The 57,671-nt window shown below is 49.2% G+C and carries 48 protein-coding genes and 6 pseudogenes (1 of these 54 running past the window's edge); 29 read left to right on the top strand and 25 right to left on the bottom strand.

Annotated features, from left to right (window positions below; all coding sequences use genetic code 11):
* The 5 genes from SPG90_RS21875 to SPG90_RS21855 form a co-directional block, all read left to right on the top strand.
* A protein-coding gene (locus tag SPG90_RS21875; protein WP_322408392.1) for a DUF1120 domain-containing protein crosses the window boundary here: on the top strand, positions 1-409 show its 3' portion. Its footprint begins 290 nt before the window's first position; the window shows 409 of its 699 coding nt (coding positions 291-699); its start codon lies off the left edge, out of view; it ends in the stop codon at positions 407-409.
* Positions 410-515: 106 nt separating this feature from the next.
* Positions 516-1,214 (top strand): fimbria/pilus chaperone family protein, encoded by a 699-nt coding sequence (locus SPG90_RS21870; protein ID WP_322408391.1) that lies wholly within the window; start codon positions 516-518, stop codon positions 1,212-1,214.
* A gap of 17 nt (positions 1,215-1,231) precedes the next feature.
* Positions 1,232-3,643 (top strand): fimbrial biogenesis usher protein, encoded by a 2,412-nt coding sequence (locus SPG90_RS21865; protein ID WP_322408390.1) that lies wholly within the window; start codon positions 1,232-1,234, stop codon positions 3,641-3,643.
* Entirely contained in the window at positions 3,640-4,224 is a 585-nt protein-coding gene (locus SPG90_RS21860) for a hypothetical protein (protein WP_322408389.1), read from the top strand. The genes SPG90_RS21865 and SPG90_RS21860 overlap by 4 nt, the downstream gene beginning before the upstream one ends.
* A 785-nt stretch (positions 4,225-5,009) precedes the next feature.
* Positions 5,010-5,999 (top strand): tyrosine-type recombinase/integrase, encoded by a 990-nt coding sequence (locus SPG90_RS21855; RefSeq protein ID WP_322408388.1) that lies wholly within the window; start codon positions 5,010-5,012, stop codon positions 5,997-5,999.
* A 684-nt stretch (positions 6,000-6,683) separates the two neighbouring features.
* Here SPG90_RS21855 and SPG90_RS21850 read toward each other — a convergent pair.
* Positions 6,684-6,953, bottom strand: a complete 270-nt coding sequence (locus tag SPG90_RS21850; RefSeq protein WP_322408387.1) for a hypothetical protein — start codon at positions 6,951-6,953, stop codon at positions 6,684-6,686.
* A gap of 263 nt (positions 6,954-7,216) precedes the next feature.
* Between SPG90_RS21850 and SPG90_RS21845 the strand changes: the two genes are divergently transcribed.
* Positions 7,217-7,420, top strand: a complete 204-nt coding sequence (locus SPG90_RS21845; RefSeq protein ID WP_322408386.1) for a DUF6500 family protein — start codon at positions 7,217-7,219, stop codon at positions 7,418-7,420.
* Between the two features lie 32 nt (positions 7,421-7,452).
* Here the strand turns inward: SPG90_RS21845 and SPG90_RS21840 are convergent.
* From SPG90_RS21840 to SPG90_RS21825, 4 genes and pseudogenes are all read right to left on the bottom strand, one after another.
* Positions 7,453-7,710: pseudogene (locus tag SPG90_RS21840) on the bottom strand (resolvase); the annotation flags it as partial.
* A 100-nt stretch (positions 7,711-7,810) separates the two neighbouring features.
* Complete coding sequence (locus SPG90_RS21835) at positions 7,811-8,611, bottom strand: hypothetical protein (protein ID WP_322408385.1); 801 nt, start codon at positions 8,609-8,611, stop codon at positions 7,811-7,813.
* A gap of 44 nt (positions 8,612-8,655) precedes the next feature.
* Positions 8,656-9,000, bottom strand: a complete 345-nt coding sequence (locus tag SPG90_RS21830) for a hypothetical protein (protein ID WP_322408384.1) — start codon at positions 8,998-9,000, stop codon at positions 8,656-8,658.
* A gap of 145 nt (positions 9,001-9,145) precedes the next feature.
* Positions 9,146-9,844 carry a hypothetical protein gene (locus tag SPG90_RS21825; protein ID WP_322408383.1) on the bottom strand — a complete coding sequence of 233 codons (699 nt, stop codon included), beginning with the start codon at positions 9,842-9,844 and terminating at the stop codon, positions 9,146-9,148.
* A 391-nt stretch (positions 9,845-10,235) separates the two neighbouring features.
* Here SPG90_RS21825 and SPG90_RS22405 point away from each other — a divergent pair.
* From SPG90_RS22405 to SPG90_RS21790, 7 genes and pseudogenes are all read left to right on the top strand, one after another.
* Positions 10,236-10,295: pseudogene (locus SPG90_RS22405) on the top strand (hypothetical protein); the annotation flags it as partial.
* 996 nt (positions 10,296-11,291) lie between these two features.
* On the top strand, positions 11,292-11,594 hold the full coding sequence (locus SPG90_RS21815; RefSeq protein ID WP_029403837.1) for a type II toxin-antitoxin system HigB family toxin: 303 nt from the start codon (positions 11,292-11,294) through the stop codon (positions 11,592-11,594).
* Between the two features lie 5 nt (positions 11,595-11,599).
* On the top strand, positions 11,600-11,959 hold the full coding sequence (locus SPG90_RS21810) for a transcriptional regulator (protein ID WP_322408382.1): 360 nt from the start codon (positions 11,600-11,602) through the stop codon (positions 11,957-11,959).
* Positions 11,960-12,018: 59 nt separating this feature from the next.
* Entirely contained in the window at positions 12,019-12,513 is a 495-nt protein-coding gene (locus SPG90_RS21805; protein WP_322408381.1) for a thermonuclease family protein, read from the top strand.
* A gap of 12 nt (positions 12,514-12,525) precedes the next feature.
* A complete protein-coding gene (locus tag SPG90_RS21800) occupies positions 12,526-13,023 on the top strand; it encodes a hypothetical protein (protein WP_322408380.1) in 498 nt (165 codons plus the stop codon).
* Positions 13,024-13,372: 349 nt separating this feature from the next.
* Positions 13,373-14,143 carry a TraX family protein gene (locus SPG90_RS21795; protein WP_322408379.1) on the top strand — a complete coding sequence of 257 codons (771 nt, stop codon included), beginning with the start codon at positions 13,373-13,375 and terminating at the stop codon, positions 14,141-14,143.
* Between the two features lie 14 nt (positions 14,144-14,157).
* Positions 14,158-14,481, top strand: coding sequence for a hypothetical protein (locus SPG90_RS21790; protein WP_032656054.1), 324 nt, complete (start codon positions 14,158-14,160; stop codon positions 14,479-14,481).
* Here SPG90_RS21790 and SPG90_RS21785 read toward each other — a convergent pair.
* The 10 genes and pseudogenes from SPG90_RS21785 to parM all read right to left on the bottom strand — a co-directional run bounded on the left by SPG90_RS21785 (position 14,459) and on the right by parM (position 23,638).
* A complete protein-coding gene (locus tag SPG90_RS21785) occupies positions 14,459-15,262 on the bottom strand; it encodes a DUF4225 domain-containing protein (protein WP_322408378.1) in 804 nt (267 codons plus the stop codon). The two genes, SPG90_RS21790 and SPG90_RS21785, sit on opposite strands and share 23 nt — an antisense overlap.
* Positions 15,263-16,151: 889 nt before the next feature.
* Entirely contained in the window at positions 16,152-17,165 is a 1,014-nt protein-coding gene (gene repA / locus SPG90_RS21780) for a plasmid replication initiator RepA (protein WP_149289508.1), read from the bottom strand.
* Positions 17,166-17,745: 580 nt separating this feature from the next.
* A complete protein-coding gene (locus SPG90_RS21775; RefSeq protein ID WP_322408377.1) occupies positions 17,746-18,534 on the bottom strand; it encodes a DsbA family protein in 789 nt (262 codons plus the stop codon).
* Between the two features lie 28 nt (positions 18,535-18,562).
* Positions 18,563-20,107: pseudogene (locus SPG90_RS21770) on the bottom strand (conjugative transfer relaxase/helicase TraI domain-containing protein); the annotation flags it as partial.
* 103 nt (positions 20,108-20,210) lie between these two features.
* Positions 20,211-20,441 (bottom strand): annotated as a pseudogene (locus SPG90_RS21765) (DNA methylase); the annotation flags it as partial.
* A 229-nt stretch (positions 20,442-20,670) separates the two neighbouring features.
* Positions 20,671-21,138, bottom strand: coding sequence for a hypothetical protein (locus SPG90_RS21760; protein ID WP_023327694.1), 468 nt, complete (start codon positions 21,136-21,138; stop codon positions 20,671-20,673).
* Between the two features lie 364 nt (positions 21,139-21,502).
* The gene (locus SPG90_RS21755; RefSeq protein ID WP_322408375.1) at positions 21,503-21,706 is read right to left on the bottom strand and encodes a hypothetical protein; all 204 of its coding nucleotides are present in this window, start codon (positions 21,704-21,706) and stop codon (positions 21,503-21,505) included.
* A 28-nt stretch (positions 21,707-21,734) separates the two neighbouring features.
* Positions 21,735-21,998, bottom strand: a complete 264-nt coding sequence (locus SPG90_RS21750; protein WP_013087139.1) for a hypothetical protein — start codon at positions 21,996-21,998, stop codon at positions 21,735-21,737.
* Between the two features lie 3 nt (positions 21,999-22,001).
* Positions 22,002-22,664 (bottom strand): plasmid partitioning/stability family protein, encoded by a 663-nt coding sequence (locus tag SPG90_RS21745; protein WP_322408374.1) that lies wholly within the window; start codon positions 22,662-22,664, stop codon positions 22,002-22,004.
* A 2-nt stretch (positions 22,665-22,666) separates the two neighbouring features.
* A complete protein-coding gene (parM, locus tag SPG90_RS21740; protein WP_322408398.1) occupies positions 22,667-23,638 on the bottom strand; it encodes a plasmid segregation protein ParM domain-containing protein in 972 nt (323 codons plus the stop codon).
* 230 nt (positions 23,639-23,868) lie between these two features.
* Here parM and umuD point away from each other — a divergent pair, with 230 nt between their 5' ends.
* A complete protein-coding gene (gene umuD, locus SPG90_RS21735; RefSeq protein ID WP_322408373.1) occupies positions 23,869-24,300 on the top strand; it encodes a translesion error-prone DNA polymerase V autoproteolytic subunit in 432 nt (143 codons plus the stop codon).
* Positions 24,300-25,571, top strand: coding sequence for a Y-family DNA polymerase (locus tag SPG90_RS21730; protein ID WP_322408372.1), 1,272 nt, complete (start codon positions 24,300-24,302; stop codon positions 25,569-25,571). Before umuD ends, SPG90_RS21730 begins: the two co-directional genes overlap by 1 nt.
* Before the next feature lie 645 nt (positions 25,572-26,216).
* Here the strand turns inward: SPG90_RS21730 and SPG90_RS21725 are convergent.
* Positions 26,217-27,182 carry a ParB/RepB/Spo0J family plasmid partition protein gene (locus SPG90_RS21725; RefSeq protein WP_322408371.1) on the bottom strand — a complete coding sequence of 322 codons (966 nt, stop codon included), beginning with the start codon at positions 27,180-27,182 and terminating at the stop codon, positions 26,217-26,219.
* A complete protein-coding gene (gene sopA / locus SPG90_RS21720; protein WP_045325857.1) occupies positions 27,182-28,348 on the bottom strand; it encodes a plasmid-partitioning protein SopA in 1,167 nt (388 codons plus the stop codon). The genes SPG90_RS21725 and sopA overlap by 1 nt, the downstream gene beginning before the upstream one ends.
* Positions 28,349-29,087: 739 nt before the next feature.
* Here sopA and SPG90_RS21715 point away from each other — a divergent pair.
* Complete coding sequence (locus tag SPG90_RS21715) at positions 29,088-30,098, top strand: RepB family plasmid replication initiator protein (RefSeq protein WP_045325859.1); 1,011 nt, start codon at positions 29,088-29,090, stop codon at positions 30,096-30,098.
* Between the two features lie 243 nt (positions 30,099-30,341).
* Here the strand turns inward: SPG90_RS21715 and SPG90_RS21710 are convergent.
* Positions 30,342-30,547 (bottom strand): annotated as a pseudogene (locus SPG90_RS21710) (site-specific integrase); the annotation flags it as partial.
* A gap of 965 nt (positions 30,548-31,512) precedes the next feature.
* Here SPG90_RS21710 and SPG90_RS21705 point away from each other — a divergent pair.
* The 5 genes and pseudogenes from SPG90_RS21705 to SPG90_RS21685 form a co-directional block, all read left to right on the top strand.
* Positions 31,513-32,376, top strand: a pseudogene (locus tag SPG90_RS21705) (RepB family plasmid replication initiator protein); the annotation flags it as partial.
* Positions 32,377-32,657: 281 nt separating this feature from the next.
* Entirely contained in the window at positions 32,658-33,440 is a 783-nt protein-coding gene (locus SPG90_RS21700; RefSeq protein ID WP_322408370.1) for a winged helix-turn-helix domain-containing protein, read from the top strand.
* Positions 33,407-33,904: a hypothetical protein gene (locus tag SPG90_RS21695; RefSeq protein WP_322408369.1), complete on the top strand. Its 498-nt coding sequence runs from the start codon at positions 33,407-33,409 to the stop codon at positions 33,902-33,904. The genes SPG90_RS21700 and SPG90_RS21695 overlap by 34 nt, the downstream gene beginning before the upstream one ends.
* A 292-nt stretch (positions 33,905-34,196) precedes the next feature.
* Positions 34,197-34,619, top strand: coding sequence for a membrane-associated Zn-dependent protease 1 (locus tag SPG90_RS21690; protein WP_322408368.1), 423 nt, complete (start codon positions 34,197-34,199; stop codon positions 34,617-34,619).
* Between the two features lie 245 nt (positions 34,620-34,864).
* Positions 34,865-35,041 (top strand): hypothetical protein, encoded by a 177-nt coding sequence (locus tag SPG90_RS21685; protein ID WP_322408367.1) that lies wholly within the window; start codon positions 34,865-34,867, stop codon positions 35,039-35,041.
* Positions 35,042-35,599: 558 nt separating this feature from the next.
* On the opposite strand, the gene SPG90_RS21680 is transcribed toward SPG90_RS21685, so the two are convergent.
* On the bottom strand, positions 35,600-37,114 hold the full coding sequence (locus tag SPG90_RS21680; RefSeq protein WP_322408366.1) for an MFS transporter: 1,515 nt from the start codon (positions 37,112-37,114) through the stop codon (positions 35,600-35,602).
* Between the two features lie 284 nt (positions 37,115-37,398).
* Between SPG90_RS21680 and SPG90_RS21675 the strand changes: the two genes are divergently transcribed.
* The 3 genes from SPG90_RS21675 to SPG90_RS21665 all read left to right on the top strand — a co-directional run bounded on the left by SPG90_RS21675 (position 37,399) and on the right by SPG90_RS21665 (position 43,291).
* Entirely contained in the window at positions 37,399-37,641 is a 243-nt protein-coding gene (locus tag SPG90_RS21675) for a hypothetical protein (RefSeq protein ID WP_322408365.1), read from the top strand.
* The gene (locus SPG90_RS21670) at positions 37,638-38,135 is read left to right on the top strand and encodes a hypothetical protein (protein ID WP_322408364.1); all 498 of its coding nucleotides are present in this window, start codon (positions 37,638-37,640) and stop codon (positions 38,133-38,135) included. Before SPG90_RS21675 ends, SPG90_RS21670 begins: the two co-directional genes overlap by 4 nt.
* A 410-nt stretch (positions 38,136-38,545) precedes the next feature.
* On the top strand, positions 38,546-43,291 hold the full coding sequence (locus SPG90_RS21665) for an inverse autotransporter beta domain-containing protein (protein ID WP_322408363.1): 4,746 nt from the start codon (positions 38,546-38,548) through the stop codon (positions 43,289-43,291).
* A gap of 660 nt (positions 43,292-43,951) precedes the next feature.
* On the opposite strand, the gene SPG90_RS21660 is transcribed toward SPG90_RS21665, so the two are convergent.
* The 6 genes from SPG90_RS21660 to SPG90_RS21635 all read right to left on the bottom strand — a co-directional run bounded on the left by SPG90_RS21660 (position 43,952) and on the right by SPG90_RS21635 (position 50,604).
* Complete coding sequence (locus SPG90_RS21660; RefSeq protein WP_322408362.1) at positions 43,952-44,269, bottom strand: hypothetical protein; 318 nt, start codon at positions 44,267-44,269, stop codon at positions 43,952-43,954.
* A 6-nt stretch (positions 44,270-44,275) separates the two neighbouring features.
* Positions 44,276-45,958, bottom strand: coding sequence for a phospholipid carrier-dependent glycosyltransferase (locus SPG90_RS21655; protein ID WP_322408361.1), 1,683 nt, complete (start codon positions 45,956-45,958; stop codon positions 44,276-44,278).
* A gap of 36 nt (positions 45,959-45,994) precedes the next feature.
* On the bottom strand, positions 45,995-48,481 hold the full coding sequence (locus SPG90_RS21650) for a fimbria/pilus outer membrane usher protein (RefSeq protein ID WP_322408360.1): 2,487 nt from the start codon (positions 48,479-48,481) through the stop codon (positions 45,995-45,997).
* A gap of 1 nt (position 48,482) precedes the next feature.
* Positions 48,483-49,205 (bottom strand): fimbria/pilus periplasmic chaperone, encoded by a 723-nt coding sequence (locus SPG90_RS21645; RefSeq protein ID WP_322408359.1) that lies wholly within the window; start codon positions 49,203-49,205, stop codon positions 48,483-48,485.
* A 58-nt stretch (positions 49,206-49,263) separates the two neighbouring features.
* A complete protein-coding gene (locus tag SPG90_RS21640; RefSeq protein ID WP_322408358.1) occupies positions 49,264-49,773 on the bottom strand; it encodes a hypothetical protein in 510 nt (169 codons plus the stop codon).
* 324 nt (positions 49,774-50,097) lie between these two features.
* A complete protein-coding gene (locus tag SPG90_RS21635; RefSeq protein WP_322408357.1) occupies positions 50,098-50,604 on the bottom strand; it encodes a hypothetical protein in 507 nt (168 codons plus the stop codon).
* A 1,417-nt stretch (positions 50,605-52,021) separates the two neighbouring features.
* On the opposite strand from SPG90_RS21635, the gene fimA reads away from it, so the two are divergent.
* From fimA to SPG90_RS21610, 5 genes are all read left to right on the top strand, one after another.
* Positions 52,022-52,549 carry a type 1 fimbrial major subunit FimA gene (gene fimA, locus SPG90_RS21630; RefSeq protein ID WP_322408356.1) on the top strand — a complete coding sequence of 176 codons (528 nt, stop codon included), beginning with the start codon at positions 52,022-52,024 and terminating at the stop codon, positions 52,547-52,549.
* A 9-nt stretch (positions 52,550-52,558) separates the two neighbouring features.
* Complete coding sequence (locus SPG90_RS21625) at positions 52,559-53,101, top strand: fimbrial protein (protein WP_322408355.1); 543 nt, start codon at positions 52,559-52,561, stop codon at positions 53,099-53,101.
* Between the two features lie 79 nt (positions 53,102-53,180).
* A complete protein-coding gene (locus tag SPG90_RS21620; RefSeq protein ID WP_322408354.1) occupies positions 53,181-53,864 on the top strand; it encodes a fimbria/pilus periplasmic chaperone in 684 nt (227 codons plus the stop codon).
* Positions 53,865-53,925: 61 nt separating this feature from the next.
* Positions 53,926-56,409 carry a fimbria/pilus outer membrane usher protein gene (locus SPG90_RS21615; protein WP_322408353.1) on the top strand — a complete coding sequence of 828 codons (2,484 nt, stop codon included), beginning with the start codon at positions 53,926-53,928 and terminating at the stop codon, positions 56,407-56,409.
* A 680-nt stretch (positions 56,410-57,089) separates the two neighbouring features.
* On the top strand, positions 57,090-57,572 hold the full coding sequence (locus SPG90_RS21610; RefSeq protein ID WP_322408352.1) for a fimbrial protein: 483 nt from the start codon (positions 57,090-57,092) through the stop codon (positions 57,570-57,572).
* The last annotated feature ends 99 nt before the right edge of the window (positions 57,573-57,671 follow it).

Raw genomic sequence — 57,671 nt, 5'->3', positions numbered from 1 at the left:
AAATGATAGCGTCATCCTTTTGACTCCTGTTTCAGGTGCCGATTCAGTCAATGATGAGTTTACTCGTTTTGGTCTTGGTAAAACTCAAGGAGGCGTGAATATTGGTGCCTGGGCACCATTTGTTAATAAGGCTACAGTTTTAGCTGATGGCGCTTCTGCGAATCTTATTTATGATGAGGCATCAACAGGAAGCACTTGGGCACCGCTAGAGTTAGAACTTAATGACTACCAAGTTTTACCGACTAACGCTATGGTGACATTAGGTGACAGTAATAACATCCCGAAAGCATTCACATCTGCTACTTTCCCGATGAAAACAAGTGCGGTTATTGATGACACCACCACCCTTGCTCTTACGGATGACACAAATCTTGACGGACAGGCAACTATCAGTCTGGTTTATCTCTAATCAGTAAACATTTGGCTCAGCAGCTAAATGCGTCGGCCTGTATATTGTGCTACAGGCCGTTGTTTATTTTAACATTATATTATGCAATATTATGGTCCGTATTTATATGCCGCGCATTATTATATATCTGCAGTTATTTATTACTTCGATATTACTTTCCTTCAATCTGAACCTTCATGCAGCCGGTATGGTGCCCGAAACCAGCCTATTGGTTATCGACGAGGCAACGCGCAGTGGCACTATTAATGTAAAAAACACCGATCCTTATCCCTATCTTCTATATACAAATGTAGTCGATTTACCTGATGATGAAGGCCCGAAGGTGATTGTCACACAGCCTGTCGTTCGTGTCGAACCCGGACAAACACAACAATTACGTTTTATCATGCAGGCCAGTACACCTCTGAAAAATGAGCATTTAAAACGTGTGACATTTGAAGGAATTCCGCCTCAAAATACAGATTATAAAAATAAAATAGGAATGAATATTCGCCAAGATATTCCAATGCTTATTCGTCCAGAAACATTGCCTGTTGTTACCGATGCATGGAAAACCCTTTCATGGTCAAAAAAAGGCCATTCATATATGGTTACCAATCCTGGTAAATATGTTGTTAGGTTGTCAAGTGGGGTCGTTTTTCTGCCTTCAAAAACCTTGGGGGAAATTAAAAAAACATACATTCTTCCGGGGGAAACTCTGGACATCGTCGTCAAGGGGGATGTTACAGGCGACAGTAAAATTGAGTTTTTTCCGGCCAGCAGATACGGTGTGGCAGTGCCTAGTTTTACTGCTGTCCTGAATTAATGAAAAAGGAGTGGGTCGTGATAAATAAATATTATAAACACTCTTGTTTTCATGTGTGTTCTTTTCTGTTGTTGCCTTTCAATTATATTTTCGCGAATGTCAGCCAGGCTCAGGAGATTAAATTTGATTCAGAAATTATTCAAACACGAGGACTAAGCCCAACGCTCAATGATTACTTTTCTAAGACCCCTCGTTTTCTGCCCGGGACACACTCTGTACAGGTACAGATCAATGGTCGTGACTTGGGGGAGGCTGCTGTACGTTTTGGCGAAGAGGGAGAGTTATGCTTGGATAATGATTTTATTGAGTTTGCAAGCATGTTTCCTCTAAGTATCAATACCGAAGACACCTGCAATAGCATTCAAAATTATTATCCAAAGTCAACCGTAAGGCTATTACCAAATCAAAACACAGTTGAACTGTTCCTTCCCGAAGAGGCGGTCAGTACAGAAAATAACCTTAAAAAATTCAGTTACGGAGGAACAGCAGGACTCCTGAACTATTCGCTTTTTTCAAGCAATACCCGTAATAGTGGAAGCGGCGGCCTTCATTACAGTCAGGCAAGTCTGGAAGGTGGGCTAAACGTGGTTGACTGGTCTTTACGAAGCCGTTATATACTTACTGACAACAGCGGCAAAATAAATTCTGAAAGCCTTTACACATACGCAGAACATGTTTTTGTTAAAGAACGGAAAACTCTTCAGGTTGGCCAGATCAACAGTGGGTCAGTTCTTTTTCGTGGTGCCCCCATTATGGGAGTGGGCATCACCACGACATCAGCTTTAGTAAGTAACGGTTCCGGTGTGCAAGTATCTGGTATTGCCCGAACTGATCAGTCGCGAGTAGAAATTCGTCAAACAGGACAACTGATATACAGTATCCTGGTTCCTGCAGGTCCCTTTACCCTCAATGATATCCCGGTGTTACGTACTAATACAGACCTGGACGTTACCGTGGTTGAAATTGATGGTTCAACTAATCATTTTATCGTTCCGGCTTCTGCTGTTAATCGCCGTGGAGGGGCCCCTGACCGTGGACTGATGATGTCTGCCGGACAATTACGAAATACTCGCAGTGACCACGGAGATCCCCTTGTCTTTAACGTCTCTGATGGTTGGAGTTTATCACCTGGATTTAATCTATTTGCCTCTGGCATCCTGTCAGGAAAATATCAGGCTACAGGTATAATGTCAGAGTACATACTGAACCAAGACTGGCGATTGTATGCAAGTCTTGCCGGCAGTAGATCTGATTTTGATGAACGTATCTGGGGTACAAAGGAAGGAATTCAAACCAGTATATCTCTGGCCGATAATATTGGCTTATCTTTCAGTACAAGCCGTTTCGATGGTGAATTCCGGGAACTGACAGATGCGCTTAATATTAAGTACCGAGGATATAATAATGTATATAATACAACGTTAAACTGGTCCTCATCGTTGGTAGGGAGTTTATCCGTGGGATATGGATATAATCAGGGGAGCGGTGATAGTGGAAATTCTCGGAATATGCTTATTTCATGGGGAAGGCCATTTGGTCAGACTTCTATTTCCGCTAATTGGCAACGGACTATAAGTGATAACAAAAATTATCGTAACGATGACCTCCTATACGTCAATATGAATATTCCACTGGGTAGAACGCAAAATATAGGAACGTATATGCGAAATCAGGGACCTCACACCAGTTATGGCGTACAAAATTTCGGCTCATTGTCTCAGGATCTGAATTACATCCTCAACGCTGATCACGATAAAGGAAGTCGCACTGACAGTATTAATGGCGGTCTGAACGCCAACCTTCATTATGCACATCTAAGTATAGGTGCTGGGAGTAACAGTAACGGAATGAGTAACTATAACGGTGCGCTTTCTGGCGGCATCGCAATGCACAGCGGTGGGATCACATTATCACCTTATGCTATCAGAAATGCTTTTGGTATTGTACGTTTAAGCGAACCCAAAAGTGGAGTTGAAATCAGTACACCACAAGGTAGCGTGTGGACGGATTTTCGCGGCCAGGCCGTTATCCCTGCGATGAATGAATGGCGCAACTCAAGAATTCAAGTTGATGCAAATAAGTTGCCACAAAACATGACGCTTGCAAACGGGATCAAAAATATGGCTGTCGCTCATGCTTCGGTGAGCGAAGTTAACTTTAAAGTACTCAAAAACAGACGCGTCATGCTGAATGTCAAACGCAGTGATGGTTCTTTGCTGCAGAAAGGTCTCGCTGTGGTAGATACCCAGGGTAACTACATATCCACAAGTGTTGATGGCGGAAATGTTTTTCTAACTAATGCAGATCACAAGCCATTGCTGTACATCATTGATGAAAATGGTCAGCGCTTGTGTCAAATCAATTATTCGTTGAATGATAATATAGATGAAAACGCATTTTACGAAGAAGCAGAAGGACTATGCAAGTGAACAAAAAACACCTCAGTCGATTATGGATCACCGGTGTTACGACTCTTTTTATTTTGGCATTCAGTGTATCTACTGCGATGGCAGAAGAGAACAATTGCCAACTTACACTCTCACAATCTACTATTGATTATGGTGTCTTCGGGCAGGAGGATGTGGTCGAAACAAAAAATAATATGAATGTGATGTCGGAAAAGGAATTTATGGTAAATGTTTATTGCCCTAAGAAACAGAAAATGGCGGTGTTTGTACGGGGAAATACAGACGCAACAGGGGCATTTTTGTTTGGTAATTTAGGTCTCATTTATCTGAAAGTTGGCAACATAATTGTTGATGGCCAGCCTTATCAAACAGGTAAGACAGATGACAGCATGGGATTCTTTCCACTAAAAGAGAAAGACAACTCTGTTGAACTTTATAATAATGAAGGTGTTATAGCTGTGGAAAATAATATCGTTCCTCAGGGGCAACAGATGAGTTTCGTGGTAACGTTGTCTCCGTTTCTTTATAAGGATGCGTGGCGTCGTAATTCAGACCAGTCTTCGCTAATATCAAGTATCGAATGGCAGATACTTGACTTATAATAGTTAGGGTGTTTCCCCCTCCTGTCTCAGGGGGAAAGTTTGGACATCAAAATATAAGGACATTCCTTTTTTGCAAAAATTATTTTCGACGAATGTCATTCGCTTGCTTAAATTTATTCGGCATAAAAATCGCGACACGATCATTTCCGCAACTGATGTTCCTAATAAAATTATACGGCTTAAGATGAGTCATTCAGGCATACAGGTTCTTCAACAGCACTTTTTGCCGTTTTTATACTCAATGATCAGTATTCAAAAAACCAGATAAGCCATTATTTTAAAATTTATTTTTATAGAAACTTACGATGCAAACTTCCTTTATCGCATCGTAAGAAACTAAACTAGTCTGACCATTTTGTTTGGCAGTGCGCAACCAACAATAAAGTTGTTTTATCGCTCAGTAATACCCTGACCCTTTCCGCTAGTTTGCCGTTCTGGCTTTCAAATTCATGCATGAATATTCCAGCGTACTGAACAAGCAAGATATTGAGTTTGGATGTTTAAAATCCTTTATGTTAATACGCCACTCTGCCCTGATCATTTCTTCCATTTAAGCTTTTTAAAAAATAAATTTTTCTCATTTAGCATGATAAGAATTCCAACTCCATTCTAAAAGAAATTCATTATTGTAAATTTTAAGTCTTTGAAAGATTTTACTAGATCTTTTAACTTATTAAAATGTATCTTTGAAAAAGTAGACTCTCTGCGGTACGCTTTGACAATACCATTTACCCCGATTTTTCACGCAGCGCGCCGGTCGCTTTCCGGCCCGGACGGAGCCCGACATGGTCCTGATGCCCGACGATGAACCGGAGCTGAGTCTGCCCGCAGTGGTCATTCCACCCGGTGATGAATGGCTGCCGGCGCTGTCCGGTGAGAACGCTCCGGTCAGTCCCGCCCGGGCCTATCTGCTTTCCCTCAACTCCCCCCGCAGCCGGCAGACCATGGCCTCGTTCCTGGACATCGTCGCCGGCATGCTCGGCGCCGCGTCCCTGGAGTCCTGCTGCTGGGGCAGCCTGCGGCGCCATCACGTGATGGCCGTGACCGAACTGCTGCGCGACACCGGCCGGGCCACGGCCACGGTCAACACCTACCTTTCGGCGCTGAAGGGTGTGGCGAAGGAAGCCTGGATGCTGAAGCTCATGGATGTCGAGAGTTTTCAGCACATCCGGGCGGTGCGTAACCTGCGCGGCAGCCGTCTCCCGCGCGGCAGGGCCCTGCCACAGAGGGAGATCCGCGCGCTGTTCGGTGCCTGTGAGGCCGATGATTCCAGTATCGGCATCCGCGATGCGGCGATGCTGGCCGTCATTCTCGGCTGCGGCCTGAGACGGTCGGAGGCCGTGGGGCTGGATTTACGTGACGTTGTCACAGATGAGCGGGCACTCCGGGTGCTGGGCAAGGGCAACAAGGAGCGGCTGGCCTATATGCCGGCCGGCACCTGGCAGCGGCTGCAGAAGTGGGTTGATGAAGTTCGGGGAGAAAAAGACGGGCCGCTGTTCACCCGCATCCGCCGCTTTGACACCCTGACCAACGCCCGTCTCACCGATCAGGCGGTGTACCATGTCCTGCAGGTCCGCCAGCGCCAGGCCGGGATAGCGAAATGCGCGCCGCACGACCTGCGTCGAACCTTTGCCACCGCCATGCTGGATAACGGCGAGGATCTCATCACGGTGAAGGATGCAATGGGTCACGCCAGCGTCACCACCACCCAGCAGTACGACCGCCGGGGTGAAAACCGTCTTAAATCCGCCCGTGACAGGCTGATGCTGCCGTGAAAACTGGCTGATGAGTATATGATGATTAATATCTTAATATGATGTTAAGATTTTAATTATCAGGTTGTTGCTCATGGCAAGACCTGTTACTGCTGATGGCCTGCCGCAGACTTAATGCCTGAAACGGATTGCGGATCGTGATAGCAGTCAGCAGATGCCCGCTGGATGCCAGCATGTTTTCCTCTCAGGCAGGTTCACTGACTGAATGACACTGCAGGAGACAGTAAGAGTCCGAAATACCGGCCTGACCGTCTTGGGGCTGAGCCGCTATCACCTGTGCACTGGGATATAAGAGCCATTTACGCCCGCAAGGGATTCTGGATGCGAGGCTATTTAAATACAGACCACAGACGTTAATCCTGCTCACTTATTGTCTGCAGCCAGATCTTAAATAAACCAAAGCCTTACATAAAGGCCACGGTCATATCATAAGAATTTTACAAACTTTAAAGTTCAGAACCATGTTTTGGAAAGTCATAACTGCTACTCGAATCGCTTATAAATTAGCTTTAAATACACACTCTCCACATCGGCAGAAACCGGATATAGCAAAAAACAAAAAAAACAGTTATTGTTATAATCAACCGGCTGCTTCCCTTCTTAACCGGGGTGGTTTGGAGCCGCGTCGCGGCCGGTTACACTGCTTCATAATGACGGACTTAGCATTTTTCCTGGATCGCTACGTTACTGTACTTCACTTAAGTATATTTTGTTGTTGATTTTATTGTGAAGACAAAGAAGTCTGATGTTATTTTTGCTCTCCTTAGCCTCACCTTCGAGCAGTAAACCGGTCACGCCAGCCTCATCAGGAAAAAGTATGGGTTCGGAGATATGCTCTTTTTTTATTTCTGAAGAAGACAGACACCGCTGTTCCACCTCATCGAAATAATCTTTCCAGCTTTGATCTGATGAAGAGATAGCGCTGTATGAACATAAACAGGTAACGAGTAACACTACAACTTTTCTTTTGAACATAACATATCACTCTGATATTAGATTGTAAAATAACCGGGAAGTAAGTCTTCCCTCCTCACCGTAATTCTGACATGAATAAAATGTTATAAATGTATCTCAGGAAAATAGATTAATACGGCCATCAAAGCATACTGTGCACTGAGGATTACGATACTGCCAAGACTATATCATCAGGGATTTCTCTCCTGCTCGCTTGCCTGTGTGTGATAGCGTGAGCCCTCAGCAACCATCAGGGAAAGATAATGAGAGCCTGTAGTCGAGCGAAGATTAAGGTATGTGAAGCCAGTATTGCGTCTGAAGGGGATGATGTTGGTGTGTCATTTTATGCTTTTTTTGCCAACAAGAATGATGCACCGGAATGCCCCATGAAAATATCCCTTTGGTGGATTATGGAAATGAAACTGGACCACTTTGAGAAAGCCAGAAAAATCATATCTCTCGTATAGACCTGGCACATTGCTTCTGCTTGACTCGCCAGGTGCAGAGCCTGAAATCTGCATATCTGTGAGGGGCTATAGCCATTGGCATCCACTGTTTCCGGGATACCCGGCTTTTTTATCTGCAGGTAGTTCAGATCTTTATTATGTCTCCCCTGGCCGGCCTGTTTACCACGTGCGTATGCGCACTTTTCAATTCCTTGTTTTTGCCGCTGACGGCGGCTAAGCCACTCCTTCTGTAACACTGAGGCCATCAGCTCGATCGGCATGTTATTGATGGCGGTTATCACTGCGTGGGTACCGGAGACATTCGCAACTTTATGAAAGTGCAAAGGGGATATGGCCACAGCGGCCATATCGGCTGTACGGCAGGGTGTTACGTCAGTGGAACTGATATAATCACAAATCGTACGGGACATAATTTGTTCTTGCGCTCTGGCTCATCAGCACTTCAGTGTCTTTATATTCTATCATCTCGGAATCACCGCATATTGCCTGATTATCCGAACGACCTTTTGGTGAACTCTGCCCCATACACCATGATGCCGCCAAAAAGAGTGCCGTGTTTGCAGCGCCGATAACATAGTGGAGCGATCTTGAAAAACTGTATAAGCCAGAATTCATGGTTGTATTACGATAGAGGTTTTCGTTATAGTCTGGATTATTACGCCATTCACCAGTCAGCTGACCTCTCCCGCTGACGGGATCCCATACAAACTGCCGGGCCCTGACAATCTGATTTGAAAGAACAGAGCGTAGTGCGCCGATTTCACGCTGCGGACCATAGACTAAACGCAGGGCATTCAAATGGTCTCTTGCTGCAGTCCCCATAAACCAGCGAGAACTTTCATTCTCAATGATACGGTTAAAGTCATACATATTATTGGTTTGTGCGATTTCATAAACCCAGGATGTCCTGACCCGTAATGAGGGATTAAGATTGAATCGCGCAGTGCCGATACGGGCCGCCGTGTCTATATTATCCGTTGTTGCTATCCATGCAGAGGTTCTGTCCCTGACCGACGCGCCGGAAACATGTTCATCAACGCTGTCATTGGTCCCGTAAGACTGAAAACCATTTGCAAAAATATCTGACGGGTCCCTGTCATCAACCCGGTATACGACATGTTCAGGTAAGTTGACGGCAGTCACTGAACCGCAAAAAAACAGTGAAGTAATAAGAAGTAAAAATCTGCCCACGCAGTATCTCCCGATTGAAGATAAAAATCCCTGATTGTATAAGGTTACTCATTAGTGCGCACGACTGAAAAACTCACGATGCTCCCATTTCTATCGCAATCCATCGTGTATACCTTCTGATGCAGGTTCATGGCATTCTGAGCCATGCTGTAAAGGAATTTCATGTTCCAGAAATAATCCTTTTCAACAAAAGGGACGGGTTCAGCAGGGTTAGGTTTTCCGTTCATACTGTCTGAAAGATAGAGTGCAGTAACCCCCTGGCCTTTGTAGTTACCGGATATCCCAATAATGAATTTGTTCGCATGGCATGGTTCCGTAATGTATTCTGCAGATAAGGCCGGTGCTGAGACAGCAGATAATAAAATCAGTGCGGGGATATTTACTTTCATTTTTTAACCTTTGCTAACTCTATGATTTTAATAATTGAATGTTTTTTTCCTACCTGTCTGGTAGAAACGGCATATGAAAAACAAACAGTGTAGTAATAATTTCATGTCATGCATAAAAATATCGTATTTATGATTTCCAGGTAACTCAATCAGATTTTTTTTCCAAAAGATACCGAATGAGGTTAACATAGTCCAGATCATTGCCTTCACTAATTCTTTTTCGAGTACTCATCACGCTGTCATTGATCAGATACTCCCCCTTTATATATACAGACGGAACGCTTGTAACATTAAATTTCTGGATCATTTCTTTTCTTTTTGAATTATACCATATAATATTACCCTCAAATCTAAATGGGTTTTTAGAGATGAGTTCGTCAAGACGCTTCGCAAAACCTGAAATATTTACAATCATACTCATTTCAGCATCAGCATTTATATCACGCCCTGAATATTTAAGCCCCCTCATATTATGAAAAACATTATAAAAAAAACCTTCACTTGACACTTCATAATTTTTAATCAAAAAACCATTTGAACTTTCAAGATGCCATCTCTCCGCAAGATAATTATCATAAGGACTGAAAAAATCTACGGGGATTAACTCAACATCATATCCACGAACATTTAAATACCTAAGCAACCCATTTTTATAAATTAATTCATAACTTTCCCTGGAAGCAAATGAAAAGAAAACAACAATCTTACTGGCACTCTCCACTTTTTTAGCTAAAGGAAAATACTCTCTGTAAGCCTGATATTCTTCATTCTGCACGGAGTGTGCACTTAATGAAAAAAGAGACATGAATAGCGAACAACATACAACAGACAAGGCTTTTTTCAATCTGAAAATCCTTTATGTCAGTAAGTTTTTAACAAAATATCTCAAAAAACACTAACCATACAATGCATTTACAGAAAATTACACCGGTAAGTTTCCCTTACAGTATTACTTATGATGGTGGTGACTTAGAAACTAAAATTGTGACCCGTGGCATTTTATTATTATTTCAGGAATGATAAAACAAAGGAATAAATATGAAAATAATTATTATCCTGGACCAGTGATTTAAGCTGTTTGTTCATTCATATCTGCACACACATCCTTATCTCCATCATATAATGTCCCGGGTTAAGAAATATGTTTAAAATCCGAAAGGGAAAATTATCGATCACCGTGGCGCTGATGTTTATCGTTACGGTCAAAAGCAGCACTTCAGGGCGTTGAAGACCAGTATAATATGTCGATGGAAACCGGGCCCATGTCCCTGTTCATCATTCAGGGATATGGTTAGCTATATATAGCCTGATGTTCACCATTGTGGGATCGCTGCCCTTTTTTTTACTTTCCAGGCCCGAGAGATGACAGAGAATAACTGATCGCACCTTTGTTGTACGTCAACCTTACCTTATGCGCACGCAGCAACAGTCTACGTGCCTGTGTTATCAGCACTGGCACGGTTCTGTTTAACCGGTATAGCTGCGTAAGCGAAAAATTCAGAGTTTCATTAAGCCTCCAGGAGCAGCCAGCTTTCAGTATGCTGCTGAAAACATATTCGCCTGATTAGTTTTTTCCGCGGAGCCGCTCCGGGAAAATGTGCACTGTCGTGTGTTCTGCCGCCTCATTCCGGTTAACGGATACCCGTTTTTCTTAAACTACGCCATTTTTTTAGCCGAATCAGTGCCTCATCAAGCACATCCGCGGGCTGAACCAGAGCAATTCTTACCATGCTCACTCCTCCGGGGCCGAAACCGCTGCCGGGGGTAACCAGAACGCCGGTTTCATCAAGCAACTGCTTAGTATTGGTTATGTCCAGCAACTCATTGGCTAAGTAGAACGGCGCACAAGGAAAGCAAACCGCTTTCGCTGCTATGCCCGCAACTGAACAGTTCTACGGAGCGTTAATTGCCAGACGGTACATTTCTTCTAGAGCAAGCAAACATCTGAGCGTCAGCTTCTGTTCCCTGCTACACATAACAGGATTCATAGAGCATTCTTGATATCAACGTACCGCGCCGGCGGGAGTTCTCTCTAACCTGTTCTGTGGCGGTAACGAGTTCGTTCAGCGTCATCTGATAATTCATCATAGATATCTCCAGTGGACCAGGAGCATCCTGAGTTTTGTGTACCCGATGCTTGTGTCACGACGCCAGGCAGGCAACAAAAAATATGAATTTTCTCAGTACAATTATACGCCGGCCCTGAAACTCTGGTGTGTCTCTTCAGATAAAAAGTCCCATTGCGGGACAACAGACTTGTGATAGTCCTAAAATGGGACTATCATCATGACATGAAGATAATCGCTATCAAGACACTGAGGGATTTCTGGACGGCGAATCCCGATGCAGAGCAGCCGCTAAAAGCCTGGGTAGACGAAGCCAGTAAAGCTGAATGGAAAACTCCGGCAGAAATCAAAGAACAATACCGCAGTGCCAGTATTCTTAAAAACAGGCGAGTGGTTTTTAATATTAAGGGAAATGACTATCGGTTAATTGTTGCGATTGCATACCAGCGAGGATGGATGTTTATCAAATTCATTGGTACGCATAAAGAATATGACAAAATAGATGCTGAAACTGTCAGCCTGGAGTAAATCCTATGCAGATTAAACCAATTAAAAATGAACAGGACTATGAAGCCGCGTTACGCGCTGTGGAGCCTATGTTTGATAACGAACCTCCTGCCGATACCCCGGAGGGAGACTTTTTTGAAATTATGTGTGTGTTGATTAATGAATACGAAAACAAACACTTTCCTGTCGAAGCCCCAGACCCGATTGAAGCTATTAAGTTCAGGATGGAACAGCAGGGGCTGACGGTAAAAGATCTTGAGCCGGCAATTGGAAAATCTAACCGGGTCTATGAAGTGCTTAACCGCAAACGTAATCTGACGCTGCCCATGATCAGGAAATTACATACAATGTTTGGCATTCCTTTAAAAAGCCTCGTTGGAGGATAAGCCGAGTTGAAATTTACGTGATCAATAACCGCAGTGTATGCAACCTGGGATAACGAATAATGAAACGGAAGTTTTTCTCGCTGATCCTGTTCGTTGTGGCGTTTTCGGCCAGTGCAGATTTCAGCGGCCGGATTGTGCGCGTGCTGGACGGGGATACCGTTGAGATGCTTGAGCCAGGAAACCAACTGACGCGCATTCGTCTGGCCGGCATCGATGCGCCGGAAAAGAGTCAGCCCTTAGGCCAGCGTTCCCGTCAGGAACTCTCATCGATGGTGGCTCAGCGGCATGTAATCGTCACCGGAAGTGATAAGGATCGCTATGGACGTCTGCTCGGTACCTTGTGGCTTGGCGTGACGGATGTGAATGCCGAACAAATACGCAAAGGCCTGGCCTGGGCATACCGGTACCACGGAAAACCCGCCCGGCCAGACTACGCTGTTCTGGAGGCCGAAGCCCGCCGTCAGTCAGTCGGACTCTGGTCAGAACCGGGTCAGACAGAGCCCTGGCGCTGGCGTAGTCTGCATCAGGATGAGCTAAAAAAGAATAATGATTAAGGAGATTTCTGAATGACGTTAAAATTAACCGAAAGCAAGCTGGAAAACCTTGTTGATACTTTAAATGCCATCATATGCGGTGAGTTAAATATTACACGTGAGCAGCGTGAAAATATGGTCAGGACGGTTGCAATTCTGGGAGGGTTGACGGAACGGCAGCGCCTCATCACTGCGGAAAAAGAAGCTAAGAAGCAGGTAAAAGAAGAAAAGGAAAAACAACCACGCCTTCCGGATGAAGTGTTTCCGCGTTCCGGAAAACCGTGGGTACAGGAGGACCTGGACCTTATTCATTCGATTATTGCTGATATTCCGGATGACAGAATCGACGATCATATACTCTGGCTGTCGAAGAAACTGCAGCGTACTCCTTATGCCATCACCATGAAAATTGTCAGTGAAGGCCGTATGAACGAGGAATGGTCTAAAGGCTGGAAGCCAGCCGCAAAATCTATTCGTGCGGATTTTGCTCTGGTCAGGGCAAAGACTTCATCAAACAATACAGATAATTAATGAACGTTCGTCACTCATATGAAATGAGTTGATAAAGTAACTAAAATTTATAACGTTAATATGAAAATTTTATCAGGAATTTTCCTGCTCAACTAAATATAATATTCATGCAGCCGATAATAAGAGTGTAAGAAAGGGGGCGGTGTGAACGATTTTCATATTTTAAGTATTTGTATTCAGAATAAGGATGTGGCAGGCGCAATGCGCGTGCTGCGTGATAAATCAGAATTTGCGGTGCGCAAGATTCTGGAGAAACTAAAGGCCAGGGTCACAACGCAAACCGGCAGGGCATTCTGGCATTATGTTCAGGGCTGGCTGTTAACCGCGTGTCGCCAGGGGAATCTACAGCATGAATCGTTCAGTACCCGACGTTCTACCCACTATCCGGAACGCCAGCCAGCTCAGTCCCGCTGCTCTCGATATGGTCAAGCTTCTAGCACTTCTGGCCATGATTATCGACCACACCAATACGGTGTTTCTGTCGCCAGCCTGGCCGGTGATGTATGCGCTTGGCCGGATGGCCTTCCCCCTGTTCACGCTTATATGGGCGATGAACGTACAGCGCACCCCGGAACGACTGCAGAAGAGAGCCAGTCGCCTGTGGATCTGGGCTGTCATCACGCAGCCGGTGTTCAGCCTGGCCTTCTGGCATCACCAGCCCTGGTGGGTCCTGAACATTCTGTTCGTGTTTGCCGGCGTCACGCAGCTGATTGCCCTGCAGTACCAGCACGGCCTGAAAGGAATGTTTGCGGGATATCTGCTCCTGGCCCTCATGATTTGGCCCCTGCAGCCGGCAAGCTACGGGCTGGCAGGAATAACGCTGGCCATCAGTATGGCAACGGTTTCTGGCAGCGATACACCCGGAGTGCAGCGGCTGGCAGCCATCACTGCCGTGCTGTCACTGATTTGTTTAAACGGGTTATCGCATCTCCTGGATATGCCCGCAGAAACATTATTACTGGCCACGCTGCCTACTCTGGCATTCCCCCTGGCAGTGGTTTCATTCTGCAGGCAAATCTGTCCGGAGGGCCGCAGGCGTTTCATGCCGCGTAATTTCTTTTATTATGCTTACGCCGGTCACCTGGGGATTATTGGTCTGGTACAGTATACTTTCGCCTGATTAGGGAGGACGTGATGGCTATCAGTGAGAAAGAGCTGCTTGAGGCAGGTTTCAGCAAGAACGAAGTGGACAATTTACAGGGCCGGCTTGCAGCAGGCGGAGGCACCATGCAGCATCTCATCGATGCGCTCTCACGGCGCTTCCGGGTGTCGGTATGGATCACTGTCGCGCTGGTTCTGGTTATGCTGGTCACCCTCATTGCCGGCAGCCGGACACACATTCTTTCCGGGGGCATGAGTTCCCTTGTAGTCCTGATCATTGCCTGGGTGACCTTCCCTCCTGTACTGGGCTGGAAAGCATTCCGCCTGCAGAAGACTATTTCCCGGAAGGCTCAATAGTCAGTAAATCAAGCGCCACTTTGGCTTTAACCCCCCATCCCGCAATTTTAAGCGCCATTGCGGGACGGGGGGTGCCGGATACTTTCCTGAAGAAATCGGGCCGGGTCCAGTACCACAGCCGTTGTGCTTCGGGTTTCAGCCTCAGGCCATACGCGCCGTAGACTTCGCTGAAGAGTGTGACAGCCTTATACGTCCCCAGCCCCTGCTGCCGGCTGAAGCCCAGAAATTCAGCGATCTCCATCGAGCCGTCAGCGAATATTCCCTCCGTCTGCTTATCACCGAGGAGGTTGTGCGCGGCTTCCCGTGAAATCGTGTTAAAGCCATTTACGACAATCACCGCGCCGGCCACCACGCCCACCGGCGTCATTGAGGACATCATGACGATCCCACCAAAGATGGCCGCACCGGCCACCACGACGTCGACCGCTGAAATGATGTAACCCACAATTTTATTCTCATCCCGGACAACCTTCACCTCGGCATAGAGTTTTGCATAGCCGGTTCTGAGCGATCGGGACTGCTCCAGCAGGCTGGTATTTTCAGCCCGTAAGGCCCGCAGACAGGCCATACAGTCATCATCCGTTTTCGCCCGGCGTGCGGCCTCAAACTGGGCCATGATGAATGCCCTGATCTCATCCACAAACTGAATCCGGATGAAACCATCCTGGAGATGCATAGCCGCCACCGTGTTGGCCGTATTCACCAGTTTCCGGGCCTCCAGGTTGATCATGGTTTCGGCCCAGGCATGGGGATTCTGGCCGGGTAAAAGCAACGTGTCCATTTTATCGCCTCGCTTATCTGTTTCTGAAAGCATATTCCCGAAACGAGTTTTGACAACAAAAAATGGGCACACTGTCCTGCAGAACTCACTGATGCCGCATCGCGGCATGGAGGCGCCAGCTGAGGCCAGACAGGGAGAGAATGCCGACGGGCGCCGTGACCGGCGTAAGCCGCTGCGGTTTGAAAGGTTCTGCCTGTCCCATCCCTTACCCTGCAAAGCCATATCCGGTAACCGCCACGCCTGATGGTGACGTGCGCGGTCGGAGTGAGCCCGTCGAGGCCAGAGGCCGCTGACGGGCTGTATCTCCGCGTTAGCGCCGTGAGGCGCTTACGAGCGTGTACAGCGGGCTTGCCGCAACGCTAACTGCAGCTTCTTTGATTTCTAGTTACAACATCCCTCTTAAAGCGAGGGTGTTCCGGCCCTTCGGGCCGGGGCGGCGTCTGTTTAGCAGGGGTCAGGTATGTATGCTGTGCCGGGTTCTGGCGAGAACGGGGCCCGGCGCTTGCGACGGGAGGTACTTTTGATTTCCTACTGAGCGCGCGGCCGTGAGGCCGCTGCATGCGAAGGCATTTTACGTTATCCACAGAGTGGCCGAAGACAAAGATCTACTCTGGAATGTAATGAACAGAGAGATAAAAAAGGTGAAGTAAGACTGTTTTGCGGAATGTCTTTTATTCATTTCCGGGTTACTTCACTTATTCGTTTGCGGATTTCTGTGTAAAAAAAAGAGACTGTGGCCATTGCGGGCCATAACGACCGGCAGAGCGTCATGGTGACCGGAAGAAGAAAGGAGTGAAGGATGAAAAATGAGCAGAATGGCCGAAAAAAACAAGCACGAAAAGCCCCGGTGAGGGGCCTGTAAACAAGAAGACTGTTGTGTCGTCTGTGACTAGTCCGGTGGAGAAAGCGCCAGATCCAGCTGGTAAAGATGCTGGATGGCCAGCGCCTTCAGGCGCTCAGATGTGCACCAGTACGCTTCATCAGGCGGCATGGTGCGATAAATCCATTCAGACATTGCATGGAGTCGTTCATCTGCCGGCAGCTTAATCAGATTGTTGGCACGTTTACGCTCCGCGCCTTTTTTGCGGCGGTAAACGAGTGCCTCCTGACGCTTACGGCCAGACCAGCATTTCCGCGCAGAGTGGGCCTGAACATCATCATGTTCGCTCATCACCCCTTCCCGGATCAGCTGCTCACGCTCGGCGCTCTGACGGAGCTTCTTCTCCTGTTCTTTAAACAGCTTGTCCATATCGACGCCCAGCATCTGGAATCCCACAGGGGTGATATAGACATACGTTGGCAGCCAGGTGCGGGATTCACGATCCCAGGCGCGTTCTTCTGCGAGGCCCAGAACGCCAAACCGTACCTGTTCCTCAATAAGCCGTGAAAGGCGTGACACCGTCACCTCCGTTTCAGGAATGACATTGCCTTTTGCGTCCTTTGCACTGAGTTCTTTTGCAAGACGGGAGATACACATGCCGACGGTATGCTTGCCGGCATCACAGAAGCTGATGAGCACTGGCCAGAGCGCATCGAGCAGGCGCTGACGTTCGGGACGGAAGCCATATTTACGTCCCGCCTTACGGCGGCCGGCGACATAGAGAGGGTGACGAGAAACATGCATGCGCAGGCTGACCTGCCCGGTTTCTTTATCTTTTTTCACCAGGCGATTGTAGGCATGACCGAGCTGTCCGGAGAGCTTTTTATAATGCTCCGGGCGATACCAGGCCGGGTTCTCACATTTGGCTTTTGTGGAATGCTCACCGCGTTTGCGGCGGGTGAGTTTTTTGACTGGTGCAATGAGGAAATTACCCTGAGTGCCGGCATCGACATCCTGCCAGAAACGGGTTAACTCATCTTTCGGTAGATCTGACCAGTGAACAGAAATCTGATTGTCATTCACGGCGGCCTGTTCTTATGGCGGCCGGGTGTTGTTTTCTATGGTGCATGCGTTATAATCCTTCACAGGCAACGCGCCTGCTTTTGGACCCCCTGATATCTGACTCTTCCGCCAAGTTGATGACAGATTTCGGGGGGTTTGTGCATTCAGGCTCCGGGAAATCCCGTCACCTGCTCCTGAACGTTTTACTGGACACGTCCTGTCCCTGTTTGTTTCCGGAAGTCCGCATTTCTTCCGTAAAACCATCTTCTGCCACCCGTCAGCCTCACCACAAAGCTGTCAAACCGTCAGTTTGAGTTAGGTCACAAAAGTAATCTGAATCAACAATCTGTCCCACCACAAGACGATCGCTGACGATCCGAATACTACCTTCTCGTCAGTAATTTTTCCAGATGTTAGACCAGATAACCGTCCATAGTTTGCATGCTAATTGTCCTTAAGGGACTATAACCGGCAGCGCTCGCCGCAGTATCAGGCCGGCAGGCCTGATCGAGGAAGCGCAGGAGAACGGAACGGGAAGATGGCATTTACGCGCGGAACATGAAAAACAGTCTCTGGCGGGAGACGTTCTTCGGACTGAGGATCATTTCACTTTGGTGGCTTTCCGGATTGCTGCCTGAAGTCTTTCAGCGGTTACGGCTTCCGGGAACACCGTGATGGTGTCGGGAGTCGCCCCGCTAACGGGCATGACGATGATCCCCGGCGTTCCGGTGAGTCCCAGTTCCTCTGCCAGGTTACTGTTTTTCTCAAGGGACGCGGTATGGTCGCCCGGCACAGAGGCGGCCAGCCCTGCCTTTGACGCTGCCGCGAGTATATCCTCCGCCGTCAGCTTGCCTTCATTATGGCCGGTGGCGTAGATGGCATTGTGATAGGTGACATAGGCCTGCGGCCCTTTCTTTTGCCAGACCGTCAGCCCCTGCTGCGCAGCCTGAAGTGAAGCTTCCCAGCGTCCACCAAATATTGGCCACTCCTTAAAGAGGTAGCGGACGTCCGGCTGCGCTTTCATGACCTTCTCTAGCTCCGGCGCGAAGCGGCTGCAGAACACGCACTGGTAATCAAAGAATTCAATCACCGCGACCTTTGCATTATCAGGCCCGTAAGCCGGGGTGTCCGGATCATGCAGAAGGTTCGCCTGATTCTCCATCACGCTGAGTGCAAACATCTTCTGCTTACGTGTCTCCTGCTGTTCCTGCAGCTTACGACTGACCGTCACCAGTATCTCCGGGTGCGAGACCAGGTAGTCAGCAGCGATTTCGCCGATACGTGCCTCCTGCTCCGGGCTGAATAAGGGCTGAGGGGCCGAAGCGTGTGCCATTGAAATAAAGCCAATGTATGTTGTAACTATTAATACTGCTAATTTTTTTGCTTTCATAGCCTGATTCTCATGATTAAAAGGGGGATTAACGTTCTTTCTGAATGGTCCGGGTGAGGGTCTGTTCTTCACGCTCCGGCATGCAGCCGCGTTCAGTATTTTCTGCCGCCCTGAGCATGTCTCGTTCAGCGTTTGCCAGATCTGCAATCACACGCGATGCCCGCGACTGTTCACCAGCGGTCTTGTCAGCACCTTCCAGCTCGCTTCTGACGCCTGCAGCGGCTTTTATTTCCTGTCCATCGGTGTTTTCCTCACCTCTGACCCTGGCGATCACATCCGCATCCGGGTTGAGTGGTTCCGGTTTACGCGGGTTAATGTCTTCCGGTTTCAGTCTGATCACCTCTTCCTGTGGAACTTCCGCCAGCAACGACTCCGGCTGCCTGCTCCGTCCGGCTTCTTCATTGCGAACCTGGTCTGCCAGCATTTGCTCGCGCAGCTGCTGTACGTTCTGTTCGTCCGTCAGCGTGGAGACAATACCCGGCGACACATCCTGTTTTGTCCCACCGCTTACCTTAAGCAGCCATGCTGAAGGCGGTTCATCACCGGTCTGCCAGACCACGCCGTCCTTTGGATGATTTCGTACTGTATCGAGTGCAGCCGTCAGGTCGCTGGCCACAATCGTGTTTCCGGACTGACTCCGCTGCAGCACGGCGCCACGGGCACGCTCTGTCATGACCATTCGTGTCTCCCCCTGAGTCATCCGTCCTTCCGGGCTGGAAACCAGGGAAACCAGGGCCAGGCCCGCACTCCTGCCATTGTTGTCATACACCGGCAGCGCCAGCGCCGGTTCAGGAAAGCGCCGGGTGGCCGGGATGATTTTTGCCGTCAGTGACGCATCCTGCATGCCCTGATGGCGCACCCAGGCGCGACCGATGGCCGTTTTATTCACCGGCTGCCCCATTGCCCAGATGGCTTTCGCCTGTTTGCGCTGCGTTTCCGGTGCCAGCGCATCGTGCGCAGTTTTGATATCACGCTCCGGTGTTTTTACCGCCTTAACCCAGTCCGCTTTCCCGTCGGTGTATATCTGGACGTGCTCTTTCACGCGTGAGGCTGAAATGTAGAAGGCACGACGGGAAGCCAGTGCCTTACGTCCGTCTTTCGTGCCCTCAAGCGCAATGACATAATCACTGCTGGCCCCCTGTGCGCCGTAGCCGGTGACGGCCCAGCCGTAGTCGATATGCTGCTGCGCCCGGACCTTCTCCGGATTGATGGTGACGCGACCGTTCTCCCCTTTCAGACGGATATTCCCCTCCTCGCTGACCGACTCCACCGTATAGCGCTGGTTGGCCATCTGCCCCTGTTCGCGATCGGTCGCCGTGAACTTAAGCAGATCGCCGGAACGGACTTCCATCTCGCTGCGGCGAAACAGCTGCACGTCACCGGTGATCAGCTCCTTCGGTGAAATCAGAGCAATCTTCCCTTCCTCATCACGTACCGTCACCGTTCTGCCGTTACGGTCAACAGCCACCACATCCTGGTAGCGGTCACCGCGTTTAACCACCATCCCTGCTTCCCAGGCCTCTGTTTTGTTGAACTCATGGCGCGTATGGGTGATTTTATCGAGCACAGGCACAGCCGGCTGATGAAAGTTGTCGTCCGTGTCCACCCAGGGTGCAATCCACAGGCGCTGCGTGGCGTCAGGAATACGCTGAACCGGAACGCGGCCTGCAGTGTTAGGCGCTCTCATGGGTGTAACCCACGAACGTCGATTTTGAGGCGTAGCTCTTGGCAAAGACGATATGACCAACCACCCGGAAACCGGCCGTTTTCCACGCATTCAGAAACAGATCCGCGCGGTTCCAGGCATAGAAACTCACCATCAGGCTGTCATTTTTCAGCACGCGGTACATTTCATGACAGGCGGGCTGGAGCCATTCTGCTGAGTTGTCCCCGGCCAGGGTGCGGCCGGTATGGCAGAATGCACACTGATAATGGATTCGCGCCGTTATCTTACATGTGTGCCTTTGATTTCAGGACGTCCCCGACCGGAGACGTCTTTTTTTTGAGTCGGATATATGGCAGGTGAAAGTGTGAAGTGATTATGTGATTATCAGCGCCGAAAACATCTTAAGGGTTTTCACCTGTAACGAATTGCATGGCTTCAGGACACCCCCTCCCCGGATGGTGTCCTTTTTTTCAGCGCCCCTTCACGTGGTCGATAGCGAACTGCAGCGTGTCCCAGTTAAAACCGATGCCTGCATCGTGGCTGTGGTCGCAGATACGCATGGCTTCTGCAATTTCCTCCTCCGACAGACTGCCATCAAGCGACAGAAAATCATCTTCCAGCCAGAACGTCCCCATACACAGTGCATCCGGTGGGTACTGCTTCAGCCTGGCGATGAGCCCTGCCACCGTCACATCATCACGACATGCAGGCCGCGACGGCAGGACGCGATCGGCGATGTCGTTCCAGCACCAGTCATCGCACTCCGGTACAGGTTCCAGCAGGGTCTGTAATTCCACGCCCGGCAGCAGTGAGAGCTGCTCCAGAACCTCCCCCAGAGAAAGTCGCTCTCCGCTGGCATCTTCACTCCCCAGGTAATGGTGATTGATATAGACGGCAAACTCGCCGTTATCGAGTTCAATACAGGTCAGTCTGAACATGGTTGTGTCCTCAGCATCCGGCACCCTCTTGCGCCGTGCCGCCACAAAAACACGGCGTAAAGCGGAGGACGCCAGGGCGACGCCGAAGCCGCAGCGCAAGCCCTTCACGGGCTGAATGCACCGTGCAGGGTGAGGACGGAGACAACGTGAACCCTTGCGACCGCAGCGGCCGGGTTAGCGTGAAGGCACGGCGGGTAATTTTTTACGGGAGATATAAAACGGAGGGAAAATTTCACATTAAATTAAAATGTGATTTACATCACAAAACAATACATTATAATCGCCGAAAAATTAAGCGTTTAGTTTTGACGGCAGGGATGAGATGTCACCCTGCCGTTTTTTTCTGAAGTGTACGGGGCCGGATTTAACGCGCAGGAGCTGCACCAATACGTCTCAGCGCATCCTCTACTTCACGCAGCCCAAAAATATCTTCCGACGACTGCTCTTTTCCGGACAGGCTACATACCGTAAAGACGGCATTTGATGCGGATAATCTCTCGCGGAACAACGCCTGCAGTGCCACAACGACCAGCGTACGTTCGTCTCCTGTCAGCTCTTCAAGCTGCATACTGTTTCCTTCAGGTTAATGTTCATATTCATCCCCGCCCCTCTGGTTTTTTCTCGTCAAACGCCAGGAGAACCCCGAGGCCGATCAGTGAGGCATAGCAGACCTGCATCGCGATTGTGACCGGCAGGGAGATGTTATCAACCAGAACGCCGGGAACCACGACGGCCACGCCTGCCAGTATCATTCCCCTGCCGGTCTTTTTGACCCGTTCCGGCCACTGAGATTCAGGCACGTTCCGGGCGCGCAGAAAGTTATGAATGCACTGCACTGCTTTTTGTTTAATCACTGACATGCTCTAGTCTCCGAATGCCCGGCGCATATTTTTCTTTATGTTGGTCGCTTCTGCGGATACCGGTGCGGCAGGCTCCGCTGGTTTCTCCGGCACTGCAGCCATACTCACGTCAGCCGTACCAGCCATCTGCTGAACCAGAACCTGCAGCTCGCTGACCGTGCCGGGCGGTACCGGCATACTGGCCAGCAGCCGCGGCAGCTCCGGTGCGGTCGTATGCAGGGCCAGACCGGTGATAATCAGGTTTCTCAGCAGCTCTCCGCGCAGGCGGGATGACACGCCCGTCAGCACACGCTCAACCCTTTCACTGCTCCGGTCATCCTGAAGCGTCAGGGTGTAACGCCGGCGCTGGTATTCCGTCTCAGGTGACATGGCCAGAGCCGCCACGCCACCATCAGGCTCATCAGGAAGTCCTGAGAGTGAAGACCAGGTGCCGGATACCAGCGCCATCACGGCACAAAGCTGGATGGCGCTCAGATGCCCGTCAAAGAACACCGGGATCAGCGCCGGTAAACGGGCATCCGTCTGGTACATCACCGCCCCGGCGGTGGCGGCGGTCCGGATGAAGTCACCGCGCAGGGGCTGTGAGATGGTGCTGATGGTCGCCATCGCCGCGATGTCGGTGCGATCGTCGCTGTGCAGATAGAAAGAATACTGGCCGTCCGGCACGTTTAGTCCTCTTTATTGTAAAGGGCAATCTCTCTGGCCAGCGCCAGCTGCGGATCGCCGATAACCTCGATACGGTCAGGAGCCAGAGGCCAGGCCTGACGGATAGCCTCTTCAATGAGGGATGCCCCTCCCCCGACCAGGAATACCCGGTTAACGTTCCTGAAGGCCGTCAGCTCACTGGTGACACGCGCCCCCAGGGAAGTTATTGCCTCTGTAATTTTGTTCAGAACATCATCAATTTTTCCGGCATCGTTGATCACTCGCTGCAGATACTGACGATCATTGCGGTTGCGGATGACCGTGTCAGCAATAAGCGCGCTGGTTTCGCTGTCTGCAGCCCGCAGTGCGCCTGCAGCTGCGCGGGTGACCTGTGACACGCCGACAGACGGATTGCCGTGTACCGCACTGATATCATCAAACTGTCCGACAATCACGCCGGCATCCAGCGTGGTTCCGCCGAGATCGATAATCAGGGTGGTCTCAGCGGGTCCGGGCTTCAGTTCCGCGAGACGGGAGAACGCCGCCGGCAGTGATTCCGGCATCACCTTCACGTCCGTTACGGTAAATGCCCTGCCCTTATTCAGAACCAGCTCACGCATCAGGTTTTCCCGTTTGCGTCGGATGTTCTCCTCGTTCCGCTGGCAGTCCCCGTCATAATACTCACTCAGGGGCAGCGTCACGGTCAGGCTCACCGGCTGCGGCTCAAGTCCGCTGTTCAGCAGGGCATGATGCACGGCCAGCAGGTTGAGATCACCATACTGGTATTCCACGTTTGTTGTCGGGATGGCATCCCGGCTGACGCTGTCCCAGGTGTATTTCAGCGTGCCCACCTGATAGTTGAACGTTGCGGCACTGAATTCCGCCACTTTCCAGCCATGCCGGAAGGAATTAGCCGAAACCCGGGTCTGCAGCTCCTTTCCTTCAAACCATGCCAGCTTAACATTAGTTGAACCATCATCGCAGTAAATATTCATCATTATGCTCCGTTAATTAAACTCAATTTGATACATATTATAAGAGCAAAATGGCAAAAAAAAGCCTTATTTCTCATTGTGAGTAATATAAATATCTCATAATGGGATTGAATAGCATTTTGAGTAACTTGGATTACTCATCCTGTTCATGAAGCAGGTGATCTGGATTATCCTCACTCTGTTAAATATACTGTATTTATAACCAGTATATTTAGACGTCAGGAGGAAAGATGAAACTGCAGCTTTTCAGCACCGGGAAAGCACTACCGGCACAGGCCCATCCGTTGTTTGCAGACCTGGCCAGCTGCGGTTTTCCCAGCCCTGCCGCTGACTATGTCGAGTCCGACCTGGATCTCCATGATTACTGCATACGGCACTCGAGCGCGACTTACTATCTCCGTGCCAGCGGTGACAGCATGTCCGACGGCAGCCTTTACAATGGCGATCTGCTGGTTGTGGACAGTGCAGAGAAGCCCCGGCACGGCGATATTGTTGTGGCCAGTGTGCAGGGGGAGTTTACGGTTAAACGGCTTCTGCTGACGCCACGACTGACGCTGCAGCCAATGAACGCCGCCTGGTCGTCGATTTATCCCGACCCGGATGATCTGGATATCTTTGGCGTCGTCACGCACATCATCCACCGCCCGAGGGAGATGTTCTGATGTTTGCCCTGGCCGATGTGAACAGCTTTTATGCCAGCTGCGAACGTGTTTTCCGCCCGGATTTGAAAGGAAAGCCGGTTGTGGTGCTCAGTAATAACGATGGCTGCGTCATCGCAAGAAGTGTCGAGGCAAAGCCCTGGATCAAAATGGGCACGCCGTGGTTTCAGATGAAAAACGAAAGGTACCCGGAAAAAATATACGCGTTCTCAAGTAACTATGAACTTTATGCCTCGATGTCAGCGCGCGTTATGAACTGCCTGGAGGAGCTGGCCCCCAGGGTGGAACAGTATTCGATTGACGAGATGTTCCTCGACCTGACCGGTGTTGAGCACTGCATGGACCTGGAGGACTTCGGCCGGCAGCGGCGTCAGCACGTGTATGACTGTACCCGTCTGACCATCGGCGTGGGTGCCGGGCCGACGAAAACCCTGGCAAAATCAGCCCAGTGGGCCTCAAAGGAGTGGAAACAATTTCGTGGCGTGCTCACCCTGACCCGGGGGAATCCTCAGCGAACGCGGAAACTGCTTTCACTGCAGCCGGTCGAAGAGATCTGGGGCGTGGGAAACCGTACTGCACGCAAGCTCAATGTTCTTGGCATCAGGACCGCGCTAGATCTGGCCCTGACGAACCCGGCCTTCATCCGGAAAAATTTCTCCGTCGTTCTCGAGCGAACTATGCGCGAACTGAACGGGGAAAGCTGCATGTCGCTTGAGGAAGCCCCGCCTGCGAAACAACAGATTGTCTGCAGCCGCAGTTTTGGCGAGAAGGTCACTGAATACGATTCGCTGCGCCAGGCTGTCTGTCAGTACGCAGAGCGGGCCTCTGAAAAGCTGCGGAAAGAGCACCAGTACTGCCGGCATATTTCAGTATTCATCAAAACGTCTCCGTTCGCCGTTAAAGAGCCTTACTACGGAAACGTGGCCACGGAGAAACTGCTTACCCCCACTCAGGACACCCGGGACATCATTGCGGCCGCCACAACGGCTCTGGAGCGTATCTGGAAGGATGGGCACCGGTATGCCAAAGCCGGTGTGATGCTGAATGACTTCACCGGCTCCGGCGTTTCGCAGCTGCAGCTGTTCGACGAACGTCCTCCACGTCCTCACAGCGCTGAGCTGATGAAGGTTCTCGATGGCATTAATCATTCCGGTCTGGGACAGGTCTGGTTTGCCAGACGAGGGATTGCGCCTGCATGGCAAATGAAACGCAATATGCTCTCCCCTGCGTACACCACCCGCTGGAAAGATATTCCCGTTGCGAGGATCAGATAAATTCTGCTTTTCAGAGAGAGCCAGTAGTGCTCGCCGCAGCCGAACGACAGGGCGAAGCCCGCGAGTGAGCGAGGAAGCACCAGGGAACAAAACGAACATAATCTTCTTACGCACCTAATGCAGGAATCACTGTAACGTCTCAAAATCGGTATTGTGATAGAAACAACTGAACAGAGTGGGACCGTGGTTCCAGTTAAATCCGGTGTGTGGCATCGACATTCTGGGCGGGGTTGTCGGTGAGTTCTGACAAGCAAGTAAGAGGTGGGACCATGGTCCCAGTTAAGTCCGATGTGTGGCATCGACATTCTGGGCGGGGTTGACGCTGGGTTCTGACACGCAAGTAAGAGGTGGGACCGTGGTCCCAGTTAATCTTGTGTGTGGAATCAGTATTCCGGGATGGGTTACCGTCTGAGTTATGATATGCAGGTTGAGGGGTGAACCATGGAACTAGTTAAGAAAAAGTAGCAGAAACTAGATCTTAGATTGTGGTAACAATCAGGTTGAGAGAAGAAAACAGACATTTTTGACAACACTGGGCTAGAGTGCAGAGAATAGCTGCTCCGGATGTATATATTCCGAAGCAGCATGTAACGCATTAAGGATATTGGAAATTAATGATAACGCTAGCTTGTATCATTAAACAGGCTAAACTTTTTGTAAGTCGCGAAGTATGCTTTCTATCTTCTCGATACACTCGGCAGGCAAGCGTGATTTGTCGAGATTAAAAATGACCCTATCGCCTTTGTAAAGAACTGTAGCTCCAGGTACAAACTGATGACGGGTACTGAGATTAACTTTTTTACGGGATGGCTCTTTAAGTACATCTGTTAGTAAACCGATAACTTCCTCGGGTTCAAATATAACCCCCGCTGTCTTTTGCTCATGAAGCTGCTGTGTCTGTTGCAATAGTAAAGCTTCTTTTCCTGAGAATGCCTTGTACAGCGCCTCACCAGAGCGGGCAGAAAGTTCACCGGGATGAGTAAAGAGGGCAACCACGGATTTTGGTAACAGGGCCGTGTTTATGCAACGCGTGATAATTTTACGAGAAATATTCTCGGCTTCTGCCAGGGCGGAGACATTGCCGTTAAATTCATTTTCCAGCCGTAGTGCATAGCGCTTACCCCGTTCATAAGCACTGACTGGGCGGTAATCATTACCCAACCTAGATAACGACATCATCTGATCGTCATCGAGATCGCCCACGAGAACGCGATAATCCGATGATGTCATTATGGCGGCTTTACGGCGACGACTGCCATCTGCAATCTCAATTACACCTTCTACCCGTCGTCCGAACGCAGGCGTCTGCTGACCACTCAGGAGAAAAGAGGGGATCAAATCATCAAGCGCGTCTTCGGTCAGTAGTTCCTGGTCACGTTCATTACCTGACCAGATTCTTGATGCCGTTTCAACACTATCGCCCGGGATGGCTTCAAGAACAAATTTCACTTCCCGGCCACAAACCGGAAGCAGAATGGTATTCCCGCGGGCCATAGCTCCCACCCGTGCAATTAATGAATCAACCATCGGTGCAGCGGGTGCCGCTGACGGTTCAGTTTCGGGGCGGATATCTTTTACGGTATGTTTTGGAATGACTGGTGCACGTTTCATTATCTGATCTCCCAGCGAGGTTTAATCAGACGATCAAAAATTTCATTACAGACAGGCTCCCAGATAGACAGCGCATTTCGCCAAGCTCCTGTAGATGAGCGCTGATCGATAGCTTGCTCAAACACCGTTCTCATACGGATCTGACCTTTACCGACTTCGTCGGTCTCGCGAACAACGTTTTTCAGTACCATGCTTCCCCAGGCATCGCGGATCTGTTCTTCCATCCAAGGTGACTGTGAGCCATTGTTATTGCTGTACTTGGTCAGAAGAATTCTGACGTCAGGTTCAAAACCCTGCAGGTCCACGTTTTTTAACAGATCGCGCAGCATGTCAAAAAACTGAAGGGCAGAGGTGTAATCAAATAACTCTGCTGGCGTTGGCACGATGAGTACATCAGCAGCACAAACGACATTGATGGTACCAATACCGAGATTCGGAGCACTGTCTATAACAATGACATCATAATCATGAGCCACCGTTTCGATGGCCAGACGAAGCATCATATGAGGTTCTGTCGGCAGTTTCCCGTTGTCAAACCTTCCCATGAGCTCTGTCTCAATGCGATGCAGGGCCAGGCATGACGGAATGATGTCGAGACCCGGCCAGCAGGTGGGTTTGACGGCATAGGCTGCATCATCGCGCTCACCAAGATAAAATGGTAGCAGTGTGTCTTCGGCATGGATATGCAAATCAGGGACCCAACCGTGGTACATGGAAGCTGTGCCCTGTGGATCGTTCCCTTCGACAAGCAGTACCCGCAGCCCTTTCAGCGCCAGATCCTGTGCCAGGTGGACAGAAACCGATGTCTTATAGACACCCCCTTTATGTGCTGCCACTGCAATGACGGGCGGAACGCTGTCATCAGGACGGCGCAGACGGGTGCCAAATACATCTCGCATATGGTTAATTTGTTCAATGGTGTAGCCCACCCGCTGCTCCACACGTCCACGCATTTCCATATCAGGATGGGGAAGGCGTCCTGCTTTTTCTGCATCACGGATTGCCTGAGAAGAAACGCCAATCAGATCGGCGGCCTCACCCACACGCCAGCGACGGGTAATTTTCCTGGCTTCCGGACTATCATCGTTAAACTGTGCAATCGCGATAGCTTTCGTCATTTCATGACCGGCCGTAATGCACTGGTCAAGCGTTTCCATCAGTCCCATTTTCTGTTCCTTGTTATCAACTTTGCATTAATCTATTAAATCTTGGAAAAGGGCACAAAGCAACATTAAAATTGCAAACCATCTTAAAAATTGCAAAGCTGATCAAAATGTAGCCGCATTCAGTTTAGCATCCGCCTGAAGGTTGCCGCATGCTTCAGTCAATATCATCCGCTCGCCGCAAAAAGCGTGCGCACGCATGCGCATGCGTCGAGAAAGCAGAATTACTGCGTACTAACAGGGTGTGGCTGACGCTCTGAAGCTAACGAAGATCCACCGGATGGATCTGAATGGTGAGGCATTGACTACAGTATGCAGATTATTGACTGCGGTATGAAGCAGAACAGGAATAGAGAAGGATAATGAAATGTATTTTTCTGCATATCACAGTCAAGATTATTGACTTTCAGGGTGTTGTATTATCGGGTTGTTGTACCAGGATTCATATTGTGTCATGTCAGTTGTCCATATGTACGGGATGCTGACAGTTATTCCATATTTCGATCCAGTAATTGATCCTTAAGGAGATCATAGTGAGATCAAAAAGAGATCCCCGGATCGTGCAGCGCCCCGCTATGCCTGAGCCCGGAGACTGTCTTCATTAACTGTGGTGTGTGGTATGTTGACTGTTGTGTGCAGGTTCACCTATTGCGGTATGCAATTGTATTAACTGGGGTATGTATTTCCGTTGACTGTGATATGCGTATATACTTTCCTTTGTGGATAACCGCAGGTTAATAAAATGGCTATGGAAAATAATGAGTTACCCCTGAATCTTCAGGAGGTCAACAAGACAACGGGCGAAGTTGTTAAGTTGGATGTCAACAGCGCCAGTACTGTTCAGCCTGTTGCACTCATGAGGCTTGGTCTGTTCGTTCCTACACTGAAATCGACCTCCAGGAGTAAGACGAACCGCAAAAACGTCACGGATGCGACTGAGGAGCTCGTACAGCTGTCTATTGCCCGGAGTGAAGGGTATACCGATGTCAGGATCACCGGATCGCGCCTCGATATGGATACGGACTTCAAAGTCTGGCTTGGGATCATCCGTTCAATGTATGATTTTGGTGTCAAGGATGACACGCTCAAGCTGTCTTTTGTTGAGTTCGTTAAAATGTGTGGCTTTGACTCCCGGCGCTCTAACAAGAAAATGCGCGACAGGATCAGCAACTCCCTGTTCAAGCTGGCATCCGTAACCCTCAAGTTTCAGAGTGAAACGAAAGGGTGGACTACGCACCTAGTTCAGTCTGCCTATTACGACATCACTGCTGATGTCGTGGAGATCAGGGCAGAGCCCAAGCTATTCGAGCTTTATCAGATGGATAGACGGGTCCTGTTGCGTCTGAAGGCCATCGATGCCCTGCAGCGTAAGGAGTCCGCACAGGCACTCTATACCTACATCGAAAGCCTGCCGCAGAATCCGGCCCCAATCTCCATGAAGCGTATGCGAGATAGACTCAACCTGACGTCTAACATCTACACGCAGAACCACACGGTGCGCAAAGCTATGGTGCAGTTGAAGGATATCGGCTATCTGGATTACACCGAATTCAAACGCGGCCGGGCCACCTACTTCAGCGTGCATTACCGTAATCCGAAACTCATCAGTAGCAAAGTCGTTGTTCCCCGTGAGCCAGAAGAGGAAGTACCTGAGCAGAACTATGACGAAGTGATTAAAGCCCTGAAGGCTGCAGGTATTGATCCTCAGAAACTGGCAAAAGCGCTCGGCAGCGTGAAACCGGAAAATGACTGAGGTATGCCGTTTTAGGGTTTGTTGACTGTGGTATGCGTTCTGCATACCACAGTCAATTTATACTGATTCATCATCCCATTTAGGTTTTGCCTGCCTTGACTGCGATATGCGGATACGCCTACCGGGGTATTGATATTGACTGCGGTGTGTGGAAGAGCGGGCAGTCTGCTGAACATCTTCACTGCGATATGTGTCCCTTCATCACTCAGTCAATATTGTGCGTCAGGCCGGATGCCCTGAGCCCAGTACTTTCACAAAGGGTCTTAACCCGTCGAGATCAAAGGATTCCGGGGTCAGCGTCTGGGATTCACCGATCCGCACACCAGTGTTCCAGAAAGTGGAGAACAGCATGTAATGGCGTAGATCCGGCATATAGAAGAGCAGGGCTTTCACTTCGGAGGAGAGGAGGTACGCCGGGTGTCGCCGGTAAAGGTGGCTATCCTTCTGAGTTCCATAAAATCTTCGTATAATTCTGCCAGCGTAAAACTGAAATTCTTCATCCAGCTGACAGCCGCACACCGATGTAAATCTGTACTCCTTTAACGCATTTAATGCCTCTTAATTCAACATTCTGTATTCAGCCTGTGTTGATATTTATACATACCAGAAGTTGGTTTTCCCCGAATGAGCTTGTTTACCATGTCTAAAGGCTAACATTATTAAAAACAGCCTGTCGCTTTAAAGAACCTTACGATGACATAAATCTGTATTTAATCATGGAGTGGATCTTAGTCAAAAATAATCATTTATATACTGTATTAATGTAATAATTCATTTCAGAATTTATCCTGCTACTTTCTTTCAAATGGTGTATTTACTGTCTGAATTTAAGAATAATTTTTTTAGACACCATATTCCTAGTTGATGTGGCTCACTGAATAACAGCGTACTCAGTGCTCAGACCCTTGTCAGAATTTTTCCATTTGGATGAACAGCACCAGAGATTAAGAATTATATTTTAACTTTTATTAATCTTTAGCCTGCGATTAATCTTCGCCTGTTTTCAGAAGTTATCAACACTGTAGATCCAGTAGTTAGATCAAATAAAGATCCAATAAAGATCCTAAAAGATCCCATGTGCTAATTTCTCATTTAAAATCATTATATTGCGAGACTTTTTAACCACTGTAGTGAGCAGATCATCCACTGTAGTCAGTAAAACATCCACTGTAGTGAGTGAAATATCCACTGTAGTCAGCACTTAATATCCACTGTAGTGAGCAGGCAGAGGCTAAATATCCACACCGAGTAAAACTTTAATACACTGAAAAAATTGTATTTTTGAAAATTCGCGATAAAGTTATTCACAGCATCAACCAGCAGGAAAAATTCATTTTCACCCCTGATATCCGTTGCCAGATAATAAGAATTTATTGCTAGTGTTTATTTTTCTCATTGCAAGGAGGCTGATGTTATGGAAAATAATATTAATATGGTCAGGGAATCGTTTACAGAGCATCACAAAGACCATGGGGGAGTCGTGAGTCTGTCTCCGGATTCTGATAACACCGTTCAGCCTGTCGCTCTTATGCGTCTTGGAGTCTTTGTGCCTACGCTGAAATCAACGGGCCGCGGGAGAACGATGTCAATGGTTACCAACGATGTTACCGATGAGCTCCGTCAGCTCAGCCTTGTTCGTTCTGAGGGATATGAAAACATCAGGATCACCGGTGCCAGGCTGGATATGGACAATGATTTCAAGGTATGGGTCGGGATCATCCATGCATTTTCACGGCTTAACTCGCTTGGTGAGCTACTGACGCTGCCTTTCGTGGAGTTTGTCAAACTTTGTGGGATCAGTACCTCACGTTCTTCTGCACGGCTGAGAAAGCGAATCGAAGCTTCTCTGGGGCGTATTGCCACGAACACGATTTCGTTTACAAGCAGCAGCGGAGGGTACTACGTTACACATCTGGTTCAGTCAGCCAAATACAATCCCCGTCTTGACGTGATTACTCTTCAGGCAGATCCCTGCATTTTTGAGCTTTACCGCTTTGATCACAAAGTGTTATTGCAGCTGAAAGCCATCAATGCCCTGTCACGTAAAGAATCGGCACAGGCGCTGTATACCTTCATTGAAAGTCTTCCTCCCGATCCTGCCCCGGTTTCCATCGGGCGTCTTCGTATGAGGCTTAATCTCACTTCCCGGACGATTACGCAGAATGCTACTGTCAGAAAGGCCATGGAGCAGCTCAGGGAGATCGGTTATCTCGGGTACACCGAGCTGCGCCGGGGAAAGACAGTGTATTTTCATATTCACTTCCGGCGCCCAAAGCTGTGCAGGGACGCGCTGCATATGGAAAGACATGCGGAATGATGAACGATGGCCTCTGCTGATATCCACTGTAGTGAGCAAATGTTTCTGAAGAGGACGGCTGTCTGCAGATAATGCGGACACTATGGTTAAAAAGCAGTGTACGGGTTTATACTGATTATTGCGTATATCATTCTGATAATGCGGGAGAAGAGCTGAAAATGCTTCAGTGGTTCTGATAACGGTATCGCAGTTCTGGTTTGAGCTTCCATCAACACGTTTTTTCACTGCGTCTGGTACCAAAAATGAAATATATCATTGAAAATGCAATATTATTTGACAGTGACAGGAAACAAATATCTTCTGCTTCCAGTCCGGATGTTATCGTTCCCCTGACAACAACGGCATCGCGGTTGCTGGAAGAAATCATAAAGCATCCTAACAGGGTTCTTCCACGAGCCTTATTGTTAAAAAAAGTCTGGGAGGATAACGGTTACGCTCCTTCTGATGCCAGTCTGAATAACAATATCAGTGTGCTCAGAAAATACTTTACCAGCCTCAGTGATACTGAGATAGACCTTCGCACTGTACCTAAAATTGGTTTTCAGCTGAATGGTTCTGTCGTGCTGTGTGAAGAACAGACTGACATAGCCGGTAATAATGAGGTTCACGAGACCGAAAGAAAGGATGTTATTCAGCCCGCTTCAGGGCGCTTTTCGTCGCATACGCGTTTTGGTTTGTATATTGCCTCTGCGGGGATGACTGTGGTGACGCTGCTGGTCGCCCTGGTGTTTCTGAGCTTTCAGGACAGGGGGATCAGTACCCAGAAAAAAAAGATCCAGCATATGGTCAGATTTGAAAAATGTGATGCCTTTAATCTTTCGTCTGACGGTATACCTTTTGAGAAGGTGCTCAGCCAGTTTCCGTCAGTCCGGTCAAGCTGTACGAGTAAACCTGCAAATGTTTATTACGATTTTTCATCACTGAATAAAGATCGCGCCAGGCATTTGTTTGTCTCCGTATGCTTTAAAAATGATAAGTCAGGTTATCTGAAATGCGAAAATATAAAATCTTACTCTCTGGAATGATATCTCTTGCCGTCATACTGGCTGCAGCCGTTGGATTCATGCTTTATAAAAACCCTCGTCAGGATGTTTTGATCCAGAAATGCGAAGCTGACGTCCGGTATGATGTTTTCGAAGAGGGTGAGCAGCATACGCTCGATGCGCTCTACGTCCTTGCACTGGGCGCCAGAAACCAGGGGTTTTTGCACATCACGGGGGTGCTGAACAGCAAAGGAAAAAAAGAGGATATCGACAGAACCTACAGTTTTACATTCAAGAAAAATGGCAAGGTTGGATTGTACGGCATACAGATTTTCAAGGAAAAAGTGAGTTCCTATGATGGCGTCGACAGCAATTTTTTTCATACTTACTTCCTGCCGGACAAGCCGGGCGAGGAGCTTTATATAAAAGCCAGTTCTCCGGACGGTGGCCTGTATTTGTTTGAAGGTTTTTCCTATCCTTTTTTCATGTGTAACGCAGGTGCCTGATCAACAATTCATTTGGATACTTCACCTCTGCGTAAATTATTATAATTTACATTAAATTAACTGTTAAATTACCGTGAGAGCTGGTTAGTATGGATGTGTTGAAATAGTCTGAACTGAAGATAGTCTGTTATTCATTTTTATGCATTCAAATGTGCACTTTCCTGTTGTGCACGACAGTTACCCCCACGTATGCGGAGAGAGCGTTTGTGGGGGGATTTTTTCAGTTGCAGCAACCTGTGTTTCATTATGAAATGCGGGTGTCTTTCCGTATGCAAAAAGGTGTGTGCGATAGATGAATATCATTCGTTATATAGTTATTGCCTTCTCGTTGTCCGCTGCGGGAGCGATGGCTAAGGCCGATGTACGCCTGCTTTTCCACATGGGGGCGGGTGCTGAAAACGAGTTCTTTGTTGGCGGAACGGTAGAAAACAAAGGTGACACCCCCGCTGCAGGCGGTGTCGTTGTGATTGTTCCCGTAGATGAACTGTGTAAAACCGGCGAACCACGTACGGCTTCTTTCGGCCAGATACTACCCGGAGAAAAAAAGGAATTTCGTCTGCCTTTTGTTAACACAAAACTTCATGGTTATCGTCTTATCAGCTTCGGCGCGTATGATGACATGGGTTTTCCTGTCACAGCTAAGGATGAGACCCGGGATATTATTATGAAAAGGGAAGATGACTCGCGTAAAAGCTGCGTTGAGAAACGGGGCTGAATTTTCAGACACACAGAGAATACCATAGTCAGGTATAACTGTTAAAACAATAATAATACATTCTCCTTTGCCGCTTTTCCTTTGACGGGAACGACGACAAAGAACCTTAGGCGGCCTTCCATTCAGGGAGGTTTTTTTTTGACATTTATTTACGCGTTCATTGTATTACCTCAGAAAGCCTGAAATAAAACTAAACGTCATATGATAGTTTCATAAGCGGAAATTGATAAAATGGAGAAGTGTTCATGAAGAAGTATGCCCTTATTTTTTCCGTTATGTCCGTTTTAGCAGTAAGCCCGGCGATCGCCAAGAAGCCGGGATCGGGCTCCTGGCAAAGCGGAGAGACTGGTCATCAACTCGGCTGCCTCATAATCAGTCTGCTCGGTATGCAGGGCTGTGAAAAGCCCAAGTCCGCAGAATAAGCCATGACGCCCTGATGAAGGGCGTTTTCATTTCTCAGTGTAATGTCTCTGCAGCGTTTAATTATTCCTTAATAGCCTGTATAGAATCCGTAACCTGCGCCTGCTCAGTCAATGATATGCACCGGTTCCGGTAGCTTTCTGACCACACGCCCTGATCCTGTCCATATAACCACGCTGCCCTGACTCAATGTTTTTCGGGCTTCACGGCAAACATTACCGGTGGTGAAGTGCGAGCATGTGATGAAGTATCAGAGCTGACCGCTGGCTGATGATGTGTTGCTGCGAATGTAATATGTGAACGCGAAAGAGCATATATCTGCAGGAATAAGAAAAAACGCTAAATATAAAATATTCTTTTTTTTGTGCATTTTTTGCTCGAGTAGTGAAATCTACGCCGAAATAAACGGTTATAATAATTATCCACAAAAAACGCGGTTTTTTTCCCGTGAAAGTGTGCATAACTTCCGTCGATGAAGCGGTGTGATTGAAGGTATACCGATTTCTGCTGCGATAAACCTCCCTGCTATCAGGTTTGCCGGGAGGGGAGGGAAGCTGAGATCAGCGACGCAATGAACGATCCTTAAGAAGAACGTATATGCATACTGCCAGTAAGGTCAGGCAGAGCGAAGATGCAAGCATGACCGTTGAATGGGAGTTAAGGAATGCGGTTACTGATGCATCCCTGACAATCGTACTCTGATTTTCCGGAAGGTTTGCTGCATATGAAAATGCTTCAGACAGGGAGCTGCCTATCGCGGTAATATTCACATTGTCATAGTCTTGCTGCATGGCTGACAGGTTATTCCTGAATGTTGATGCCATCAGCAGGCCAAAGAATACCACGCCAATACCTGCGCCAAGCTCATAAGCCATTCCTTCTATTGCGCCAGCCTCTCCGGCCTTATTCCCGGGGACGGAATTCATGATTGCCGTTGTCGATGCCAGTAATGCTGCTTCAATACAGAAACCAAGTACGATCATAAGAAGCCATGCATTCCAGATTTGTGTATCAAAGCGGGTAAATGCCATCCCTGCGAAACTGGCTGCGCTCATGGCCACGCCGCCGACGGCAATTAATCTGATTCCTGTACGATCGAGAGTCCAGCCAATGAAGGGGCCTGAAAGGCAGCTAGCCAGGATAAGGGGCATCAGGAACAGTCCAGCCTGGAGAGGCGTTTTTCCATAGGCCAGCTGCAGCTGCTGCGAAACGTAGAATTCAAATCCTACCAGCGAAACCATTGAGGCAAGAGCAAGAATAATCCCCGCCACGATAGTTCTGTTCCGGAAAAAGGACAGCTGTAGCATTGGGTTCTCAGATGTCCTCTGGCGGTGGATGAAGACCGCCATCAGCGATATGCCGGTAGCAGAAAGTACCATTAATGGCAGTGAAATACCTTCACGTGCGCCTGTTTTAACCGACAGGATGATTAACAGTATCGACGCAATAAGCAGAAGCGGATCCTGTACCGGAATTTTGCGCTCTGCGTCCGCGGCTTTAAGGTCCGGGATCCTTAAGGCCATCACGAGCACCAGGATACAGACGGGAATATTGATAAAGAACACAGAGCCCCAGCTGAATTTTTCCAGTAATAGCCCGCCGGCGACTGGCCCCAGCGCGGCACCACCGGTTCCTACAGCTGACCATATTCCCAGAGCAACCGCGCGCTCTTTATTTGAAGAGAAGGCAATTCTCAGTGCAGACAAGGTTGCCGGGAGAATCATTGCCGCTCCTATGGCAAGCATGCCCCTTGCGATAATTAACATCATCGCAGTGGCTGACAGCATGGCAAGAAATGATGCCACTCCGAAGAAAATAATTCCCGTGACAGCAAGTTTTTTTGCCCCGATTTTATCCCCGACCACGCCCATAGGAAGAAGGAAGCTGGCCATCACAAGGGAATAAATATCAATTATCCACAGAACTTCATCTGCAGATGCTTTCAGGTCTACTGACAATACCGGTGCGGCTACATGGAGTATTGTGGCATCAAGAGAAACAGGAAGATACATCAGTATAATAACAGTTAAAATGTACCACTTTCTTTTTTGATCTGATTTGTTTTGATTCAACATATAAATAAAAGCTCATTAGTTAACCTCGATCATTATAACGCGTTTTATTTTTTTTTCTTTTTAATGGGAGTAAAGTTTTGTCTTGTGCCTTTATTGTGAATGTTATTGGCTTGCAGTGTGCGATAATTTATAGTTTCTGCTGGTGTTTTTATGTCATTGATTTTGTTTGCTTTATAATAAATTATATATCATTATGTTGTGTTTTTTTCTGACATGCTTAGGATTAATAAAATAATTTTTATCGTTCTTATTCTTATTTTAATTTTAATCGTTATGAGGATGTCATGAGACGCTCGGATATCATTATCAACTCTCTTTTGAATGACAAAGCCGGAGGTGATGTTAATCACTATACCCTCCTTCTTTTAATTCATTATACCTTCAATATCTCTTACCCTTATGAGGGTTATGGTGAATGGGATGTTGACGTTGAACGCAGTAAAGCTGAAGAATACAGTAATAAAATTTACCCTGCTCACCTGTCAAAAATTGGACTTTATATTAAAGAGTTATGGGATGTGAGGTGAAAATGAAAAAATATGCGATACTGATGAGTCATGATAATTACCTTTACTGTGGCCTGAAATCAACTCTGGACGAGATTAACATCTTCCTCTTTCATGAAAATGAAATTGACAAGTTTCTTAATCTCTGTTCTGCAGCGCCCGAAGATGAAATCATAATATTTTATGACGATCAGTTTAATAAAATAACATCGGTTATTTTTCATGACAGGGAGTACAGATTGATTAATGTACTTCAGTTAAAAGAACTGGCGCTTAATGACATACTTGAACTTCCGGAAACCTGTCTCTCAAAGGCTTCACCCTCTATGTACAAAAGTAAAGTCATGGAGAAGAAAGCAATATATTATTATGCATTTTACAAAATGGATTACAGAGATATTGCGATAAAAATGCAAATTCCCGAGGCCCGTGTGAGCTATTTTATTAATAACTACGTCAGGGGCATGAAGTTCAGGCACAAAAATGATTTTGTGATCAACCTCGAATCGTCATGACCTTTTCGTCGTTGAAATAAAAAAAAGCCGTCCCGGAGGACGGCGAATGTATCATTCCACAGGATTAAAAGGTACCAGCGGATTAAAAGTAATCCTTTTCGGTAATTATGTCAACAAATCTATGGAAAAGAGGGTGTTAATAAGAATTTATTATTATTTTATATTTTTCCTGCCAGTTTATAACCTCGCGTATTATGAAGGTCACTGCAAAAACACTCTTGCATTCGTGATCGTGGATCGCTTTTTATTATAATTATTTAAAATATCGTAAAACTTAAATTTGTTTTTTTTGAATTTGAACTATTTTTCATTTGCATTTATTCATATTGCTCTTCACAAGCATCCTGAATAAGAACTTACGTGTTAATTGATTTTTTCTTAATTACGTGACTTTTCACAATGGTTCCCTTATGAAAAAAAAACCGATCCCGTCTCAGAAAATGTTAAAGGCCACAGCGTGGACAAATATTGTCGCACAGGTCTTCTTTCCTGTGGCGACTGCTCTTACGCCTGCTTCCGTCAGTGCTGCGCAGTCACCTGCTTCATCCCATTCCTGGAGCAGTGAGTCTTTGAAGGATATACAGACCCGGCCATACGTTATCAGGACTGGTGAAACAGTTAACGATATTGCGTCACGCTCAGGTCTGACAGTAGAGCAGTTAAAAAAAGTTAATCAGTTCCGTTCTTTCAGTAAATCGTTTAACCAGCTCTCTGCCGGCGATGAAATAGACATTCCCGTTGAAACAGTGCAGAGCAAACAGCCAGAGGCAGAATCTGACGCATCGAATGAGCAAAAATTTGCATCTGCCAGTACGTCTGCTGCAGGTATGCTCGCTTCAGACAATGCAATGAGAGCGGCGTCAGATAAAGCACGTTCATACGCCTCAGAGCGCCTGAACGATGAAATAACAGGATGGCTGAGTTCAGCGGGAACTGCCCGCACAACGCTGAGTATTGATAACAAAGGGCGTCTTAACGGCAGTGAACTTGATATCCTTATCCCTTTTGATGATAAGCCTGATGCGTTTCTTTTTACCCAGGCTGGTATCCGCCATATTGATGACAGAACGACAGCAAACCTTGGGATCGGTCAGCGGCACTTCATCGATAACAGGTGGATGTTCGGTTATAACGGTTTTCTGGACTACGATTTGAAACGCGACCACTCACGTCTCGGCCTTGGTCTCGAGTATGGACGTGATTTTTTGAAGGTGGGTACAAACGGCTATTTTCGTCTCAGTAACTGGAAAAACTCACCTGACCTGAGGGATTACGATGAGCGGCCGGCAAACGGATTTGATATCCGAAGTGAAGCCTGGCTGCCTGGTTATCCTCAAATCGGTGGAAGCTTCGCATATGAGCAGTATTTCGGCGATGAAGTGGGCATCATCAGTAAGGATGTCAGAGGGAAAAATCCGGCCGCCTTTAGTGCTGGCCTTACTTATACCCCTGTACCTTTAGTTTCTCTGGGACTGGAGCGTAAGCAGGGTACAAACGGCGATGGAAACACGCTGCTGAATCTTGGCGTTAACTATGATTTAGGCACACCATGGCTGAAGCAGATAGATCCGGATGCTGTGCGTGATAAGCGTACTTTGACGGGAAGCCGTTACGATCTTGTGGAGCGCAACAATCAAATCGTCCTCGAATACCGCAAGCAGGAAGTTATCCGCTTAAAACTGCCTTCGCTGATAGCCGGCCTGTCAGGAGAAACGAAACCCCTTAATCCAGGGATAAATGCAAAATATGGTCTTGACTATGTCGAGTGGGATGATGTTCTGTTCAGGCAGGGAGGAGGTAAGATACAGGGTAGCAACGGGCAGTACAGCGTTGTATTGCCGCCTTACACCCCGTCTGGTGTAAACAGCTGGACGATCTCTGCGGTTGCTTATGACAGGAAAGGCAACGCGTCAAAACGTGCTGAGACACAAATTAGCGTAACGTCTGCGGGTATAAGCACGACCAAAAGTACGTTTACGAGCTCAGAATTTGCTCTTCCTTCAGACGGTACAAGCACGTCTTCCCTGATTCTGGAGCTCAGGGATGAAAATGACAACGCCGTAACGGGTCTTTCAGATAAAATTGCGATTACGCTTCTCATGGAGGCAGGTGAGGGATCTGAACCGACGCTATCTGTTGTAAAAGAGACCTCACCTGGTACATACGAGGCAACCCTCACAGCAGGAAGCCGTAAGGGGGTCGTAACGCTGACTCCGGAGGTTTCTGGTACCAAGCTTACCGGCACCACCGTTGAACTGCTTTCTCCTGCGACGCCTGTGGTTAAAAACCTTATAATGAAGGGCGTGCTGGAAACCGGGCAGAGTTTAACTGCTACGTATAGTTTTATTCAGCCTGATTCCGACAGGAATATGCCCCGCAACAGCTATTTGCCTGCTGATGCTTCAAAGTATGCATGGGGTGCAAAAGGAACGACAGCTCAGGCTGTGCTGAACGGAAATGCAATAAGTGAATCCGGTCAGATACCTGCATATTCCTTAAATGCGAATGATGCAGGCAATATTATTGAGCTCTCTGTAATGCCCGAAAACTCTCTCGGTATTGATGGTGAGGTTCTGACTATTGATACGAGTATGTCAGCAGAAGAAGGGAATGGCACTGAAGGTGGCGATGGTACCGGAACAGTTATCAATGCTACTGCCCGTCCTGCCATTTCAGGTCTAACGCTAAAAGGCACTCTTCATGTTAATAAAAAACTTTCCGCAACCTATACGTTCGAACCAAATAATGGCGATGTAGAGGATCGGTCAACATACGCCTGGGCGAAAAAAGGTGATGCTGCAAATCTGGCCGCTACATCATCACTCGTAGTGGGGGAATCCGGTATCATTCCTGAACACACTCTCACAGTTGATGATGCCGGTACTATTATTGAAGTGGCTGTGCAGCCCCGAAACGGCAAAAACATAACCGGAAAAATTGTTTCACTCGCCACTGATGCCAAAAATAGTGACGGCAACAACACCAGCGATGGTGGTGAGGGCGGGATCATTCTTGATATTACCAGTGCTCCCTCCGTTTCAAACCTTAAATTCCGGGGGAAACTGGTATCCGGCTCTTCACTGACTGCAAGTTATGACTTCACACCCGGTGTCGGTGTCATGGGGGATAGGTCTCAGTACGCGTGGGGTGAAAAGGGCACGACTGCCGGTCTGGCAAATAACGGACTAACCATTGATGAGAGTGGCGTGGTTGGTTCACGTCTGCTGGGACAGGCAGATATAGGTAAAATCCTTGAACTTTCAGTCCGGGCTAAAAATAAGGCTGGTGTAACAGGAAACACCGTCACGCTGACTACAGCTGATCAGGATAACGGACTTGACGATAATGATGCAGGGACCGTCATCGATCCCAGTGCGCTACCGAAGATAACTGATTTGTCGCTTTCTGGTAAGCTGGCCGTCGGGGCTATCCTGAACGGCACATATAAATTTGATGCCAACAACGGGGATCGAAAAGACCAGTCATTGTATTTCCTGGGCATAAAAGGTGACACGGCTTCACAGGTCGCAGGTTCCGGTAAACTGATAAAAACTTCCGGGATAATTCCCGACGAGCTTGTCAAACAAGAGTATGCAGGTCAAATCCTTGAAGTATCTGTGCTGCCGAAAAACGGCCTTGATGTTAAGGGCCCGGTGGTGAGTATGGCTACAGATGTATCGTCCGGCAATAATTTTGAAGGCGGGAACGGCGGGAAAATTGTGGATCCGACTGCATCACCTTCAGTTAGTGGTCTGACTGTTTCAGGGAAATTAATCACCTCCAATAAGCTGACTGCTACCTATACCTTTGAAGCAAACAAGGGTGATCCAACTGATAATTCGCAGTATTTATGGGGTGAGAAAGGCAAAACGGCCCAGGAGGTTGGGGCGCAGGGACTCGCTGCTTCCGCCGGGATCGAAAGAACGCTGGAAACAGGTGATATTGGAAAAGTTATTGAAGTCTCCGTTTTGGCAAAAAACGGTCTTAATAAAACAGGAAATATTATCACAGTTGCTTCTGATGATGCTTCGCCAGCTAACGGTACGACAGATGGAGGTTACTCAGGCGAGGTAGTCGATGCCCTGGCTGCGCCATCAGTTACTGACCTGACAATTAAGGGAAAACTTGAAGCGGGTGAGTCGCTGAGTTTTACTTATATCTTTAATCCGAATAATGGCCATATCACAGATGCATCCTATTTCAAATGGGGCACAAAAAACACAACCGCATCCGTTGTTTCTACAGGTGATATGGTTTCCAGCCCTAATGTTGTTAAGGACTATCAAATTCAGAAAAGTGATGCCGGAAAAGTGCTTGAAGTTTCAGTTATGCCGCATAACGGGATAGGTATTGCAGGAACTACTGTCACTGTCGCGACCGATACTCCGGCTAACGGCTCCAGTGGCGGTAATAACGGCGCCGTCATCGATCCACAAGGTATACCCTCAATCAAAGAACTTAAAATTATCACTGATAGCTTAGCTGTGGATGCTGAGCTCTCTGCAACATATATATTTAACCCGGAAACAGGCCCGTTGACCGACATGTCTGCTTTTAAATGGGGAGTCAAAGGTACAACAGCATCTTTGGTAACATCGAGCGCTGAGACCGTTCCTTCTACGGGGGTTGTGGGTAAATACAAGATAAGTCTGTCTGATCTCTCAAACGTACTTGAAGTGTCTGTGATTGCCAGAAATGGAAACGGTCTGGACGGTAATGTCTTAACAGCTAACACAGTTGAACAGGTTGCATGGAGTCTGATAGCTATACCACCAGGAAGTGGCTATGCACAGGTGCCTGGTACAGCCTGGATGTGGCTGCCGTATCAGGCATCCGGGTATTTTTACTTCACCAACAAACAGTCGTTTACATCAGGTACAACCAAAGGGACAGTCAGTCTTGCGGTTGACGACAAAATGGATTATTTCATTTTAAATGGTAAAAATTATGATACATCCAGTTGCTCTTTCTCTCAGGTATGTACCATTCCTGTAGATAACCTCAAGGGCACTGGTAATAAAATAACCTTGAAAGTTTTCAATACAGACAAAACTCAGGGCGCTGTTGCATTAACCGTTCGTGATGAGAGTAATCAGATGCTGTTAAATACAAGCACACCGACTGAGTGGACTTATTACAGCCCAGCGTCAAACTGACAGCAAAAGTGATTGATACCACAATGCTGTTTTGCTAAAAACGCTGCCGTATGGCAGCGTTTATCTACATCCCGGCGCCTTGTTTGTCTATTTTTTACCCTCCCGGTTATTTCTTTCGAATGCTGAATCTGACTTCTGACTGTCCATCATCAAATATTAACGGTAATAATATGAAAATATTCGAAATCAGGCCCCCGCGTGGGATGAAAGCAGTCCCGTGGACAAACTGACGCTTCCGCCATACACAGAAGGCGGCGTGAACAGCTGGACGGTATCTGCGGTTGCGGTTGACAAGAAAGGTAATGTATCAAACGGGCTGAAACACAAATTTAGGTGACATCCGCAGGTATCAGCCTGACAGAAAGCGTGTTTTATTCTGAAAACAATGCGCTACCCGTTATGCGCCTTGCACTTTTTATTCAGCGCGCCGCTTTCTCAAAAGGCTAATCAGACTGTTACGGCTCTGACGGGGATGTACGGGAGGAAGCCTTTTCCGCTCCATGCTGCAGGGAAGATATACGTTATGATTTATCACGCGAGGCGCTGGCAGCAAACGGTCATTTTCCAATGCCGTTCAGTGAGCCAACCGCCGGGACCTGCTGAATGCCCTGCAGAAGGAGATTGTTACAGGGCATGATGTCAGCGTTCAGTAAAAAACCATTACTGATATGCCGCCTCTCCCAGTGAAGCGGTGCTTTCCGGATCGCCGACCGCGCTTTCGCGACATGCAAGCATTTTCAGAATTCGCCACTGGGAAACCGAAAATTGCGTGGCGCTCAGAACGCTTACTGTCTTTCCCTTTTCATTATTTACCGTATATGTCTTTTTATCCATGGGGAGCAGGAGATCACCTTTGCGTACAGGGTGCGTGACGAGTGCTTCAATCAGCAGCTTTATGTCGCCCTCCCGGACTGCAAGGGCGTACCGGCCGTTAAGGTAAAGGGCGTCAATGACAATAGATCCCGTTTCTTTTCGCATCAGGGATCACTCGGACTGCCGGATATAATGCAGCAGCATAAACTTACCCTGCCGCCATATCGTATCGGCAACGGGGATCTTATACATGTCAATAAGGCTCTCATCTGATATGTACAGCAGCAGAGAGACATCACTATCCAGACGCTTATCCTCGAGCCACTGGCTGAAATGACTGGCATGGATCATCCCGTCATCAGTTGTTTTACGGAACGCCCGGCGGGAAATGTCCTCCTTATCGCCCAGTAGAATAATGTCAGAACGCTTCATTTCCCATGCTACTGCGGAGGCCAGGCCGCTATTTTGTACAACGATATATTCACTTTTTTGCAGCTGGTTTCGGATGTTTTCAATAAACGGCTGGGGTTGTTTCGCATACACCACCGCGTGCGGGATAAACATGTTATTCAGTAACCCCACAGCAAAGGGACACAGCGCAACCAGAAGCGCATACCGTTTTTGCTTAAGGGATACCATTCCCGCCACTGCCCAGAATGCAAAGCAGCAGGCTGCCACCGCCAGCGGGATAATTTCGCTCACGGAGTACAGGGGCAATACTCCCCAGGGGGCCAGGATGCCTGCGATCAGTACGAAACCGAGTAAGCCCACAATGATATTTATTCTGCTGTTGTTTTGTAGTGCACGTTTTACGTGCTGGCCCGGTGTACAGAGCATGTGTGCGGTGAGGACGGCCAGCGGCGGAAAGCAAGGAAGAACATACGTCAGCACTTTCCCTCCTGAGAGGCTCAGGAAAATAAATGGCGCGACGACGCTTAATGCCATCCAGGCTACTGCAGGGATCGCTTTTGCCTGGCGCCACGTCTGTTTCAGTGTTGCCGGCAGTGCTCCGGCCCAGGGCAGCATTCCCAGAAAGATGACAGGAAGATAAAACCAGAAAGGCGACATGTGCTGTGTATTACCCGACATGAAGCGCTGAATATGCTCCACCCGTACAAACCAGCGCCAGAAGTCGGGCTCCAGCCTGTAGACCATAATGCTCCATGGCAACGCCGCAACCAGGGAACCTGCGAGGATGAGGGGTAATGCGAAAAGCAGGGGTTTCATTCTGCGGAAAATGAGGCACCAGGGTACAAGCACAATCAGAGGAATAATAAAAGCCAGAAAGCCTTTCGTCAGAAAGGCAATGCCGCATGCCAGACCGCCCGTAAACCACCATACTGATACACTCGCTTTCCCGGACGCGTTCAGGCTTTTCCAGAACAGATAAAAAGACAGGGTGATCCAGAATGTAAAGGCCGGATCGAGAATGGCGTAGGTGCCCGTTCCGTATACCATCGACGTGGACACGTAAACTAACGTCGCCGTGAGCGCCTGATTCACATCCTGGCGGATCGCCATGCTCATTCTGAACACCAGACAGGCTGTCAGCACCGTCGACAGTGCGGAGACAGCCCTGGCCGCGACATTATTGTGGCCGAATATCCACTGTGAAATGCTGTTAAGCCAGTATCCTGCGACCGGCTTTTCGAAATGGCTGAAATCAAAAATGCGCGGGAGAAGCCAGTCTCCGGACACCAGCATTTCACGGCTGATTTCCGCATACCGCGTTTCATCGGGGAGCCACAGCGGGCTCAGTGGCAGCGTGATGAGGTAAAGAATGAAAATAATACAAATCAGAACCGAAAGCGCTGCAATTTTTTTTCTCTGAAGCTGATGTTTATAAGTGTGCACTGTTAATGATATCCGGACATGATGTTTAAACGTACCTCAGGCACAAACTGCACTGAGCATATGAAGGTCTGACTTTTTGTTTTCGTCGGTCAGGCTGAAACCGATACTGCAGTGCTCCTTTCCCCATTGTATGTTTATCGTTCCGGCGTCAGGCAGCCCGGCCATGAAAAGCCTGCCGAGTTCATCCACAATACCTGTGGTATCGCCATCCTTAAGGGATGCCACCGCGCCGAAGGGGACGGGATGCTCATTTTTACGCTTCAGAGTGAAAATGGCCTGATTTCCCGTTATGGCGCTGAAGATTGCCGGAATGATGGCACCACGCGTGGGGGTGACGGTGGCATCGGTCTGCCCGATTTCAACGTTTTCGGCAAGCGTTGACGGATCGAGGCTGATGTTTGTTGTCTGGTAAGGAGCAACAGAGGGTATGAGTGCATATCCTCTGCGGTCAGTCACCGCATTGCCTGCATTAAAAATGCTGACATTCTCCGCTCCTTTCGCATCCACCAGTGTCACTGTTTCGCCCAGTGAGGAGCCGGCGGTAATCCCATTCTGATGAACCAGTAGACCGCCTGACGCTGATGTGCCGGCCGTCTGCCAGCTGTTGCTGTTGCTGTACCAGGCGCTCAGCTGTGCTGCGCGGGTGTCCAGCATGACCTGCACGGAAGTGGTTCTCAGGGTTTCGGACGAAGAGGCGTTTTCCGTAGTGTGTCCTGCATTCCAGAAAAAGGACTGGTCTGAGGATGCGCCGTTCAGGGCATAATCCTGCGTGATGCTGTTAAGAAATGCTGTTCGCCGGTAGCTGGCGTTGACCGGTGCAGCCGTGATTTTTTCCAGAGGCAGGTTCAGCGTGAGCGAGACAATGCGTTCTTTCATTTTCTCCGAGCGTGTGTTTGTCCTGTTCTGCTCATACCAGTCGAGCATCAGCGAGCCTTGCAGGGGGAGTTGAAGGGTATAGCCGCCGCCGAGGTTCTTATTTTGTGAACCATCATAATTTCGCTGATGTGACGCGTTCATATAAAAAGAACCGTACTCACTGGCGGACTGGCTCAGGGAGAGGCTGTACTGCGTTCGCGGCCCGTTTCTGTCGGCTTCCAGTCTGTCACCACTCTGAATAATTGTCGCCAGAGTCTGCGTGCCGGGTGACATGTAGCGCGTGCTTTCCAGCTGAATACCGGTACCTGAAGACGCTATATGACTGGAATAGCGCAACCGCCAGATCCCCCACGAAAACTTATCCGAAAGGGGGCTGGCCGAGCGGGAATAGTCAAGACTGGTGCTGCCGAGAGAGCCAAGGGAAGCTCCGGCTCCTGACAGGATCGCGTAAAAGTCAGGCGTGTACTGATAGCCTCCGTAAAGCGTGATCCTGTCATTGAGACCGTAAACCGCCGTCGACTGGAAAACCCGGGGGGTATTGTTCTGAAAGCCTCCGCCCTGATATTCACCCGCTGCAACGCTGTATCTGAAATAACCATCCGGAACCGCAATAGCCGGCGCCTGCCACGGGACGGTAAAGGTCTGTCTCTGGCCGTCCGCTTCATCAATCGTGACTAGGAGTTCTCCCCTCTGCGTAAAGAGCGGCAGTGAATCAAGGATAAAGGGGCCGGGAGGAACCACGTCACTGAAGATCGTTATTCCATTGCCGGTGACGGTGACTTTTGCCTGCGTTCTTGCAATTCCTTTCACCACGGGGGAAAAGACGCGCATATTTGCCGGATACATTCCTTCATCGGTGTCCAGGGTAAGGCCGCGGAGTATGAACGGCTCAAAAATATCTGACCGGGTGAAGGTTTCTCCTGCCGTCAGGGTGCTTTTGAGTCGATTGACCGCAGTGTACGCATAGGTGACGCCGCGCTGCCAGACTGCGCCTTGCCCACTGCTTTTACTGAAGCCTGTTATATTGCGCACGCGCCATCTGCCGTAGTTCAGTCCTGGCTGAAGCGTGGACCATAACTCGTCCCTGCCCTTCTCCTCTCCTGAGCGAAACGTTGTCCTTGCGGCATTAACGTTGTAATTCAGCCTGAAGGCAGAAATGCCATCATCCCATTTATCCTGTGATGCAATCCCGTATATCTTCTTTTGCAGTGCAACCTGTGGGACACTGATGTAGAGCTCCTGTGCGGCGAGGCTGAATTCAACCTGCGCCTGAGGGATCGCTTCAGGAACGGCGCACAGCCGGCTTTCTTTTTCAGGCCTGGTTTCTGCGGCCTGCGGATAGTTGTCGACGAGAATATTGAGGCTGAGCAGCAGCTCTCTGCTTAAGCAGGGCGTAAGAACCGGTTTACCCTGACGGTCATAGACGTTGTAAAAATAGATATCTTTCTGCATTGAGAGATTTTTGTTAACGTAAATATCAACACTGTACGTTCCCGGAAGCTGTCCCCCGCTATTGAAAATGGACACATCAATGCCGCCATCCGCATTTCCAAGCAGACTGGCATCAAACTCATAGTCCTTAGCCAGTGCAGTCGTTATTCCGTTTACGCTGAGAAAGAAGATAAGAAAACAGGGATACAGTTTCATGCTATAGCGAAGACTTATACGCCGAACTTACTCCTCCGGTATCTGTGACCAGTTTCCACTGCATGACGCCCGTACCGGATGTGGCGGCTTTGAATTTTTTCTCACTGAAAGGCGCAATATAGTCGAAGCCAAAAACGGGGTTTCCGTTATGCCTGACATCCGCGAAGTTCATATAAAAGGGCCCGTCATTTTTAACAAAATAGTGGCCGTCCCTGACGGCCCATTTCAGGTTGCCGTAGAAAGAGGAGGGGGACTCTGTCACACTTCTGGGACGATAAAATATCTTGTTGCAGGTATTAAGGGAGACCTGCAGTACCACTTCAGGTACGCCTGGAACGGAAGGGGCGTCATGGCTATCCTTTGGTGGCACACCTTTTACGCACATCCATTCCATGCTTTCCCTGTCATTCGCGAAACCGGAAGCGTCTATGAGACGGACACTCAGGTTGCTTCTCTGCTGAGCTTCAAGCCTGATTAGCGGGGGGGTAATGATAAATGAGCCCGCTGTTTTCAGATCTTCTTTATATGCAACCGACTGAACGAGAACCGGATAGGACTGGGGGTTGAGCACGGAGAGCGAAACGCTTTTCCTGTCGCCTGTGAAAATGACGCGCGAGGAGCTGAGTTCAATCGCGAAGGTTTTCTGTGTTGTCTGGAGCTCCTGCGAAAACACGCTGAATGAGAGAGTAGAAAAGCCCAGCAGAATTGATGTCGCTTTTATCATTTATCTGTTCCCGATGGCGCTGAAAGCCCGGATGAAGTTCCGGGCCTGAGTGTGTGTACTATGGCGTATAGACCGCTGCATTGACGACGACTGGGTAGCTGTCGGCCTTAATGGTGGTATTGGTTGCAGTGACGACATATTTGAAGGATGTCGACGAAGGATAAACTAACCACTGAGTCCCCCCCGCATACAGTGCCGTACTGCTCAGGGTCATGGTGGCATCAGGTTGCAGGAGAAGACCAAGAGTGTTAGTCGGGTCTGACGTGCCTTTAATAATGGCGTCAATTGCAGCTGCAGGTGCGCTGTTGTTCCCGCCGCTGGCAAACTGCACAGCATACTGTGCCGGAGCGCCCCCTGACACCGCCTTAACTTCACCGGTTGCGACGTCGGTCGTTGTTCCCGGCGAAACAGAGCCTGCCGTCAGGCCTGTGACAGGGTTGAGGACGTGAGTGAAGGAATTTGGGGCGGAGATAACAATAGTTTTAGACTGGGGTGTAATATTATCTACCGATGCAGCATTTGCGGCTAATGGGCTGAAAACCATTGCAGCAATCAGTGTTTTTTTCATCGTGTTTTCCTCGCGGATTATATAATGTGTTTTGTCCCGGGGTGCCCGGAGAGTGTTATTTACGATAAAAAAAATAATATAAATACATAATTTTGAGTAATGGTGTGATATTTTTATGGTTTCTCGATTCAGCTTGCTGTCTAATTATTTTTGTATTTTCCTGCTGTTTTCATAGTTGCAGGCATGAATATCGGAGTCGAAAGAATTAAGAATGCAGTATCCGCCTGGCCACGTTTTTTCCGGAATGGACAAACATTATTACCTCGCGTTGTACGCATGGTGCCGTCCACGCCCGGAAAACCTTTCCGGGCGTGAAAGCCATGCTTATGGTGTATACACTGCCGCGTTAACGGTGATTGGATAACTGTCAGCGTTGATGGTTGTATTGGAGGCATTAACCACGTATTTGAAGGACGTTGACGAAGGATACACTAACCATGAAGAACCGCTCACAGTTTGTGTTGTCGCCGTACCGGTCATTGTGTTATCCGCCTGAAGTGCTACTGTCAGCAGATTCGATGCGTTTGTTGACCCTTTAATTGAAGCGGTAACGCCTGCTGTCGTTACCGTATTATTTCCGCCAGTCGCAAACTGAACGGCATACTGGGCCGGGCTTCCACCGGAAACTGGTTTTACTTCACCCGTGGCCACTTCCCGGCCTCCCGTTGGTACCGAGCCTGCCGTCAGGCCTGTGACTGGAGTCAGGACGTGAGTGAAGGCATTCGGTGCTGAGATAACAACGGTTTTAGTCTGCGGAGTAATATTGGTTACAGTTGCAGCATTAGCAATAATCGGGCTGAACAGCAGTGCAGCAATAAGAGTTTTTTTCATCGTATTTTCCTTACAGAATTCATAATGAAATATCTTCCGGTGTATCCGGAGTGATTTTTTTACGCCAATAAAAATAATATTTAAATGTAATTTTTTATAATAAACCTTATTTTTCCGAGCTTTACCGATTCAGCGCCTTAGTTTTAAGATTAAAGGCCTGGGTGGGTATGTTGATCCAGCTATGCCGTTTTTCTCCGGAATTTAAATAATATGAAGCCCCTTCTTCAGTATTATCTTTTCGAGGGTGTAACAGAACTCTAAAAAAGGGTAAATCGGGCTTGTGATTAATCACTATGTTTTACACTTGCGGCGAGCTTAAAAAATTCAGGAGCCGTCAGTGATGCCATTAACCAGGTGAATCGAGATTGTTCCCGCTCTGCGGGAAGGATATCTCTAAGTGGTATTATTCGGATCTGACGGAGGGACGGGATGACGGCTGTCATTCCCTTCCTTCACCAGGCAATCAGTGGCCGTTAGCGTCGCCAGATGTCAACATCCCTCGGCATTCGTGCCTGTCATGAGACGGACTGCTGTCGCGCAGGGGATTTGATGTTCTTTCTGCGCTTTCCTGATGCGCATGAGCGCATCCCCTGAAGCTCTGAGCTTAAGAACTTATACCGGGGGATCGTTTTCCGATCGGGAGGACGCAATGCTCCTGTTTCTGCTGATATATTTGACTGGCCGGAGCGGCGCAATTATTTACGCTGCAACAGCGGCAGGGACCTTTCCTGTGATAAGCGGTCTTCGTCTCTTGAACACAGTGAGGCTGCTTATGGCTTGTGTGGTTGTAGGTGTATGTTCAGGGATAAGTTGATAAATAAAGTTGCTGTTTCAGGTCTTAAGATAAACTGAAGCGCGATATACCCGGAAAACTGTTCCTTTGGCCTGCCTGGATGTATTCATTTTATTGTCACGCCTTAAGCTGTAATTGATCTTTCCGGTGTCGGCAATAACGCCGGAGCTGGCTCTGTAAATGCCGCACATATAAAAAGAGTCTATCTGTGCGAGCGCTTCTCAGCTGAATGCACTGATGATGCCATCATTCATGTGTATTATGCTGCACTGTCTGTCCGAACCCTCCGCCCTTCTTACCGTGCAGAACTCGTCTCTCATTCGTTTTGTTTTTCTCTGCCCATGCCTGATTTCATGACATTATAATTAAATGCATAAAAGTAAATTACAGGAAATTATTTTTTATAAAAGCAGTAAAATCAGTGCCTTACATTTAATGCTGATGTTTTTTATTTTATTTTAATAAATTTCATTAAATTTTGTTGCTGGATATTTCCCTCGGGGTTTTAATGGCGCCACAATTTATCCCCGGCTTTCCGGGGGTAATTGCAGAGAGAGCATTTCGCCCCCTCTATATCATTATGCGTCTTCTGTAGTTAACTAAATTTTATTAAGGCTATACAAAATGAAATACACGCTGATTTCTTCTGCCCTTCTGACAACCCTGCTGCTGTCAGGTAACGCCAGCGCAACCTTCGGCGGTACCGTTCGCTTCGAAGGGCAGGTTGTGACAGGCGCCTGTGCCGTAAACGCCAACTCGGTCGATCAAACAGTTAAGATGGGTCAGGTTCGTACAGCATCATTAGCGAACGTGGGCGACATGTCCGGCCGTCAGCCTTTCTTTATTCAGCTTGATGACTGTGACACTGCGGTGGCAGCTACTGCGGCGGTGGGCTTTACTGGTGCTGCTGACGGCGCTGATCCGTTAGCTCTCGCCATTAACGGTGGTGCGGGTGCGGCTACAGGTGTGGGTATCTACATCAGCGACAGCACCAGCAGCATTGCACCACTGGACGGTACGCTGTCCACTGCAGTGAACCTGTTTGATGGAACGAACCGTCTGCCGTTCCACGCGAACTACGTCGCTACACAGACTCCTGTCACTGCAGGTATCGCTAATGCCGTTGCCACCTTCAACGTGATTTACCAGTAAGGCGCTATCGTGACTCTTCCTGCGCGCGGTCGATTGCTGATGGGCTCATCCGCATTCCTGACGTGCCTGTTTGCCCTGCCTTGCGGGGCTGGACAGAAAGGAATCGTCGGCTTTGAGGGGGCGGTGACACATCAAGCCTGTGCCGTGGCCACCCCATCGCGCTCATGGTGGGCGCTGCCCGGAAATGCACACCGCCTTCCGGTCGGCGCTTATGCGGAGTCAGAAGTGCCCTTCAGCCTGACCATTGAGTCCTGTGCGCCGCACGTGTTTGAGGCAGCGTCCATGAACATGATCGGGCAGGCTGACGAGTCAGATGACGCCGTGCTTGCCCTGACGCCGGGCTCCGATGCCGCCTCCGGGCTGGGCATCATTATTTCAGGCGAGTCCGGGGATATTATCCGGCCCAATGCACCACTCCCGCCTTCGGTATTCAGCCGGCTGAGCGAGAGGGTTGTTCTGTTACCCCTGCGAGCGCGGTATGTCGAAACCAGCGACACCATCACCCCAGGGAAGACCAATGGCCATGCAATTATTGCCGTTGAACATAACTGAACAGAACCTGTTACGCACCCCGTCAGGGGTGTGTCTTTTATTTTGACCTATTTGTATCACCCGTATTCAGGAGTTAATAATGTTATCTGCGTTTCGTTCCGGCGCGCTGCTTTGCGCCCTCGCTCTCACGTCGGTACAGGCCCATGCCGGTGGCGTTGCACTTGGTGCCACACGTATCGTATATCCTCAGGGCTCTGCTCAGGTTTCGCTGCCCGTTAATAATACTGATGATAAGGCTCGTTTTCTGATCCAGTCATGGATTGAGGACAGCAGCGGTAAAAAATCCAGCGACTTCAGCGTCACGCCACCTCTTTTTGCCATCGAGCCTGAGAAAGAAAACACCCTGCGCATCAGCTACACGTCGCCTCGCGCACTGCCGACTGACCGCGAAACCCTTTACTGGTTTAATAGCAAGGCCATCCCACAGAGCTCTCCAGAGACGCGCGGGATGAATACTCTGCAGGTTGCGTCGCTCAGCCGCATTAAGCTTTTCGTTCGTCCGGAAGGACTTGAGCCAAAGCCTGATCTGGCGCCTGAACAACTGCGTTTCTCGCGCAGCGCAGGCAAGCTCGTTATCCACAATCCGACGCCATACCACATTACGCTTGTGAAAATGAAAGACGGCGCAATTTCGCTGCCAAATACCATGGTCGGGCCAAAAAGTGAGGTCAGCGTCGACTCATCCGGCAGTGGTGCCATTACCTTCAGCACCATCAACGATTACGGTGCCACCACGCCAACGGCAACCGGACAGATGAAGTAATCCCCGGGCATGGCCCGCGTCACCCCTTAACACCTATTTTTCCTGACGGGTAGTGAACCGTATGCACGCATTTCTGTTTCGCCGAACCCTTATCGCCGCTGCGCTGGCTACCGCCATGCGTGAAGCTGTTGCAGAAGAGGGATATTACTTTAACCCGGCTTTCGTTGCGGACGATCCGTCAGCCGTGGCAGACCTTTCACGTTTTGAAAGCGGCTCACAGAATTTGCCCGGCACCTACCGAATGGACGTTGTTGTTAACAACGTCCTTATTGATACCCGTGACGTCATCTTTGAAGAAAAGAAAGTGGAGAAGGGTATTTTCCCCTGCGTCAGCCGCGAGTTTCTTGAAGAGGTTGCGGTCAACGTGGATGCCTTCCCGGATATCCTGGCCGATGCTTCCTGCCTGAATATTGCCAAGGTCGTTCCGGGTAGTACGGCAACCGCAGATTTTGAAAAGCTCCGCCTTGAATTCAGCGTGCCTCAGGCCGCCATGAAGGCATCCCTTCGTGGTTATATTCCGCCTTCGCGCTGGGATGACGGCATTCCTGCGGCCATACTCAACTACCAGTACTCGGGTAGTCACACGAGTGGAAAATACGGTTCAGGGGGGACAGACCAGTTTCTCACCCTTCAGTCAGGTCTGAACGCCGGACCGTGGCGTCTGCGGGACTATTCGACGCTGCGCGTGGACCGTAACGGAGAGCGTACCTGGAATAACCTTTCCACCACACTTGAGCGCGGTATTATTCCGTGGCGTGCTTCGGTGGCTGCCGGAGATACCTGGACCGGTGCGGATATCTTTGACACCGTTCGTCTTCGCGGCATGAAGCTTGCATCTGACGAGATGATGCTTCCTGAGAGCATGCGCGGCTTTGCCCCGACTGTGAGAGGTATCGCGCGCACGGCTGCCCGCGTCACCGTGAGCCAGAATGGATATGAAATCTATCAGGCGCAGGTGCAGCCCGGCGCGTTTGAGTTTGCTGACCTTTACACCACAAGCACCGCGGGCGACCTCACCGTCACCATCAACGAAGCCGACGGGCGTAAGGAGACCTATGTGGTCCCGTACTCTGCCGTTCCGCTACTGCGCCGCGAAGGGCAGCTGCGCTATGAACTGGCTGCAGGTCGCGCGGAAGGGGGGCTCTCAGGGTCGTCGCCGAACCTGGTGCAGGGCACCCTCGTTCGGGGTCTGCCGGGAGGCATCACCGCCTATGGCGGGCTGCAGCTCAGTCCTGATTACCGGGCGCTTGCTGTCGGTGTTGGCAAAAACATGGGCCAGTTAGGGGCTGTTTCTGCCGACATTACGCAGGCGAATTCACGCCTGGCCGGAGGGGATGACTCAAAAGGGCAGTCCATACGCTTTCTGTACGCCAAGTCCCTGAATGACCTGGGGACCAGCTTCCAGCTGATGGGCTACCGCTACTCCACCGAAGGTTTCTATACCTTCAACGAAAGTACGTGGCATGAAAACAGCCAGCGTCTCGCGAAGAAGGGTAAGGCTCAGGTCAGCCTTTCTCAGCAGGTGCCGGGCGTGGGCTCTCTTTACCTCAGCGGTAGCCAGCAGTCCTACTGGAACAGCGACCGTACGGACCGCTATGTGCAGGCGGGCATCAGCGGTCAGGTTCGTCAGCTTTCGTGGAACGCCGCATGGAGTGAGAGCCGCGGCAGCTACGGCGGCACGGACCGTGCGCTGATGCTGAGCATTGCCGTGCCGCTTGGCAAGCCGTCATGGGACGGCTCCGGCGGTATTCTGAGCAGAAGTTACGCCTCCTGGGGACTCACCCACGACATGAGCGGGCGAATGCAGAACCGTGCCGCACTCTCCGGCAGTCTGGACAAGGACGGGAGCCTCAGCTATAGCGTCCAGCAGACCCACGACACCGGTGGAAACGGCCAGAGCGGCAGCGGCCAGCTTGGATGGAACAGCCCCTGGGCAAGCATGACGGCTGGGTTTGCACACGGCCGCGACTCGCGACAGGTCAGCGCCGGTCTCTCCGGCAGCGTGCTGGCACACCAGGGCGGGATTACCGTCGGTCAGCCTCTGGGCGAGAGCAGTGTTCTGATTGATACCGGTGGTGCATCCGGTATCAGCGTTGAAAATATCCCCGGGGTATCAACCGACGCCCGCGGTCACGCGATAGTGCCCTGGGCCAGCGCGTACCGTGAGAACCGCATTGCCCTCAACCTGAATAGCGCCGGTCATGACACAGACGTTGAAGAGGCGGTCCGCACCGTGGTGCCGACCCGGGGCGCGGTGGTGAAGGCGTCCTTTACGACGCGAACCGGTCTTCGGATGCTTGTCACGCTGAGCCGTAACGGCAAACCCGTGCCGTTTGGCAGCATGGTGACCCTGAAGGGGCAGGACGAAAGGAAACCGGTGACGGGCATCGTGGGCGATGACGGCCAGGTGTATCTGGCCGGCATGCCGCCGCAGGGTGAGCTTGAAGTGGCATGGGGCGGCGGCACTGATGAACGCTGCGTTGCCAGGGTGGGAGCCCCTGAGGGGGCTGAAGGCCTGACGCCGCTGAGCGCTTCCTGCAGCTGATTCGCGCCCCCTGAAGGCGGCAACATGCTAAGACAGAATGCAAAGACGGCAGCCCTGCTGCCGGGAAAATCATGATGAAGATAACTAACATAATGAAATATGCCTCTCCACGTGCGCTGCTGACGCTGGCTGCGGCGTGGATGCTCGTACTGGGGCTCACGAAGGAGGCAAAGGCTCAGGTCAGCTGTGAGATAACGACCGGCAATAACATGCAGCCTGTTTCCATGAATCTTAGCACCAGCCTGACATCAGGAATAAATGTGGCTGGAAAAGTAAAGGATTTTAAGACGACAACACCCGGAGGCTGGTTTGAGAAAACATGCAGGGGAACTCCGGGTGAGGTTGTATATACAAACTTAGGCATATCATCCACATTTCCTGTGGTGGGTCGCGACGGGCCATGGACATATTATAAGGTGGATGAATACTTCTCTGTCGGGCTTATGTGGAGCGACTGCTCGGGTACATGGTATTTGCCAGTTAGTCCTTTTAGCGCCTTCTGTGTAGGAGGTGGGGCTATAGGAACATACGATGTAAAAATTCCCGCTAGTGGTGTTTTTAAGACAGGCCTTGGACGCACTCAAACAACCTGGACAATCAGTCTGCGGGTTGAGAGGGCATTCAGTGGGCCACGGCCCATTATCCTTCCTAACGTGTTCCGGTACTACTATGGCGATGTTATGAATGACCGCTCTACACTTCAGGTTTTGTCCCTGACGGGCAATATCACAGTACCTGAAACCTGCACCATCAACGCGGGACAGACCATTCAGGTCGACTTTGGCAATATCGGGGCTGGTCTCTTTGAAACGGCGGGACAGAAGCCTTCCGGCTACACGCCGGTGACGACAACGGCACCAGTGACCTGCAACGATGCTGCAGCTGCCCGTAACGTCAAGGTAAGCCTTGCTGCGACAGCGGCACCGGGCATGAGCAGCGCCATCCGCACCAGTAACCCGGATGTCGGCATCGTGGTCCAGGACATTAATGACCGCACCGTACGCCCTAACGTTGACACGCTGCCGCTGCGTCTGACAAGCACAGGAGGAGGGCGCAACGAAGGCATCGTAACGATGAAGGCCTTTCCGGTGAGCACAACGGGCAAGAAGCCATCGATTGGTAACTTTACCGCCACGGCGGCCATTACGGTGACGTTTGACTGAGGAGCATGACAATGAGATGGCATATGCCGCGCGCCGCCGTGCTGATTCTGGCGACAGCTGTTCCTGAAGTTATGGCGCTGGATACGCGCATTCAGTACA

The sequence above is a fragment of the Enterobacter sp. D2 genome (assembly GCF_034427575.1).
In the GTDB taxonomy this organism is placed as follows: Bacteria; Pseudomonadota; Gammaproteobacteria; order Enterobacterales; family Enterobacteriaceae; genus Enterobacter; species Enterobacter cloacae_M.
Note: the sequence above shows the minus strand (reverse complement) of the source record. Positions and strands in the feature narration are given on the sequence as shown.

Bases quoted from the DNA above. Each gene is read 5' to 3' on its own strand.
- SPG90_RS21870 (WP_322408391.1), top strand. From the start codon at position 516: ATGCCGCGCATTATTATATATCTGCAGTTATTTATTACTTCGATATTA.
- SPG90_RS21855 (WP_322408388.1), top strand. From the start codon at position 5,010: ATGGTCCTGATGCCCGACGATGAACCGGAGCTGAGTCTGCCCGCAGTG.
- SPG90_RS21845 (WP_322408386.1), top strand. From the start codon at position 7,217: ATGAGAGCCTGTAGTCGAGCGAAGATTAAGGTATGTGAAGCCAGTATT.
- SPG90_RS21830 (WP_322408384.1), bottom strand. From the start codon at position 9,000: ATGAAAGTAAATATCCCCGCACTGATTTTATTATCTGCTGTCTCAGCA.
- SPG90_RS21815 (WP_029403837.1), top strand. From the start codon at position 11,292: ATGAAGATAATCGCTATCAAGACACTGAGGGATTTCTGGACGGCGAAT.
- SPG90_RS21810 (WP_322408382.1), top strand. From the start codon at position 11,600: ATGCAGATTAAACCAATTAAAAATGAACAGGACTATGAAGCCGCGTTA.
- SPG90_RS21805 (WP_322408381.1), top strand. From the start codon at position 12,019: ATGAAACGGAAGTTTTTCTCGCTGATCCTGTTCGTTGTGGCGTTTTCG.
- SPG90_RS21800 (WP_322408380.1), top strand. From the start codon at position 12,526: ATGACGTTAAAATTAACCGAAAGCAAGCTGGAAAACCTTGTTGATACT.
- SPG90_RS21795 (WP_322408379.1), top strand. From the start codon at position 13,373: ATGAATCGTTCAGTACCCGACGTTCTACCCACTATCCGGAACGCCAGC.
- SPG90_RS21790 (WP_032656054.1), top strand. From the start codon at position 14,158: ATGGCTATCAGTGAGAAAGAGCTGCTTGAGGCAGGTTTCAGCAAGAAC.
- SPG90_RS21785 (WP_322408378.1), bottom strand. From the start codon at position 15,262: ATGGACACGTTGCTTTTACCCGGCCAGAATCCCCATGCCTGGGCCGAA.
- SPG90_RS21775 (WP_322408377.1), bottom strand. From the start codon at position 18,534: ATGAAAGCAAAAAAATTAGCAGTATTAATAGTTACAACATACATTGGC.
- SPG90_RS21760 (WP_023327694.1), bottom strand. From the start codon at position 21,138: ATGTTCAGACTGACCTGTATTGAACTCGATAACGGCGAGTTTGCCGTC.
- SPG90_RS21755 (WP_322408375.1), bottom strand. From the start codon at position 21,706: ATGCAGCTTGAAGAGCTGACAGGAGACGAACGTACGCTGGTCGTTGTG.
- SPG90_RS21750 (WP_013087139.1), bottom strand. From the start codon at position 21,998: ATGTCAGTGATTAAACAAAAAGCAGTGCAGTGCATTCATAACTTTCTG.
- parM (WP_322408398.1), bottom strand. From the start codon at position 23,638: ATGAATATTTACTGCGATGATGGTTCAACTAATGTTAAGCTGGCATGG.
- umuD (WP_322408373.1), top strand. From the start codon at position 23,869: ATGAAACTGCAGCTTTTCAGCACCGGGAAAGCACTACCGGCACAGGCC.
- SPG90_RS21730 (WP_322408372.1), top strand. From the start codon at position 24,300: ATGTTTGCCCTGGCCGATGTGAACAGCTTTTATGCCAGCTGCGAACGT.
- SPG90_RS21725 (WP_322408371.1), bottom strand. From the start codon at position 27,182: ATGAAACGTGCACCAGTCATTCCAAAACATACCGTAAAAGATATCCGC.
- sopA (WP_045325857.1), bottom strand. From the start codon at position 28,348: ATGGGACTGATGGAAACGCTTGACCAGTGCATTACGGCCGGTCATGAA.
- SPG90_RS21715 (WP_045325859.1), top strand. From the start codon at position 29,088: ATGGCTATGGAAAATAATGAGTTACCCCTGAATCTTCAGGAGGTCAAC.
- SPG90_RS21700 (WP_322408370.1), top strand. From the start codon at position 32,658: ATGAAATATATCATTGAAAATGCAATATTATTTGACAGTGACAGGAAA.
- SPG90_RS21695 (WP_322408369.1), top strand. From the start codon at position 33,407: ATGCGAAAATATAAAATCTTACTCTCTGGAATGATATCTCTTGCCGTC.
- SPG90_RS21690 (WP_322408368.1), top strand. From the start codon at position 34,197: ATGAATATCATTCGTTATATAGTTATTGCCTTCTCGTTGTCCGCTGCG.
- SPG90_RS21685 (WP_322408367.1), top strand. From the start codon at position 34,865: ATGAAGAAGTATGCCCTTATTTTTTCCGTTATGTCCGTTTTAGCAGTA.
- SPG90_RS21680 (WP_322408366.1), bottom strand. From the start codon at position 37,114: ATGTTGAATCAAAACAAATCAGATCAAAAAAGAAAGTGGTACATTTTA.
- SPG90_RS21675 (WP_322408365.1), top strand. From the start codon at position 37,399: ATGAGACGCTCGGATATCATTATCAACTCTCTTTTGAATGACAAAGCC.
- SPG90_RS21665 (WP_322408363.1), top strand. From the start codon at position 38,546: ATGAAAAAAAAACCGATCCCGTCTCAGAAAATGTTAAAGGCCACAGCG.
- SPG90_RS21660 (WP_322408362.1), bottom strand. From the start codon at position 44,269: ATGCGAAAAGAAACGGGATCTATTGTCATTGACGCCCTTTACCTTAAC.
- SPG90_RS21650 (WP_322408360.1), bottom strand. From the start codon at position 48,481: ATGAAACTGTATCCCTGTTTTCTTATCTTCTTTCTCAGCGTAAACGGA.
- SPG90_RS21645 (WP_322408359.1), bottom strand. From the start codon at position 49,205: ATGATAAAAGCGACATCAATTCTGCTGGGCTTTTCTACTCTCTCATTC.
- SPG90_RS21640 (WP_322408358.1), bottom strand. From the start codon at position 49,773: ATGAAAAAAACACTGATTGCTGCAATGGTTTTCAGCCCATTAGCCGCA.
- SPG90_RS21635 (WP_322408357.1), bottom strand. From the start codon at position 50,604: ATGAAAAAAACTCTTATTGCTGCACTGCTGTTCAGCCCGATTATTGCT.
- fimA (WP_322408356.1), top strand. From the start codon at position 52,022: ATGAAATACACGCTGATTTCTTCTGCCCTTCTGACAACCCTGCTGCTG.
- SPG90_RS21620 (WP_322408354.1), top strand. From the start codon at position 53,181: ATGTTATCTGCGTTTCGTTCCGGCGCGCTGCTTTGCGCCCTCGCTCTC.
- SPG90_RS21615 (WP_322408353.1), top strand. From the start codon at position 53,926: ATGCACGCATTTCTGTTTCGCCGAACCCTTATCGCCGCTGCGCTGGCT.
- SPG90_RS21610 (WP_322408352.1), top strand. From the start codon at position 57,090: ATGAATGACCGCTCTACACTTCAGGTTTTGTCCCTGACGGGCAATATC.